This window comes from Gramella sp. MT6 (assembly GCF_019357415.1).
In the GTDB taxonomy this organism is placed as follows: Bacteria; Bacteroidota; Bacteroidia; order Flavobacteriales; family Flavobacteriaceae; genus Christiangramia.
The window spans coordinates 3,615,241-3,672,911 of sequence record NZ_CP048410.1 but is presented as its reverse complement, the minus strand read 5'-3'; the positions used below and the strand labels follow the sequence as shown (position 1 = coordinate 3,672,911).

The 57,671-nt window shown below is 39.4% G+C and carries 53 protein-coding genes and 1 tRNA gene (2 of these 54 only partly in view); 17 read left to right on the top strand and 37 right to left on the bottom strand.

Annotated elements, in window-relative coordinates; all coding sequences use genetic code 11:
* A protein-coding gene (locus G3I01_RS16650; protein WP_257710660.1) for a DUF1622 domain-containing protein crosses the window boundary here: on the top strand, nt 1-318 show its 3' portion. It extends 51 nt beyond the left edge of the window; only the last 318 of its 369 coding nucleotides appear in the window; its start codon lies off the left edge, out of view; it ends in the stop codon at nt 316-318.
* A gap of 3 nt (nt 319-321) precedes the next feature.
* Here G3I01_RS16650 and G3I01_RS16645 read toward each other — a convergent pair whose 3' ends face one another.
* The 4 genes from G3I01_RS16645 to G3I01_RS16630 all read right to left on the bottom strand — a co-directional run bounded on the left by G3I01_RS16645 (nt 322) and on the right by G3I01_RS16630 (nt 4,167).
* Entirely contained in the window at nt 322-1,314 is a 993-nt protein-coding gene (locus tag G3I01_RS16645) for a formimidoylglutamase (protein WP_219549817.1), read from the bottom strand.
* 1 nt (nt 1,315) lies between these two features.
* On the bottom strand, nt 1,316-2,551 hold the full coding sequence (gene hutI / locus G3I01_RS16640; protein ID WP_219549815.1) for an imidazolonepropionase: 1,236 nt from the start codon (nt 2,549-2,551) through the stop codon (nt 1,316-1,318).
* Between the two features lie 190 nt (nt 2,552-2,741).
* A complete protein-coding gene (locus G3I01_RS16635; RefSeq protein WP_219549813.1) occupies nt 2,742-3,119 on the bottom strand; it encodes a PH domain-containing protein in 378 nt (125 codons plus the stop codon).
* 1 nt (nt 3,120) lies between these two features.
* Complete coding sequence (locus G3I01_RS16630) at nt 3,121-4,167, bottom strand: NAD(P)-dependent alcohol dehydrogenase (RefSeq protein ID WP_219549811.1); 1,047 nt, start codon at nt 4,165-4,167, stop codon at nt 3,121-3,123.
* 178 nt (nt 4,168-4,345) lie between these two features.
* Here G3I01_RS16630 and G3I01_RS16625 point away from each other — a divergent pair, with 178 nt between their 5' ends.
* The 4 genes from G3I01_RS16625 (at nt 4,346) to mazG (ending at nt 7,267) form a co-directional block, all read left to right on the top strand.
* Nucleotides 4,346-5,494: a PLP-dependent aspartate aminotransferase family protein gene (locus G3I01_RS16625; RefSeq protein WP_219549809.1), complete on the top strand. Its 1,149-nt coding sequence runs from the start codon at nt 4,346-4,348 to the stop codon at nt 5,492-5,494.
* 48 nt (nt 5,495-5,542) lie between these two features.
* On the top strand, nt 5,543-6,259 hold the full coding sequence (gene bshB1 / locus G3I01_RS16620; protein ID WP_219549807.1) for a bacillithiol biosynthesis deacetylase BshB1: 717 nt from the start codon (nt 5,543-5,545) through the stop codon (nt 6,257-6,259).
* A 60-nt stretch (nt 6,260-6,319) separates the two neighbouring features.
* Nucleotides 6,320-6,395, top strand: a tRNA-His gene (locus tag G3I01_RS16615).
* Nucleotides 6,396-6,493: 98 nt separating this feature from the next.
* On the top strand, nt 6,494-7,267 hold the full coding sequence (mazG, locus tag G3I01_RS16610) for a nucleoside triphosphate pyrophosphohydrolase (protein WP_219549805.1): 774 nt from the start codon (nt 6,494-6,496) through the stop codon (nt 7,265-7,267).
* Here the strand turns inward: mazG and G3I01_RS16605 are convergent, their stop codons facing one another.
* The 8 genes from G3I01_RS16605 to G3I01_RS16570 all read right to left on the bottom strand — a co-directional run bounded on the left by G3I01_RS16605 (nt 7,268) and on the right by G3I01_RS16570 (nt 17,547).
* Complete coding sequence (locus tag G3I01_RS16605; protein ID WP_219549803.1) at nt 7,268-7,894, bottom strand: class I SAM-dependent methyltransferase; 627 nt, start codon at nt 7,892-7,894, stop codon at nt 7,268-7,270.
* A gap of 10 nt (nt 7,895-7,904) precedes the next feature.
* Nucleotides 7,905-10,250 (bottom strand): DUF349 domain-containing protein, encoded by a 2,346-nt coding sequence (locus G3I01_RS16600; protein ID WP_219549800.1) that lies wholly within the window; start codon nt 10,248-10,250, stop codon nt 7,905-7,907.
* Between the two features lie 119 nt (nt 10,251-10,369).
* Entirely contained in the window at nt 10,370-11,098 is a 729-nt protein-coding gene (locus tag G3I01_RS16595; RefSeq protein ID WP_219549798.1) for a shikimate dehydrogenase, read from the bottom strand.
* Nucleotides 11,095-12,111 carry a DUF368 domain-containing protein gene (locus tag G3I01_RS16590; protein ID WP_219549796.1) on the bottom strand — a complete coding sequence of 339 codons (1,017 nt, stop codon included), beginning with the start codon at nt 12,109-12,111 and terminating at the stop codon, nt 11,095-11,097. Before G3I01_RS16590 ends, G3I01_RS16595 begins: the two co-directional genes overlap by 4 nt.
* Nucleotides 12,098-13,036 carry a DUF368 domain-containing protein gene (locus G3I01_RS16585; RefSeq protein ID WP_219549794.1) on the bottom strand — a complete coding sequence of 313 codons (939 nt, stop codon included), beginning with the start codon at nt 13,034-13,036 and terminating at the stop codon, nt 12,098-12,100. Before G3I01_RS16585 ends, G3I01_RS16590 begins: the two co-directional genes overlap by 14 nt.
* Before the next feature lie 39 nt (nt 13,037-13,075).
* Complete coding sequence (locus tag G3I01_RS16580; protein ID WP_219549792.1) at nt 13,076-14,473, bottom strand: tetratricopeptide repeat protein; 1,398 nt, start codon at nt 14,471-14,473, stop codon at nt 13,076-13,078.
* Between the two features lie 91 nt (nt 14,474-14,564).
* Nucleotides 14,565-15,761, bottom strand: a complete 1,197-nt coding sequence (locus tag G3I01_RS16575) for an aspartate aminotransferase family protein (protein WP_219549790.1) — start codon at nt 15,759-15,761, stop codon at nt 14,565-14,567.
* Between the two features lies 1 nt (nt 15,762).
* The gene (locus G3I01_RS16570) at nt 15,763-17,547 is read right to left on the bottom strand and encodes an OstA-like protein (RefSeq protein WP_219549788.1); all 1,785 of its coding nucleotides are present in this window, start codon (nt 17,545-17,547) and stop codon (nt 15,763-15,765) included.
* 227 nt (nt 17,548-17,774) lie between these two features.
* On the opposite strand from G3I01_RS16570, the gene G3I01_RS16565 reads away from it, so the two are divergent.
* Together G3I01_RS16565 and G3I01_RS16560 are read left to right on the top strand one after the other, a co-directional pair.
* A complete protein-coding gene (locus G3I01_RS16565) occupies nt 17,775-18,563 on the top strand; it encodes a ferritin-like domain-containing protein (RefSeq protein ID WP_219549786.1) in 789 nt (262 codons plus the stop codon).
* Between the two features lie 29 nt (nt 18,564-18,592).
* Complete coding sequence (locus G3I01_RS16560; RefSeq protein WP_219549784.1) at nt 18,593-19,438, top strand: ferritin-like domain-containing protein; 846 nt, start codon at nt 18,593-18,595, stop codon at nt 19,436-19,438.
* A 67-nt stretch (nt 19,439-19,505) separates the two neighbouring features.
* Here the strand turns inward: G3I01_RS16560 and G3I01_RS16555 are convergent, their stop codons facing one another.
* From G3I01_RS16555 to G3I01_RS16520, 8 genes are all read right to left on the bottom strand, one after another.
* Nucleotides 19,506-20,777: an adenylosuccinate synthase gene (locus G3I01_RS16555; protein WP_219549782.1), complete on the bottom strand. Its 1,272-nt coding sequence runs from the start codon at nt 20,775-20,777 to the stop codon at nt 19,506-19,508.
* 12 nt (nt 20,778-20,789) lie between these two features.
* Nucleotides 20,790-21,245 carry a transcriptional repressor gene (locus G3I01_RS16550; RefSeq protein ID WP_026934828.1) on the bottom strand — a complete coding sequence of 152 codons (456 nt, stop codon included), beginning with the start codon at nt 21,243-21,245 and terminating at the stop codon, nt 20,790-20,792.
* A gap of 24 nt (nt 21,246-21,269) precedes the next feature.
* The gene (locus tag G3I01_RS16545) at nt 21,270-23,480 is read right to left on the bottom strand and encodes a RelA/SpoT family protein (protein WP_219549780.1); all 2,211 of its coding nucleotides are present in this window, start codon (nt 23,478-23,480) and stop codon (nt 21,270-21,272) included.
* 35 nt (nt 23,481-23,515) lie between these two features.
* Nucleotides 23,516-24,754 carry a M48 family metallopeptidase gene (locus G3I01_RS16540; RefSeq protein WP_219549778.1) on the bottom strand — a complete coding sequence of 413 codons (1,239 nt, stop codon included), beginning with the start codon at nt 24,752-24,754 and terminating at the stop codon, nt 23,516-23,518.
* An 11-nt stretch (nt 24,755-24,765) separates the two neighbouring features.
* Nucleotides 24,766-25,581, bottom strand: a complete 816-nt coding sequence (locus G3I01_RS16535) for an RNA methyltransferase (RefSeq protein WP_219549776.1) — start codon at nt 25,579-25,581, stop codon at nt 24,766-24,768.
* A 125-nt stretch (nt 25,582-25,706) separates the two neighbouring features.
* Nucleotides 25,707-27,020 carry an amidohydrolase family protein gene (locus G3I01_RS16530; protein ID WP_219549774.1) on the bottom strand — a complete coding sequence of 438 codons (1,314 nt, stop codon included), beginning with the start codon at nt 27,018-27,020 and terminating at the stop codon, nt 25,707-25,709.
* Nucleotides 27,021-27,033: 13 nt separating this feature from the next.
* On the bottom strand, nt 27,034-30,000 hold the full coding sequence (locus G3I01_RS16525; protein WP_219549772.1) for an amidohydrolase family protein: 2,967 nt from the start codon (nt 29,998-30,000) through the stop codon (nt 27,034-27,036).
* 84 nt (nt 30,001-30,084) lie between these two features.
* Nucleotides 30,085-31,158 carry a DUF3810 domain-containing protein gene (locus tag G3I01_RS16520; RefSeq protein ID WP_219549770.1) on the bottom strand — a complete coding sequence of 358 codons (1,074 nt, stop codon included), beginning with the start codon at nt 31,156-31,158 and terminating at the stop codon, nt 30,085-30,087.
* Nucleotides 31,159-31,246: 88 nt separating this feature from the next.
* Between G3I01_RS16520 and G3I01_RS16515 the strand changes: the two genes are divergently transcribed.
* Nucleotides 31,247-32,707 carry an aminoacyl-histidine dipeptidase gene (locus G3I01_RS16515; RefSeq protein ID WP_219549768.1) on the top strand — a complete coding sequence of 487 codons (1,461 nt, stop codon included), beginning with the start codon at nt 31,247-31,249 and terminating at the stop codon, nt 32,705-32,707.
* Between the two features lie 72 nt (nt 32,708-32,779).
* Here the strand turns inward: G3I01_RS16515 and G3I01_RS16510 are convergent, their stop codons facing one another.
* From G3I01_RS16510 to G3I01_RS16500, 3 genes are read right to left on the bottom strand one after another with little or no spacing between them, the layout of a single operon-like run.
* Nucleotides 32,780-33,910 (bottom strand): peptidylprolyl isomerase, encoded by a 1,131-nt coding sequence (locus G3I01_RS16510; protein ID WP_219549767.1) that lies wholly within the window; start codon nt 33,908-33,910, stop codon nt 32,780-32,782.
* A 2-nt stretch (nt 33,911-33,912) separates the two neighbouring features.
* A complete protein-coding gene (gene gldI, locus G3I01_RS16505; RefSeq protein WP_219549765.1) occupies nt 33,913-34,473 on the bottom strand; it encodes a gliding motility-associated peptidyl-prolyl isomerase GldI in 561 nt (186 codons plus the stop codon).
* Nucleotides 34,470-35,486: a bifunctional oligoribonuclease/PAP phosphatase NrnA gene (locus G3I01_RS16500; protein ID WP_219549763.1), complete on the bottom strand. Its 1,017-nt coding sequence runs from the start codon at nt 35,484-35,486 to the stop codon at nt 34,470-34,472. Before G3I01_RS16500 ends, gldI begins: the two co-directional genes overlap by 4 nt.
* Nucleotides 35,487-35,563: 77 nt before the next feature.
* On the opposite strand from G3I01_RS16500, the gene G3I01_RS16495 reads away from it, so the two are divergent.
* Both G3I01_RS16495 and G3I01_RS16490 read left to right on the top strand, forming a co-directional pair.
* The gene (locus G3I01_RS16495; RefSeq protein WP_219549761.1) at nt 35,564-36,580 is read left to right on the top strand and encodes an alkaline phosphatase D family protein; all 1,017 of its coding nucleotides are present in this window, start codon (nt 35,564-35,566) and stop codon (nt 36,578-36,580) included.
* A gap of 75 nt (nt 36,581-36,655) precedes the next feature.
* Nucleotides 36,656-37,075, top strand: a complete 420-nt coding sequence (locus tag G3I01_RS16490) for a nucleoside-diphosphate kinase (protein WP_108172065.1) — start codon at nt 36,656-36,658, stop codon at nt 37,073-37,075.
* Between the two features lie 57 nt (nt 37,076-37,132).
* Here the strand turns inward: G3I01_RS16490 and G3I01_RS16485 are convergent, their stop codons facing one another.
* Genes G3I01_RS16485 through recF form a run of 4 tightly spaced genes read right to left on the bottom strand, consistent with a single transcriptional unit; the run spans nt 37,133 to nt 39,172 of the window.
* The gene (locus G3I01_RS16485) at nt 37,133-37,366 is read right to left on the bottom strand and encodes a hypothetical protein (RefSeq protein WP_219549760.1); all 234 of its coding nucleotides are present in this window, start codon (nt 37,364-37,366) and stop codon (nt 37,133-37,135) included.
* 12 nt (nt 37,367-37,378) lie between these two features.
* Nucleotides 37,379-37,678, bottom strand: coding sequence for a DUF721 domain-containing protein (locus G3I01_RS16480; protein ID WP_219549758.1), 300 nt, complete (start codon nt 37,676-37,678; stop codon nt 37,379-37,381).
* Nucleotides 37,656-38,096, bottom strand: a complete 441-nt coding sequence (locus G3I01_RS16475; protein ID WP_219549756.1) for a lipocalin family protein — start codon at nt 38,094-38,096, stop codon at nt 37,656-37,658. Before G3I01_RS16475 ends, G3I01_RS16480 begins: the two co-directional genes overlap by 23 nt.
* On the bottom strand, nt 38,093-39,172 hold the full coding sequence (gene recF, locus G3I01_RS16470; RefSeq protein WP_219549754.1) for a DNA replication and repair protein RecF: 1,080 nt from the start codon (nt 39,170-39,172) through the stop codon (nt 38,093-38,095). Before recF ends, G3I01_RS16475 begins: the two co-directional genes overlap by 4 nt.
* A 147-nt stretch (nt 39,173-39,319) precedes the next feature.
* Between recF and G3I01_RS16465 the strand changes: the two genes are divergently transcribed.
* The 7 genes from G3I01_RS16465 (at nt 39,320) to G3I01_RS16435 (ending at nt 45,554) form a co-directional block, all read left to right on the top strand.
* A complete protein-coding gene (locus tag G3I01_RS16465; RefSeq protein WP_219549752.1) occupies nt 39,320-40,093 on the top strand; it encodes a tetratricopeptide repeat protein in 774 nt (257 codons plus the stop codon).
* 3 nt (nt 40,094-40,096) lie between these two features.
* Entirely contained in the window at nt 40,097-40,603 is a 507-nt protein-coding gene (gene ribH / locus G3I01_RS16460) for a 6,7-dimethyl-8-ribityllumazine synthase (protein ID WP_219549750.1), read from the top strand.
* Between the two features lie 117 nt (nt 40,604-40,720).
* Nucleotides 40,721-41,014: a hypothetical protein gene (locus G3I01_RS16455; RefSeq protein ID WP_108172058.1), complete on the top strand. Its 294-nt coding sequence runs from the start codon at nt 40,721-40,723 to the stop codon at nt 41,012-41,014.
* Nucleotides 41,015-42,871 carry a DNA mismatch repair endonuclease MutL gene (gene mutL / locus G3I01_RS16450; protein ID WP_219549748.1) on the top strand — a complete coding sequence of 619 codons (1,857 nt, stop codon included), beginning with the start codon at nt 41,015-41,017 and terminating at the stop codon, nt 42,869-42,871. It begins immediately after the preceding gene.
* Nucleotides 42,871-43,614 (top strand): rhomboid family intramembrane serine protease, encoded by a 744-nt coding sequence (locus G3I01_RS16445; RefSeq protein ID WP_219549746.1) that lies wholly within the window; start codon nt 42,871-42,873, stop codon nt 43,612-43,614. Before mutL ends, G3I01_RS16445 begins: the two co-directional genes overlap by 1 nt.
* Complete coding sequence (locus G3I01_RS16440) at nt 43,614-44,519, top strand: rhomboid family intramembrane serine protease (protein ID WP_219549744.1); 906 nt, start codon at nt 43,614-43,616, stop codon at nt 44,517-44,519. The genes G3I01_RS16445 and G3I01_RS16440 overlap by 1 nt, the downstream gene beginning before the upstream one ends.
* Nucleotides 44,520-45,554 carry an endonuclease/exonuclease/phosphatase family protein gene (locus G3I01_RS16435; RefSeq protein WP_219549742.1) on the top strand — a complete coding sequence of 345 codons (1,035 nt, stop codon included), beginning with the start codon at nt 44,520-44,522 and terminating at the stop codon, nt 45,552-45,554.
* Here the strand turns inward: G3I01_RS16435 and G3I01_RS16430 are convergent.
* The 10 genes from G3I01_RS16430 to G3I01_RS16385 all read right to left on the bottom strand — a co-directional run.
* Nucleotides 45,534-46,184 (bottom strand): WbqC family protein, encoded by a 651-nt coding sequence (locus tag G3I01_RS16430; RefSeq protein WP_219549740.1) that lies wholly within the window; start codon nt 46,182-46,184, stop codon nt 45,534-45,536. The genes G3I01_RS16435 and G3I01_RS16430 overlap by 21 nt on opposite strands.
* 4 nt (nt 46,185-46,188) lie before the next feature.
* Nucleotides 46,189-47,757, bottom strand: coding sequence for a signal peptidase I (gene lepB, locus G3I01_RS16425; RefSeq protein ID WP_219549738.1), 1,569 nt, complete (start codon nt 47,755-47,757; stop codon nt 46,189-46,191).
* A 51-nt stretch (nt 47,758-47,808) separates the two neighbouring features.
* Nucleotides 47,809-48,528 (bottom strand): 4-hydroxy-tetrahydrodipicolinate reductase, encoded by a 720-nt coding sequence (dapB, locus tag G3I01_RS16420; protein WP_219549736.1) that lies wholly within the window; start codon nt 48,526-48,528, stop codon nt 47,809-47,811.
* A gap of 1 nt (nt 48,529) precedes the next feature.
* Nucleotides 48,530-49,132, bottom strand: coding sequence for a DUF5683 domain-containing protein (locus G3I01_RS16415; RefSeq protein WP_219549734.1), 603 nt, complete (start codon nt 49,130-49,132; stop codon nt 48,530-48,532).
* Entirely contained in the window at nt 49,122-50,024 is a 903-nt protein-coding gene (locus G3I01_RS16410) for a ParB/RepB/Spo0J family partition protein (RefSeq protein WP_219549732.1), read from the bottom strand. The genes G3I01_RS16415 and G3I01_RS16410 overlap by 11 nt, the downstream gene beginning before the upstream one ends.
* Before the next feature lie 5 nt (nt 50,025-50,029).
* Complete coding sequence (locus tag G3I01_RS16405; RefSeq protein WP_219549730.1) at nt 50,030-50,791, bottom strand: AAA family ATPase; 762 nt, start codon at nt 50,789-50,791, stop codon at nt 50,030-50,032.
* A 153-nt stretch (nt 50,792-50,944) separates the two neighbouring features.
* Complete coding sequence (locus G3I01_RS16400) at nt 50,945-53,773, bottom strand: insulinase family protein (RefSeq protein ID WP_219549727.1); 2,829 nt, start codon at nt 53,771-53,773, stop codon at nt 50,945-50,947.
* A gap of 183 nt (nt 53,774-53,956) precedes the next feature.
* Nucleotides 53,957-54,838 (bottom strand): SDR family oxidoreductase, encoded by an 882-nt coding sequence (locus G3I01_RS16395; protein ID WP_219549708.1) that lies wholly within the window; start codon nt 54,836-54,838, stop codon nt 53,957-53,959.
* Nucleotides 54,839-54,853: 15 nt separating this feature from the next.
* A complete protein-coding gene (scpA, locus tag G3I01_RS16390) occupies nt 54,854-56,986 on the bottom strand; it encodes a methylmalonyl-CoA mutase (protein ID WP_219549706.1) in 2,133 nt (710 codons plus the stop codon).
* Nucleotides 56,987-57,009: 23 nt separating this feature from the next.
* Nucleotides 57,010-57,671 carry the 3' end of a methylmalonyl-CoA mutase subunit beta gene (locus tag G3I01_RS16385; RefSeq protein ID WP_219549704.1) on the bottom strand. 730 nt of this gene lie beyond the right edge of the window, so the window shows 662 of its 1,392 coding nt (coding positions 731-1,392); its start codon lies off the right edge, out of view; it ends in the stop codon at nt 57,010-57,012.

Sequence of the window (57,671 nt, the reverse complement as noted above, 5' to 3'; positions counted from 1 at the left end):
GCAGGAGTTCTAACAATTCTAATAGGGACTATTCTTTCTGTTGGGAAATTTATCTTTTCGAGGCAAAATGGAAATAAAAGGTCTTATAAGCTATTGCGACAGGAATTAGGAAAGGGTATCTTATTAGGCCTTGAGATCTTGGTGGCCGCAGATATTATCGCAACTGTAGTCACCGAACCTACAATGGATAAAGTCTTAACCCTGGGGGTTATAGTAATAATAAGAACATTTCTAAGCCTGTCTATAGAATTAGAAATTGAAGGCAGATTCCCCTGGCAGCGAAAATCTTCTGAAAACAGGCTTGATCAGAATTCATAATCATTAACGTATAAAATCTGATATAAAATATGAAAGCGCTTTTCCTACCTGTGCGGCATTGTCTTCATCTGGAGCTGCTTCACATAAATGGAAATAGCAGCAGTTCTCATCTTTTGAAACCAGCCTTATAAAATTTCTCACCTGGTCTACACTAAAACCTGATGGGGATTTCGCACTACTGGGAAAATCTGCAAGAGCATCGCAATCCAGTTCAAAACCAAAAGGAGAATTATTAATTCCTTGAAGCATTTGCTGGAAATCACCAGAGTTATTTCCCGGTTCTTCCGAAAGATCTTCCAGTAATTTGAAATTCATGTTTGGAGATGCCTCCATCCCTTTGAAAATATATTCAGGAGTATAATTTTTATGTAACCCAAAAACGGAATATTTGTTCAAATACTGACCTTCGATGGCGTAGCTGAAACCATTTCCACTGTGCCTATGTTCCAGCTGTCTAAGGTCTGTATGCGCGTCGATATTCAAAACATTCAGAGGCTTTTTTAAGGCTTTTGCAGCACCTTTGATGTTCCCATAGGCGTTATTATGTCCACCTCCTATGATAATTGGAGTCTTTCCTGTGGCAACAATCTTTTCAATAATTTCAGAAACCAGCTGATCTGTTTGTTTTACGAGGTCTCCAAGCTTTGCGTGATAATTGGGATCTGACTCATCTATAAAAGAAGCCTTTTTCATAAGCTCGGTACAATCCACCTCTCCCAGAAGAATTAAATTTTCGGGATCATTGAATCTGTTTACCTGAATATTAACCAGTGAGCTTAGAGCCGTTTTCCATGCTCTCGAAGTTCCCGGTTTGCCAAAATTTGCTCGAACGCCAATATCTTCAGGAATTCCTAATAGAACGTATTTCGCTTTGTGAGTTTCTAATTCTTCGAGATTAGCAACAAATTGTAGTTTTTCTCCAAATTTTTCCTCTCCTTTTCTTTTGGAAATTAGCTTATCAATGTGCGAGCTTTTATAGAATTTTAATCCAGTCATTTTAGATCATATTACCATTGATGTACACAGATTCTATAGAGTTGGATCCAAAAGCATAAGGCAGGAAAGTATAAGAGGGGATTTCTTTAGTAATGATGAAATTAGCCTTTTTTCCTTTGGTAATACTCCCGTGTGTTTCGCTTAACTCCATGGCGTAAGCACCATTAATGGTTGCAGCATTAATTGCCTCTTCAGGCGTCATTTTCATCTTGATACATGCCAGGCTTACCACCAAATTCATATTTCCGCTTGGGGTACTACCCGGATTAAAATCTGTAGCCAGCGCCAGGGGCAGATCGGCATCCAGAATTCTTCTGGCCGGAGTATAAGGGATACTCAAGAACAGGGAGCAGGAGGGAAGAGCCACCGGCATGGTGTTGGAGCCTTTCAAAACTTCTATATCCTCATCATTCATTACCTCTAAATGGTCTACACTCAGTGCATTGTGATCAACTCCCGCTTTCACACCACCAATCGCGTTGAACTGGTTCACATGGATCTTTGGTTTTAATCCGAATTTTTCGGCAGCACTCAATAGTCTATGGGTGTCTTCCAAAGTAAAATATCCTTTCTCACAAAAAATATCGATGTATTCTGCCAGCTTCTGTTCAGTTACCTTGGGCAGGATCTCATTAATTACAAGATCCATATAGGCATCCGGATCATTTTTATAATCTTTCGGAATCGCATGCGCTCCTAAAAAAGTGGATTTTACGGGCAGATCATAATTCTCTTTTAGTTTTTTGATCACCCTGAGCATTTTAAGTTCTGCTTCTTCGGTAAGACCATAACCAGATTTTATTTCAACTGCTCCGGTCCCTAGTTTCATGACTTCTTCGAGACGTTTTGCCGACTGCTCATAAACTTCATCTTCGGGAGTTTCCTGAAGTGTTTTTGCGCTGTTAAGAATTCCACCTCCGCGATTGGCGATCTCTTCATAGCTTAAGCCGTTGATACGATCTGCAAATTCCAGTTCACGGTTTCCAGCATAAACTATATGCGTATGTGAATCGCACCAGGTAGGCATTACTATCTTTCCGCTAACATCTATTTTTTCATCTGCTTTTATCTCAGGAATACTTTCCATCGAACCATAATCGGCTATTTCGTCATTTTCTATATATAGCCATGCGTTTTTTATGGTTGGAAGTTCCTTCATTTCGCTTCCGGAGACTTTAAGGATATTTTGTTCCCTAACCTGAAGTAATTCCTTGATATTGGTTAGAAGTAAGCTCATATATTTTTGGATTGATCGTTCAACAAATGCTAAAAAACAAAGATATAAACTCAGATCAGAATAAGGTGATCGCTGCGATATCTTTGAATAAGGAAAGCCACGTATTTATTTAAAGAATACGTGGCTTTTAATAATAGTTCCTGAGAAAATCTGATTAAATATCAGATGCTGAACCTGTTTCAGGATTTACTTACAGCGTATATTCAGCTAATATTTTCTGAACTTCATAAATATCTACTTTCTTATTAAAACGCTTGGAAATAGATGGAGTTTGCTCTCCAGAGATCCAGATCTTCAATTCTGCATCCAGATCAAAACTTCCGGCCGTTTCAACACTAAACCGCGTTATACTTTTATATAGAACCGAAAAATATTCGATCTTGCTTCCGGTAATGCCTTGAACATCCACAAGGATAAGGCGTTTATTGGTAAAAATAAAAGTATCGCGAATGATCTTGAATCCGGCTTCGATCTCTTCAGAAGGAATGAGTAGTTTTCCATATTTCTCCTGAAGCTTTTCTTTCTCTATAGCTCCGGCGTTTCCTAAAAGGGATGAAAGTATACTCATATTACTTCTTTAATGATTTCATATCGATCACAAACCTGTATTTCACATCAGAATTAACAACTCTTTCGTAGGCATCATTAATGTTCTGTATATCGATCATTTCAATATCTGAAACTATATCATGTTCCCCACAGAAATCAAGCATTTCCTGAGTTTCTTTAATTCCACCTATCAATGAACCGGCAAGTCTTTTTCTGCCCATGATCAATCCTCCTCCGTGAATATCAACTTCATCAATGGCTCCTACCAGGGTCATGGTAGCATCACGTTTTAATAATCCTACATAAGGGTTTGTATCGTGTCCAACCGGAACTGTATTCAGTATAAAATCGAAAGTTCCCTGGTGCTTCTTCATCTCATCTTCGTCCTTGGAGATCAGAACTTCATCTGCACCTAATCTTTTAGCATCTTCTGCTTTTCCTGGCGAAGTGGTGATCATTACCGTGTGGGCTCCAAGCGCACTTGCAAATTTCACTCCCATATGTCCTAAACCACCAAGACCTACAACACCTACTTTATCTCCTTCTTTTACATTCCACTGTCTTAGAGGAGACCAGGTAGTAATTCCCGCGCAAAGTAAAGGCGCCACTGCTTTGGTATCGAGATTTTCAGGAACTTTAAGTACAAACTTTTCCTTGACCACGATCATTTCAGAATACCCCCCAAAAGTATGACCTCCAAGATGTTTATCCTTACCGTTATAGGTAGCCGTCATTCCATTTTCACAATATTGCTCAAGATCATCCTTACATGACTGGCACTCCTGGCAGGAATCTACCATACACCCCACACCTACAAGATCTCCAACCTTATAGTTTTTCACATCCTTACCAACTTCAGTAACATGGCCAATGATCTCGTGACCTGGTACAACAGGATATTTGCTATTTCCCCAGTCATTTCTAACCTGGTGAATATCACTATGGCAAACTCCACAGTAATCTATTTCGATCTTTACATCATCTGCTAATATTTCTCTTCTTTCTATATCAAATGGTTCCAGATCGGCATCGTTAGATTTCGCCGCATATGCATTTACATTCTTCATTTCGTCAATTTTTTATTTAGATCGAAAGTTACTCAAATTTGAAAGCAACACCTGAGGCGAAGGCTAAGGTTTAACTTTAATTAACTTCTGTCTTATTTCTATTTTCGGAAGGATATTTCAAAAATGACTTTAGCAGAATTCTTAGTACATTAGGGCTCAATTTTTTTAAAGATAATCTATGAATAATTCTAAAGGTATCAACACCATTTGCACACATGTAGGAGAATTGGAAGACAAAGAATTTAAGGGCGCGGTGTCGCCTTTATATATGTCTACCTCTTATGCTTTTGAAGATGTTGAGACCAAACGATATCCAAGATATTTTAATACTCCAAACCAGGTGGCACTGGCCAAGAAAATGGCAGCGCTGGAAAATGGAGAAGCATCCCTGATCTTTGGAAGCGGAATGGCAGCGGTAAGTACTTCTTTAATGGCTTTCCTCAGCTCAGGAGATCATGTGGTGTTTCAGGATTCACTTTACGGTGGAACCAGTAACCTGGCAACAGAAGAGTTTGATAAATTCGGTATTGAATACAGTTTTGCTAAAGATTCCAAAGCAGATTCCCTTAAAGCTGAAATTAAGGAAAATACAAAGGTGATTTATATTGAAACGCCTTCTAACCCATTATTAAAACTTACCGATATGGAAGCGGTGGCCAAGTTGGCCAAAGAGCATAACCTGGTTAGTATGATAGACAATACCTTTGCATCACCTGTAAATCAGAACCCTATAGATTTTGGCATCGATGTAGTGATACATTCGGCTACCAAATATATGGGTGGGCATAGCGATATTCTTGCCGGAACTGTAATTTCTTCAGAGGAGAATATTGAAAGGATCTTTCATATGGCTAAGAATTTTGGCGGAAGCCTTAGTGATTATACCGTTTGGCTTCTGGAACGTAGTATTAAAACCATGGGGATAAGAGTTAAAGCTCAGAATGAGAATGCCCAGAAACTCGCGGAGTTTTTAGATTCAAGACCAGAGGTTGCTAATGTGTATTATCCGGGATTAAAAGAGCATCCAGATCACGAACTTGCTAAAAAGCAGATGAAAGGTTTTGGTGGAATGTTATCTTTTGAACTGAATGACGACCTAGATGTTCAGAAATTCATGAAGACGCTGGAATTAATTAAACCATCTATGAGCCTTGCGGGTGTTGAGAGCACTATTTTACTACCATCAAAGACCTCTCATGGGTTATTGAGTGAAGAGGGTAGAGCGAAGCAGGGTATAAAAGATAATCTTTTGAGGTTTTCTGTTGGAATCGAAGAAGTTGAAGATCTTTTAGAGGATCTTAAACAGGCCATGGAAAAGAGCAATTAAGAATAAGATCCTGGATCTTACCGAATAAAAACAAATAAATAGTAAAAAATGAAATTAGATATACTGGCAGTGGGATCTCATCCCGATGATGTTGAACTAAGCTGCTCAGGAACCATTGCAAAAGAAGTGGATCGCGGTAAAAAAGTTGGAATCCTGGATTTAACCAGGGGAGAGTTAGGGACTAGAGGTACCGCCGAGATCAGAGATAAGGAAGCAAAAGCAGCCGCAGAGATCTTAGGAGTGGTAATGCGCCATAATCTTGAATTTAGTGATGGCTTTTTTGAAAATAATACGGCTCATAAAATGGATATCATTAAGATCCTGAGGAAATACAAACCTGAGATCGTTTTGTGTAACGCTGTTGAAGATAGGCATATAGATCACGGGAGAGGAGCAAAATTGGTTAGCGAAGCTTGCTTTCTAAGCGGATTAAGGAAGATAGAAACAGTTATGGACGGCGAGAAACAATCTTCCTGGAGGCCAAAGCACGTTTTTCATTATATCCAGTGGAAGAACTTAAAACCAGACTTTGTTGTGGATATTTCAGGTTATCTTGATAAAAAAGTTGAATCGGTTAAAGCATATCGTTCGCAGTTCTTCGATGAGAATAGCAACGAGCCGGAAACACCAATTTCCAGCAGTAACTTTCTGGATAGCATCACTTACCGTGCTCAGGATATGGGCAGGCTTATAAATACAGAGCATGCTGAAGGCTTCAATGTGGAAAGACATGTAGCGGTAGATTCAATATTTGATCTCATTTAATTGGAATTTTTTCTTTGCGAAATAGTTGAAATAACTTACATTTGCATCCGCTAATCAAATGGTGGTTGTAGCTCAGCTGGTTAGAGCGCCGGATTGTGGTTCCGGAGGTCGCCGGTTCGAAACCGGTCTTCCACCCAAAAGCAGAAGCCTCTCTGAAAAGAGAGGCTTTTTTTGTGGAATAAATTCAAATTTCCTCCTTCGAAATCCTATTTTTACCAAAATCATTTTTCAGCTATGAATTCCAGAGAAGACCAGCTAAAAGCATTTGACAGATTACTTACCATAATGGACGAACTGCGTGAACAATGTCCCTGGGATCGCAAGCAGACCATGGAATCCTTAAGGCATCTCACGATAGAAGAAACGTATGAATTGGGAGATGCTATTCTGGATAAGGATATGCAGGAGATCAAAAAGGAACTTGGCGATGTGCTTTTACATCTTGTATTCTACGCGAAAATAGGAAGCGAAACCAATGATTTTGATATTGCCGATGTGGCAAATAGTATCTGCGATAAGTTAATTGATAGGCATCCTCATATTTACGGTGATGTTGAGGTTGCCGATGAAGAAGAGGTAAAAAGGAACTGGGAGAACCTTAAACTTAAGGAAGGAAAGGAAAGTGTTCTCGAGGGAGTGCCCAGGTCTTTGCCTGCGATCGTGAAAGCCAACAGGATACAGGATAAAGTGGCCGGAGTCGGTTTCGATTGGGAAGAGCCACAACAGGTATTTGAGAAACTCAAAGAAGAACTCGAAGAATTACAGCACGAAGTAAGCGTTGATAATAAGGATGAAATAGAAGCCGAATTTGGCGATGTTCTGTTCTCCATGGTCAATTATGCCAGGTTCCTTAAAGTAAACCCTGAGAACGCCCTGGAACGAACCAATAAGAAGTTTATAAAGCGCTTCCAATACCTGGAAGGAAAAGCAAAAGAGAAAAATAAAGCTTTAAAGGATATGACCCTTGCTGAAATGGATGTTTTCTGGAACGAGGCCAAGAAGCAATGATCAGGCTTTAAAGACTATAAACTTTTCAAAAATTTCAATTTCAGAAAAATCCAGGTTCTTCTGAATCCATTCGAGGGTTTCTCGGTTATAAAAAATAACATGTGTCTGGTCATTCTTATAATGCCAGTCGCTAAACTTTATGGCATTGTTCCATATCTCTGTTTTGCAGTATAATTTGCCCTTTTCCTTTAATAAGGATTTTAGTAATTGGAATTCCTTTAATGGATCCTGGAAATGCTCCATCACTTCACAACAGATGATGAAATCATATTTTTTCTTCAGAGCCGCTTTATCAGGTTGGAAATAGGGATCATAAAGATTTACTTCGTATCCCGATTTTTTTAATTCAGAAGCGATCACAGGGCCTGTCCCGCAACCAAAATCAAGACCTATAGAATATTTTGAATGGTTAGATCTTATTTCCTCAATAATAGGACTAACAAAAGCAATATAGCCGGGATCGTTCACATCGTTATTATGGAGGCTATATCTAAACTTTTCTTCCTGTGGGGTAAGGTAATTTTCAGGAGAAAGTAAAATTGCCTTGCAACCTATACACTGCAAATATTCCCGGTCATTTATGGTTTCAAAATTTCGGGTATTGCAATTGCATAAACTGCAAGGCATTTTCATGATCTTAATAAAGAGACTTGATCTTTCTCAGTTTTTCTTTCCAAACTTCAAGATCTGCCTTATGGTTTTCTATATTCTTATGAACTTCCTGTACTAATGGATTATCATCGTCTACATTAGAAAAGAATTGCAGGTTATTTTCCAGCTGTCTAATTTCAGCCTTTGTTTCCTCTATTTTCTTGGTAAGGAAATAATGCTCATTCCTTATTTTCTTGTCATCATCTGCATCATCCAGAGCCTGCACCTTATTTTCATATTTCATCATCTCTGCCTTGGTGTTGTCAATATCCATTTTCTTGAATAATTGATCCAGGGCTTTATTAAACTTCCCTTCAATAAATCTTTTGTTATAAGGCACTTTTCCAACATCTTTCCAGGCGTTGATCTGTTCCTTGATCTTAGGCAGATCTTCTTTCTTGTTTCCTGAAAGTTCGATGGCTTTTACCTGGTCCAGGATCTCTTTCTTCTTTTCAAAAGCTTCGATCTCTTCTTTATTATCCTCATTCTTCTGCGCATGCATGCGATCAAAATAATGATTACATGCTTTTTTAAACTGCTTCCAGACCTTATCGCTGTCCTTTCTAGGAACATGACCAATCTTTTTCCAATCGGCCTGTATCTTCTTCATTAAAGGAGTGACCGTTTTAAAGTCGTCACTGTCCTTGTTATCTTCTGCAATCTGGATAAGTTCCTTTTTCTTCTCCAGATTATCGTATTGCTGTTTTTTCAGGTTCTTATAGAATGCATTCTTCTTTCTGTTGAACTTTCTAACATTTTCCTTGAAAGCATTCCAGGTATCCTGATTTTTACTGCGTGGAACTTTCCCGGCATTGAAGAATTCTTCCCTTAAAGCTTCTATCTCCTTGATCTTCTGCTGCCATTTATTATGACTGTCAAAATCCTGATCGGCTATTTCCTTGATCTTTTCAATGATCTCCTGCTTGCGCTCCCAGTTCTTTTCGTTCTGCTCATCAAGCTGATTAAAATATTCCTGCCTCTTATCATGAATCTTCTTGGTAGCATTACTGAATCTTTCCCAGATATCTTCACGATATTCCTTGGCTACAGGTCCCAGTTCTTCTTTCCACATTTTGTGGAGCATCTGCAATTCTCGGAAAGCACGATTCGTGTTTTCTTCCTGTACCAGCTCCTCAGCACGATCTATCACTTTTAATTTCTGTTCCAGGTTATGTTTAAAGTCCATATCCCTGAACTCCCTGTTTAGGTGAAGGAAATCATAGAAATTCTCTACGTGGTGGTGATAGGTGTTCCAGACATTATTGTATTTGTCACGTGGAATAGGTCCTGCTGTACGCCATTTTTCCTGTATCTCCTTAAAGTGGTTATACGTAGTATTAATATTTTCTTCTACATCCAGTAGGCCTTTAAGCTCCTCGATCAATTCCAGCCTTTTATGCAGGTTTTCGTTGAGGTCTTTTTTGAGCCTTTTATAGTAATTATTTCTTTGTTCTTTATAATCGAAATAAAGGGAACTAAATCTCTTTTTAAGCGGAGTAGAGTAGTGGAAGTCTATAATATTCCCGCCGTCGGCAAGAAAGTCCTCTTTCTTTTCTTCCAGTTCTTCATCGAATTTCGCATTGAATTCAGCACGAATTTCAGCGACATGTTCCCTTATGGCCTGGATCTTCTCATTCTTCAATAATCTTTCCAGTTCATCGGCAAGAGCTTCCTTGCTCATGGAATGATAATCCTTCTTTTCTATGTCGTGCCTTTCGCCTGCACTTTCATCTTCACTATCTTCAGCTACGGCGCTTTCCATATCCTCTTCATGGCTGGTGGCAGAAGATTTTTTGTTCTCCCCAACTACGGCATCGCCAATATCGCTGTCAAGATCGTCTTCATCATCGTCTTCGTCTTCGGCCTTTTTTCTTCTGCTAGCAGATTCAGAAACCATAGCGTCTTCATGATCTGTAGAATCTGAAATTTTCCTTTCTTTTTTCTCTGAATCTTCAGTTTTTTTCGCCACTTCCGGTTCCTTAAAAAATGGATTTTCAGGTTCCAGGTTTTCTTCAATTTCAGTATAAGGATCTTCATCGGGATTTTCCTTTTCCCGGGCTAATTGATCTGAAGTCGCTTTTCCTGAAGCAGATTCATCCAGCATGGCGTCTTCATGATCTGTAGAATCAGATTCCTGGCTGGTTGTAGATGCTTTTATATTTTCTGAAGTATTTTCTTTAGTATCTTTTTCCTGGGCACCAACAGACTCTTCCTGCGCATCCTCCTTACTCACTTTCTTAGACTTTTCTTCCATTTGGTTAGCGTCTTCAGGCTTATTTACGTTATCAGAGGAAAGCTCTTTTTTCTTGTTTTCATTCTCTTGCTGTGACATATCTTTCAATGTTAGGGTTCCTCAAAATCATTTATTGCTGAAAGATAACAACTCCCCTAAAATTGGGCAAGGGATTGGTTTTATTTATATGAAGCTAAAGCAGTATTTATTGAGGCTTATCAGGAATTCCAGATGTTCCAGGCTTTTTCCGCCTGAAGTTTTAACATCTCTAATCCGTTCAGTGTCAGTGCTCCTTTTTCTGATGAAAGTTTCATTAATCTTGTTTCAGAAGGATTGTAGATAAGGTCGAAAACCAGGTGTTGCTTAGAAATGAATTGAAATGGCAGGTCTGGACAGGCCTCTACCTTTGGGTGAGTGCCTAAAGGAGTACAATTAATGATGAGGGTGTAAGAATCTAAAATGTCTTTATCCAGGTCTGAATATGAGAATTGCTCCTTTTCAGGTTTTCTTGAAACGAATTTATAATTGATGTCAAGTAGCTCAAGGGCATAGGCAATAGCTTTTGAAGCTCCGCCTGTTCCAAGTATTAGAGCGTTTGTATGCTGAGGTTTTAGATGAGGTTTGAGTGCATTTAAGAATCCCCAGTAATCTGTGTTATATCCGGTGATCGTACCATCATGTTCAAATTTGATGGTGTTGACCGCCTGAATTTTATTTGAATGAGGATCAAGTTTATCCAAATATGGAATTATCGCTTCCTTATAGGGTATGGTAACATTAAGGCCGGTGATCTCATTATTTTCGAGAATGCCGAGAAACTCTTCAATAGACGCAATATCAAAATTAACATATTGATCCTTCAGATTTTCCTTGCTGAATTTTTCAGAAAAGTATTTTCTGGAGAATGAATAATCTATATTTTTTCCAATAAGGCCAAAGGTTCTCATTTTCTGGAATTTCGGTTTTCGTACCATGCCAGTCCTAAAACTATAAAGATTCCGATAACAATAAAGAATATTGCCAGCCAGGTTTCTGAAAGGTCTATTTGTGGCAGATAGCGGTCATAGTTGTCGATTATTTTATTGCCTTCTCTGTCTATTAGAGGCTCACCGTTCTCATTCAGTTTAAAGATCTTTTCTTTCCAAGGCCATACCACGCCCAGGGAACCGGTAATAAAACCAATAATTACGGCAAAGGTTTCCTTCTTTCTTTTTTTCAGAACATAACCAAGTAGATGGGAAAGAGAGACCAGTCCTGCTAAAGATCCTGCGGCAAATACCAGTAATACCTGCAGCATTCTTAATCTTTCCGAATTATCGATAAAACTGAAGTCTAGGAGAATTACTTCAGCAATAGTGTCATAAAGGGCATTGACCGAGTCTACCAGCAACAAAACATAATTACCGAGGAGGATCAAAATAAAGCTACCCGAGAGGCCTGGAAGCGTCATTCCGGAAACACTTATCATTCCGCAGACGAATACAAACCAGAGATTATCATTTTCCCGCGCAGGTTCAAGAAAACTTATACCAATCCCACCTATGATCCCGAGAATTGCAAAAATGACCGAATTACGGTCCCATTCACCAAAATCTTTACTAATGTAATAGATAGAGCCAATGATCATTCCGAAGAAAGAAGCCCAAACATATAGTTCATAATGAACAATAAGGTAATCCAGGATCTTGGAAACACTAAAATAGCTAATGAGCATTCCCAGGATCAATAGTCCTAGAAATTTACCATTTACATATCTGTAAAGGCTGTTGAATCTGCCTGAAATTAAAAGTTTGAAGGCTTTAAGATTTATCTTCTGTAGAGAATAGATAAACTCCTCGTAAAAGCCAGCAACGAACGCCACCACACCACCAGAAACACCGGGAACTTTATTCGCGGCACCCATGGCAAGACCCTTAAGCACAAGAAGGATCTTATCGGTAATCGTTCTAGTTTGTTGCATCTGGAATTTCGGGATTTTTATTGGCAACCACTTCAAGGATAACGATCAATAGAAATCCTGCCAGCATCAATAAGACAGACCATAGCGTTTGAGGATCTCCGTCATAGTTCCATGGTAGAACAGAAGCGTCACGTAGTACTACTTCCTTATCACCATATATCGCGGTTTCCAGCACTTCTTTCCATGGCCATATTTTGTTAAGGGATCCGGCAATAAACCCGGTAAGTACTGCCAGTGTGATACTGCTATAATGCACAAAAAGCCATTTTAAGACTTTAGAAAAGGTTAGCAGGCCAAATATGGCTCCAAGCCCAACAATTCCAAGGGTCTTAACATCAAAATCGTGCGCAGCTTCAGTCACTGATTTATAAGCGCCCAGAAGCACCAGAATAAAAGCACCGGAAATTCCAGGCAAGATCATTGCGCAAACTGCAACGGCACCTGCAAAAAACAGGAACAGGTAACTGGAGTTGGGTGAAAGAGGAGGGAGGCTTACAATATAAAAAGCTATGGCAGCTCCTATGAGCAGCGCCAGGATTACTGTATAATTCCATTTTGGGATCTGCTTGGCCACAAACCAGATACTGGCAACTACAAGTCCAAAAAAGAAGGACCAGATAAGTATAGGATGGTTTTCCAATAAATAATTGGCCAGTCGCATCACGGTAAAGATACTGATAAGGATACCGGTGAAAAGGGCTATAATGAAATTACCATTCAGTTTTTTCCACATGGCCCTGAAACCATCTTCTTTCCAGATTACAAACAAGGCAGGATTTACCCCGCTAATAGTAGATATTAATTCTTCATAGATACCTGAGATAAAAGCGATCGTTCCTCCAGAGACTCCCGGCACCACATCTGCAGCACCCATAGCCATTCCTTTAAAAGTGACCTTCAGGTAATCCAAAAAACTTCGTTGCATCTTCTTTTTTTATGAATTCGCCCAAAGGTAGCAAAATTACTAAGAGAGCTTTACGAAGGAATTTATAATTTGTTTTACGCTTTTACGCTCAAAAATATTAGGGAATAACTCTTCGATTATGATATAGTATTCTGAATCTATCTTAAGAGCATTATTCAAATGAAAATAGCCTTTTTCGCCTTTATTAGTGCAAAAGAAAAGACCAGCCAGACGATACTCAATTTCGGCGGTATTTGGATAGAATTCCAAGGCCTGTAGCATACTGCTAATGGCAGTTTCGTATTCGCCCAGACCTATTAAAATATCACATCTTCTGATCCAGGTTTCAAGTTCATAGTTACCTAGTTCCAGGCTTTTCTTATAACCCTGTTCAGCTTCTTCATAGAAATTAAGCCTTCTGTTGATTTTAGCGTAGCGCTTCCAGTAAAGGACATTTTCTTCATCAATATTTATTGCCTTATTGATATAATATAATGCCTTCTGGAAATTCAGTTTCTTGATATAGAAATCTGTGATCGCGATCCAGCCTTTATCCAGCAATGGATCTTCATGAACTGTTTGCTTATAATTTTTTAGAGCAAAATCATCACAACCCAGTTTTTCAAAACACTTACCTATTCTCAGGTAGGCGAAGGAGGTAGGATCATCAAGTTCCAGGGTGATATTATAATTTTCTATGGCTTCATTATAACGCTTTAATTTTTCGAGCACTTTTCCTTTTTCAAGGTAAGCACCTACGAATCTATCGTCACTGATGATAGCAAAATCAAAAGCGGCCAAAGCCTTATTGTATTCTTTAAGGTCAAAATATTGCTTACCAACCTGGTGCCAGGCCACTTCGCAATATGGATTTTTGTTCAGGTACAGGTTCAGATAATCAATTGCCTCGGTTTTCTGTTCTAGAAAATCGAAACAATACATGATGTTGTAAAGAGCAGAGTAATCTTCTTCATCTGCTTCCAGACATTTCATAAAGCTGTACTTGGCATTTTCAAAATCTTCAAGGAATAGGTATTCCATTCCGATAAGTGAAAATATTTCAGCATCTTCCAGAGTTATTTCAAGGGCAGACTGCAGCATTTTTATCGCTTCAGTGTGCATATCCCTTTTTGAATATATCTGTGCTTTTTGAATGTAGATCTCCTCATTAGAAGTTTCAAGCTCCTTGAGTTCGTTCAGAATCCCGTCGGCAAGATCAAGTTTATCTTCAAAAACCAGGATCTCTACTTTATACAATCTCAGGTTCACTGAAGCCGGATGTTGGGCAAGACCCATCTTCACCGCCTTTTTGGCAAGAGAGATCTTACCGTTCTCCAGGTAGTGATTGATAATATTTTCAAACTCATTTGAGTCAAAGAATAAAACATCGTTAGTCTTAAGCATTGATTCGAAGCGAGCAAGTGAGAAATTATCTTCTTCGTTATGGCTTAATTGCATAAGAGAGTGATTAAGGGATTTCTACTGTACTAAAGTTAAAAATGATTAAAAGCGATTCGGGATTTACAGTTTATTGTTGTTAACAAAATAATTAACAGTCCTTTTCATTCTTTTCAATCTCATTGAGTATGTCAACAATAATGCCACAACCTTTCAAAATTTCTTCCTTAGAGATGGTTAGTGGCGGAGTGAGCCTTGCAGCCCGTTTCTCGAACAATAGCCAGAAGAGAATTAGTTCTTTTTCTTTTGCCTGAAGTATAAGTTTATCGGCAATTTCGGCAGATTTTAAAATTAAAGCCAGCATTAATCCTTTTCCTCTAATTTCTTCAATTAGAGGGTGCTGTAAGTTTTTTCTGATTAAATCTTCCTTTTCGAGGCTTTGCTGAATTAGATCTGTTTCGGTCAATTCCTGAAGGGTTGCTAAAGCAGCAGCAGCAATTAAAGGATTTCCACCAAAAGTTGTTATATGCCCTAATTTAGGATTGTCCATGAGCAGGTCCATTAGTTTTTCTGAAGCTGAAAATGCTCCGATTGGTAGTCCGCCGCCCATTCCTTTTCCAAGAACGACTATATCTGGAACCACCCCAAAGTTTTCAAATCCGAAAAGTTTACCGGTTCTACCAAATCCCGGCTGGATTTCATCGAGTATAAGTAATGCACCAACTTCTTCACATCTAGTTTTAACCTTTTTGAGATAGTCGTTTTTTGGCATTATAAATCCTGCACCGCCCTGGATGGTTTCAAGTATCACAGCGGCTGTTCTGGAAGTGATTTTAGATAGCTCTTTTTTGTTGTTGAATTCGATAAAGGAAATATCACCAATAAGAGGTCTGAATGGTTTTACCCTTTCCTCAAAATCCATCAGGCTCAGAGATCCCATGGTATTCCCGTGATATGCGCTTTTAGCGGCGATGATCTCGCTTCTTCCAGTAGCCCTTCTGGCAAGTTTCATAGCGCCTTCAATCGCCTCAGTGCCAGAATTTACCAGATAGGTCTTCTCAAGTGGATCTGGTAAATGTTTTGCAAGCAATTTGGTAAGGTCTACCGCAGGTTTCTGGGCATACTCCCCATAGACCATCACGTGAAGGTATTTATCTGCCTGGTCTTTAATTGCCTTTACAACTGCCGGATGGGAATGGCCTAAACTGCAGGCCGAAACCCCGGCAACGAAATCCAGATGTTGCTTCCCGTCTGCGGTGGTTATATAAGATCCTTTTGCATGAGAAACTTCCAAAGCAAGTGGGTGCGGCGTTGTTTGCGCCTGGTATTTTAAAAAATCTTCTTTCAATCTACTTCTCCTGTTCAATAACGTCTTTAATACTATCTTTTTCCTTAATGTCTTTTTTCAGTGAATCTGGCAATACTTTGTTTTTGAACTTTAAACTATCGGTTTCTCTATTTTTTAGAACACTGGGATTTAATCTCGAATTTTCATCTAGCAATAGATCATCTTCCTCTCTTTCATCAAAGAATTCTTCGGGTTCCTCTGGTAGTTCGATTCCCTTGATCTTGGGGAGAGTAGGTTCGGGTTCTCCTTCAAAAAGGCCTTCCTTGCTAAGGATACGCTGTTCTCCACGCCAATTAAAACCTTGTAGTTGACGGGCGTTGGGAGGAAAATCTTCCTCCGGAGTAAGTTTTCCATCAACCTGGTTATAATAGTAGATATCTTCAATTTGCTGATCTACAAACAAAATTTCAACTGAACTGGCCAGGGTCTTGTTAATACCAATGAGTTCATTGTCGTTATTCCGCATATAATTCAGAGTTTCGGTATTTTTATCGATAACCACTTTGTTCAGGCTGTTATCGGTAAAATAACCTACGAGTTCCATCCCTTTAAGCTGGTTATATCCTTCAATGCTATCTTTCTGAATCAAAAATGCGTTATCAAAAACCAGCAGGGAATCGAGTTGTTCTGTTTTGGTATTGCTCTGAAGATGAATACTGTCACCGGTCATTTGGTTTTCACCAGACCATAGCACCGGCTTTCCATTTCCCATGCTGCTAATGTTGATCAATTTTGTAAGTCCCGATTGCTGATCTGAAAATATCGAATCACTTCTTCCACTCATCGGATTCTCACCAAGCCTGTCTTCCTTGAAAATCCTAACATCGTAATAACCTCTGATAATTCGCTTCTCGGGTTTCCCCGTGATCATGATAGTGTCACTATGAATAAAAAGAGTGTCCCTGTCCTGCAGACTGGCTGCCAATGCTTTTTTCGTAATGAAGACCGAATCCTTATCACGATACACTTCGGCATAATGACCCGTAACCCGGCTGTCATTTATAGTATCTATAACTTTAATATTATTGGTGGCCGAAGCAAAACTATTCTGCCTGTTAAAGTAGAGACTGTCGCCTTTAAGGATCCTGTTGTCATAATTAATCTGGGAATTCTTAACGAAGTACCCGTTATCTGCCCTGGTGTCATAAAAACCTCTTTCACAATAAACGGTGCTAGTTTCACTTTCAATCGTCGAAGGCCCATATAGATAGGCATGTCCGCTTTCTGAATAAAAATCCAGTTGTTCAGAGTTGATAGTGTATTCCGGGTTTGTTACAACTACCTCATTGATAAAACTGTATTTATCTTCTTCCATATAATACCGGCCAATTCTACTGGTAAGTACACTGGCAGTATCGGTAACTTTTCCACCGCTACGGTAATAAGCCTGTTGTTTGATCCGGTCAAAGAAAAGACTGTCGGTTTCAAGGGTTGTTTGTGGCCTTTCCATTTTTACATTGCCACTGGCAAAAGCAAATTCAGTATTTCCATTGTATTCAGCATAATTGCTGGTCATGCTAACGCTATCACCTTGCTGCATTCTAATATTACCGTAAGCTTTGAAGAAATTGGCACTTTTATAAAAAACCGCATTGTCACACCAAACTTCTATTCCGTCATGATCAAAATATACCTGGTTATTTACTTTACTCAAGATAAGGGCTCCCGGATATCTTTCCTCATTCTTTAAAGTTCGGTCTGAATCATAATTAATCTCCTGATTTTTTTGAGCTAAAACCTGTAATGAAGTTAGGAGAACAAATAATGAAATAAAATAAGTTTTCAAGTAGCTTAATTTTTTCCAAAAGTAAGAAAATTACAGCTATGATATCTTAGAAGGAAAGTTCAAATAATTTGCAATGGCTTAAAAAATTATCATAATTAAAGATTAAAAAAACCGCTGAAAGCCTAAACCTTTCTAAAGATTCCTTCATTTAAGACAATCTTAACTTCCTCAGCAAATCCAATGCGTGCTTTCCTACGTAAGTTTCACTAGAAACTAAAAATTTAATTATGAAAAAACCCTTAGTTAAGGTGGATGTTGTAGAATCATCTTCCAAAAAATCGAAAAATAATTCGCGAAGGAAGTTCATTAAAATGGGAGGGCTCGGAGTTGCCGGAGCCAGCTTTTTAATGTATGGATGTAGCGAGGAAGAGTTCAACCCCGGTGCAGATCCAGGTATGCCAGAACCGCAGCCTAATCCAAATCCAGGAGAGGAGGTTTTCGACCTTGGTAGCGGAGACGTGGGAATCCTTAATTATGCTTATGCTTTAGAGCAGCTGGAGGCTGCATTCTATACGCAGGTTCGAGCCGGAGCATATTATGCCGGCGCACCTCAGGAAGAAAAAGATCTTTTTGATGACTTGTATAACCACGAAGTTATCCATAGAGATTTCTTTAAAGCAGCGATCACTACTGCCGCTGGTGAAGAGAATACTTTACCAGACCTTGAGTTTGATGTTTCGTCAATAGATTTTGATGACAGGACTTCTGTTCTGGAAACTGCCCTGTTATTAGAGGATACTGGAGTTGGTGCTTATAATGGTGCAGGAGACCGTATCGCAGATGCAACTTACCTCACTCTTGCCGGAAAAATTGTTTCGGTAGAAGCAAGACATGCTGCAGCTATCAGATCTTTAATAGATCCAACCGGAGGATATTTTGCCGGAGACGATATTGTAAACCCAGATAATGGATTAGATGTGGCTACAGATCCTTCAGCTGTACTTGCTGCTGCGGGTGGATTTATAACAACAGAATTCACGGCCAACAACTTGCCGGAACCAATGACCGGATCCTAATCTATTAACCACTTCTAAATAAAAAAATTATGAGTATTATAAAATTACTGGATGAATTTACATCCGAAAAATTGACTACGAAATCTAGTTCCAGAAGGGAAATGTTCTCTACTCTTTCTTCTTTCGGAAAAAAAGCGGCAATGGCGGCAGTTCCTTTTGGAATGGCTACAAACAAAGCCAGTGCTGCAACTTTCTTCCAGGAGAATTCAGCAGTAGATGCATTACAACTTGCACTGACCCTGGAATACCTGGAGGCCGAATTTTATATGAAGGCGTTAGATTCTGGAGTATTAAACGGAAATCAAAGGGCTATGGATGCTTACATGCAGATTTCCAAGCATGAGGATGCTCACGTGGCATTCCTTAAAGCGGGACTTGAAGGCGCTGGAGCAACTCCGGTTGAATCACCAACTTTTGACTTTACCGCAGGTGGTGCTTTTGATCCATTCAATGAAAACGGAATTGGTCAGGAAACAGCTTATGCGCAGTTACTTGCCTTAGCACAGGCTTTTGAAGATACCGGCGTTAGAGCCTATAAAGGGCAGGCTGGAAACTTAATGGGAACAGCCTTTTTAGAACCAGCACTACAGATACACTCAGTAGAAGCACGTCACGCCTCAGAAATCCGCCAGATTCGCGGACTTGAAGGTTGGATCACGGGATCTATGAGGGGAGATGATATGCCGGAAGCTACCCAGCCGGTTTATGACGGTGAAGACAACGTTACTCAAGGTGGAGTAGATGTTACCACATTAACTTTTGCAGATCCGATAGTAGGAGATGTGAACGCAGCGGTGACTCAGGCATTTGATGAGCCAATAACAGCTGAACAGGCTACAGCAATTGCTGGTCTTTTTATTGTTTCAGACGAGTAATAAAAGATTGTTAGAAAATAAAAAAGGCTGCTCTAGAGCAGCCTTTTTTAATGCTATAAATTAAAAATTATCTTTTGATAGTTTGTTTTCTGTCTGGCCCAACTGAAACTATGGTAATTGGCGTTTCAAGTTCCTTTTCCAGAAAATCTACGTAATCGTTAAATTCCTTCGGAAGAGATGAAGCGTCCTTCATTTTAGTTAGGTCTTCTTTCCATCCTTTTACCTCGGTATAGATAGGTTCTAGGTTCTCTGGTTCTATATTGAAAGGGAGATGAGTGATCTCTTCGCCCTTATATTTATAGGCCGTACAAACCTTTAAAGTATCAAAGCCACTAAGAACATCACCTTTCATCATGATAAGCTGCGTGATGCCATTAACCTGTACTGCGTATTTAAGTGCAACAAGATCAAGCCATCCACAACGTCTTTTTCTACCTGTCGTAGCGCCAAATTCATTTCCTATCTTACCCATTCTTTCACCTACTTCGTCAAAAAGTTCGGTAGGGAAGGGTCCACTACCAACTCTTGTGGTATAAGCTTTGAAGATTCCAAAGGCTTCGCCAATATCTCTTGGGGCAACTCCCAGGCCTGTACAGGCTCCGGCAGCAGTGGTATTAGAGGAGGTTACAAAAGGATATGTTCCAAAGTCAATATCCAGTAAAGAACCCTGTGCACCTTCAGCCAAAATGGTTTTACCATTTTTCATCGCCTGGTGCAAATATTCTTCACTGTCTATAAAAGTAAGTTCTCTTAAAGTTTCTATCGCTGTCCAGAATTCCTTTTCCAGTTCAGCAAGATCGTATTGTACGTCTACATCGTAGTAGGCGATCATTTTTTCATGCTTATCGGCAAGGGTGCGGTACTTCTCCTTCCAGTCTTCAAGTTCAAGATCTCCCACACGTAAACCATTTCTACCGGTCTTATCCATGTAAGTTGGTCCAATTCCTTTAAGGGTAGAGCCAATCTTTGCTTTCCCTTTTGAAGCTTCAGAGGCTGCATCCAGGAGTCTATGGGTTGGCAGAATTAGGTGCGCTTTCCTCGAGATTAGAAGTTTAGATTTGTAATCTACATTGTGTTTGGCGAGGTTATCGAGTTCCCTTTTAAAAATTACGGGATCTATTACCACTCCGTTCCCCACAAGGTTGATACTGTCATCATGAAAGATTCCAGAAGGGATTGTGTGTAAAACGTGTTTCTGACCGTCGAACTCTAAAGTATGACCTGCGTTTGGACCACCCTGAAAACGGGCAATAATATCGTATTTGGAGGTTAGGACGTCAACAATTTTGCCTTTTCCTTCATCACCCCATTGAAGACCTAGTAGTAAATCTACTGCCATGAATTTTGAAACTTAATTGGTTGATTTTTTATTTCCGTAAAAGTAAAGTGAATGTTTTTTGATCTCTATATCAAAAACTTCTTCTATAGTTTGCTTGATACTCTGTATTCTTGGATCGCAAAACTCGATTACTTCACCGGTATCTGTAAGTATAATGTGATCGTGCTGACGATCGAAATATGATTTTTCATATTGAGCCTGGTTTTGACCAAACTGATGTTTTCTAACCAGACCGCATTCCAATAATAACTCTATAGTGTTATATAAAGTAGCGCGACTTACCCGATATTTTTTGTTCTTCATTTTAATATAAAGAGACTCAATATCGAAATGATCGTCTGAGTTATATATCTCCTGAAGAATAGCAAAGCGCTCCGGTGTTTTACGGTGCCCTTTTTCTTCAAGATATTTGGTGAAAACGTTTTTAACGACCGCCTGATCGTTCTTATTTACGACTTTTTTGCTCATAATTTGCTCTGCAAAGGTAAAAGTTTATTCACGGCTAACCTTGTCTATCCCGTTAATTTTTTTCAGCCTTTGAATGATGGTATTCAGAATATTATTATTCTTTACTACCAGGGTAATACGGCCGCTGAATACGCCATCTGAACTGTCGAAATTCAGGTTTTTCATATTCACGTGCATGTTACTGGAAATTTCCTGAGTGATCTCGCTCACCAGTCCCAAATTATCTATACCCTGAAGGTTGATCACAGCTTTAAAGTCCTGTTGTGAACTGTCTATCCATTTCGCCTGGATGATCCTGTAGGCATAATTACTTTGTAATTGCAGCGCATTCGGACAATCCTTTTTATGTACTTTAATCCCGTCATTTACAGAAATAAATCCGAAAACGCTATCTCCCGGAATAGGATTACAACAATTTGATAATTTATATTCGAGTTTTTCTTCTTCTTTTCCAAATACCAGCTGATCATACTTCGCGGTAAATTCTTCCTTGTCCAGATCTATGGAAACCTGGGGCTTCTTGATCTTGCTCTTGAAATAACTTACCAGGGAATTACTTCTGGAATTGGCAAATTCCTTCAGCATTTTATTATCGATCTTGCCGATTCCCACACGATAAAAAAGATCCAGACTGGTCTTCAGATTAAAATGTACTACCAGCTCGTTGATAGATTTTTCATTGAACTGTATCTTCTGAGCTTTAAGTTTTCTTGCCAGCACTGCTTTTCCTTCCTCGGCAATTTCCTTTTTCTCTTCTTTAAGGGAAGATTTGATCTTTGCCCGTGCCCTGGCTGTATTGGCATAATCCAGCCAGTTAATATTTGGTTTGGCATTATCTGAAGTAATGATCTCTACCTGGTCACCGCTTTTCAATTCATGACTTAGAGGCACCAGTTTATTATTAACCCTGGCTCCCCTGGTATGTAATCCTATTTCGGTATGTATACTAAAAGCAAAATCCAGCGGAGTGGAGCCTTTTGGTAAAGATTTTAGATCACCCTGCGGAGTAAAAACAAAGATCTCCTTGGAGTAGAGGTTCAGTTTGAATTGCTCTACAAAATCAACCGCGTTAACATCGGGGCTTTCCAGAGCTTCCTGTAAACGGGTTACCCATTCTTCAAAACCTCGTTCTTCTTTATTGTTACCTCCCTGTTTATATTTATAGTGAGCCGCATAACCTTTTTCTGCGATCTCATTCATTCGCTCACTTCTAATTTGAACTTCAACCCAACGACCTTTTGGGCCCATTACCGTAATGTGTAATGCTTCATACCCGGTAGATTTTGGAGAAGAGATCCAGTCTCTTAACCTTGTTGGGTTAGGGCGGAAGTGATCTGTTACTATAGAATATATTTTCCAGGCCAGGAACTTTTCCTGGGAAGGTTCGCTGCGATAAATGATCCTGATCGCAAATTTATCGTAGATCTCATCAAAACTTATATTCTGTGCCTTGATCTTTCTATTAATGGAATAGATGGATTTAGGACGACCTTTGATATCATAATCAAGATCTTCCTTATCCAGTGAATCCTGGATCACTTTGCTGAATTCTTTGATATAAGCATCCTGATCTTCCTTACTTTCCTTGATCTTAGTAAGAATATCATTATATACTTCAGGTTCGGTATATTTTAAACCAAGGTCCTCTAATTCGGTTTTAATATTATATAACCCGATCCTGTGGGCTAATGGGGCATAAATATAAAGTGTTTCTGAAGCGATCTTCACCTGCTTATCTGGCCTCATTGCATCCATGGTTTGCATATTATGCAACCTGTCTGCGATCTTTATGATAATTACCCTTACATCATCGTTAAGAGTAAGCAACATTTTCCTGAAATTCTCGGCCTGGAGCGAAACATCCTTATCTTTTTTAAGACTGGAAATTTTGGTAAGACCGTCAACGATCTTCGCCACTGTTTCTCCAAACATACTCCTAAGATCTTCCAGGGTATATTTTGTGTCTTCTACCACATCATGAAGCAGGGCTGCAGCGATAGAAGTTGCATCAAGACCAATTTCTGAAGCTACGATCTTCGCCACTGCGATAGGATGAAAAATATAAGCTTCTCCAGATTTACGACGCTGATCTTTATGAGCATCTACAGCCGTATCAAAAGCCCTCCGAATTAATTTTTTATCATCTTCGGTAAGGGTTTGATAGCTTATACGCAGGAGCTCTTTATACTGCCTTGCGATCTGCTTGTTCTCTTTTGCTATAGCCGCCTCTGTCATGGGATAAAAATACAATTAAGATTATAAGGAAACAACTAAATCCCGGCCTTCAAATTGCGATATCGCTGTAGCAGACTGGGATGAGAGTAATGTACAAAAATATAGGCTTTATGCGGAGTTAAATTACTTAAAGTGTTTTTTGAAAGTTTCTTCAGGCTTGAAATCAAAGAATCAGCATTATAAGTGGTTTTGGCATAATTATCTGCCTGATATTCAAATTTCCTGGATAAGTAGTTCATGATCAATCCGGTAATTTCTGAAATAGGACTGTATAAAATTCCAAAAGCAACCAGGCCTATATGAAAACTAGGTGTTGCAACTCCAAGTGCCGCCGAAAGAACTGGGTTCCCTACAAAAAGCGATAATAACCACAGGGTGAAACCAGTGGTCAGAACCGAGGCTGCCAGGTTCACGATAATATGATTTTTCTTATAGTGGCCTACTTCATGTGCAAGGACCGCCACGATCTCCTCTTCTTCCAGATCATTGATGAGCGTATCATACAAAGTGATCCTTTTTTCACTGCCAAATCCTGAAAAATAGGCGTTAGCCTTGGTGCTTCTTTTTGAGCCGTCTATCACGAATATATTATCCAGCTGGAAACCTACACTTTTTGCATATTGTTCGATCTTTGTTCTTAACGATCCATCGCTCAAAGGAGTTTGTTTATTGAATAAAGGCACTATGAGTTTCGCATAAAACATATTCATGAAGACCGAGAAAACAGCGATTAGAATCCAGGCATACCACCAGAAATTATCTCCTGCGATCTGGTAGAACCAAACAATAAGAGCAAGAATACCGCCGCCGATAATGGCGGTCATGGCGAGTCCTTTTAATTTGTCTAGAAAAAAAGTTGCTTTCGTAGTCTTGTTGAAACCGTATTTTTCTTCGATAACAAAAGTGCTGTACCAGGAAAACGGAGTCATTAGAATATCACTACCCAGCATAATTATGCCGAAGAAGATTAGAGCAATAAGGATCGGGTTATCTGTAATATTTCTGGCGATCTCATCAACATAGGCGAAACCATCGAATATTATAAACCCTAAGGTTAACAGCTCAGAAAAAGTACTGGTTAACATACCAAATTTGAAGCGTTCCTTTTTGTACTGCTGCGACTTTTCGTATTCTTCTTTATCATAAACATCTGCCAGTTCAGCTGGTATTGGGTCGTTAAAATGTTTTGCATTAAGAGCATCAAGGATCTTATCGATTATGAAATCGACCACAATAATGGCTATAATTATATAGAACAGGGTTTCTGGTGTCAAGTTAATCAGGTTTATTCGGGGTGCGTAATTCGTTGTCTTTTAGCTTCAAAAATTAAGATCCCAGCAGCAACAGAAACATTCATCGAATCTATTTCACCATGCATGGGAATGATGATATTCTGAGTTGAATTTTTCAACCAATCCTCACTCAATCCTGTAGCCTCGGTGCCCATCACAATGGCAGAAGCATTTTTAAAATCTATATCATGATACGGTTTTGAGGCCTGTAATGCAGCCGCATAGATCTGAATATTTTGCCGGTTCAGGAACTCGATAATTTCAGAGGTTGACCCTGTAGCGATCTTATTCGTGAAAATGCAACCTACACTGCTTCGTATGATATTAGGGTTATAAAGATCGGTCTTGGGATTAGCGATAATTACTGCATCTACGGCAGCCGCATCGGCAGTTCGTAAGATCGCACCGATATTTCCGGGTTTTTCAGGGGCTTCTGCGACCAGGATAAGAGGAGATGAATTTTCAAAATTCAAATCTTCCAAAGTGTGGTCTCTGGATTCAAAAACCGCGATCAAACCTTCAGTACTCCCGCGATAAGCTATTTTTTCATAAACCTCGTGGCTTATCTCGGTGATAGCGGCAGGTTTTTCAGTATTCGATTTTGAAATATCAAGCACCTCCTGAAAATCGACCAGTTCTGGAACAAAATAGAGGTGAAGGGGAGTGTAACCACCTTTGATTGCGAGGGATATTTCCCTTTGACCTTCAATTACGAAAGCACTTTCTTTTCTTCGGTTCCGGGACTTTTCCTGTAACTGAAGCAGCCATTTTATCTCCTTGTTCTGCGGGCTGGTGATCTGTTTTAGCATAGACGCAAAAATACGTAGATATTAGGCATAAAAAAAGTTGTCTGAAAACCGAAATAACGTCCTTCTGAAATTATTTCAGCTTTGACGTGTCCAGATTTCAGACAACTTTAAAATTTTTGAAAATGCTATTTGCTTTCCAGGTCTTTATATTTTTTGGAATAGCGTTTCCAAAGTTCTGTTTGATGAGTTTCCAGGCTCACTTCACGACCATCAATGAATGCATGCGAAAGAATATTTCCACGCATATCTAATGCATCTCCTTCAGAAATGAACAATGTAGCAGATTTTCCTTCTTCCAGGCTGCCATACATATCATCTATTCCCAGGATCTTCGCGGTATTCGATGTGACCAGTTTAAGGGCTTCCTCCTTATCCATTCCATAGGCCGCAACAGTGCCGGCATAAAAAGGTAAATTTCGGGAATTCATTCTTTCCATTTGCCCGCTACTTTCGATAGCTACCAGTACACCTTTTTCCTGAAGGAGATTAGCTAATTTATAGGGATAATCATAGTCTTCATAATCTTCTTCAGGAGTACTATGAGGTCTGGTTACCAGCACCGGGATATCATTCTTCTTTAAAGTTTCTGCAACGTCAGCAGTATAATATCCTCCCACTATCACTACGCTTTTTAGACCCTGCTCTTTTTTGAACTGAACTACGTCAAGTATCTCCTTTTCACCATCAACATGCACAAAGACTTTTTTATCTCCGTTAAAAACGGTTTCCATGGCAAGAAATGGAAGGTTTTTATAGTCTCTGCTTCCTTCAAGATAAGCCTTTGCTGAAACAAAAAAATCTGAAAGTTTTTGAACTTCTTTTTGATAATCTTTATTCGCCTTTAGGTCTGGATCTTCACCTCTCCACCAGCGACCTCTCTGGTAGGAATCTGGCCAGTTGATATGTAAACCGTCATTTTCCTTGACCACCGCATCTTCCCAATTCCATGCATCGAACTGGACGATAGATGAGGTTCCGGAAATCCTACCGCCGCGAGGTACGATCTGTCCAAGAAGAACACCATTAGGCCTCATGGATTCCACGATCTTACTTTCGGCATTATAGGCTATCAAACTTCGTATATTAGGTAGCATTTCTCCCATTTCGTCCTGGTCTACCGTCGCTTTTACTGCATCGATCTCTACCAGGCCCAGAGTGGAATTTGGCGCGATTATTCCGGGATAAACATGTTTTCCTTTGGCGTTTATGATCTTACCAGGATACTGTCTCTTAGTGAGATTAGCTGCGATAACCTCGGTTATTTTACCATTTTCAAGAATGATAAGGCTGTTTTCGATGATCTCGCCATTACCTAAATGAGCTGTTGCTCCAACGATCGTGATAGGTTCCGACTGTTTAGCAGCCGGAGTTTGTTGCGCAAATGTATTTCCTGAAATCATCAGGAGGGCGATTATTATATATGTATTGAATATTTTCATTTTTTTCAATTTTTTATTTAACCTCTTCCAATAGATCGCAATGAACTCTTTGCTTTTCTGGTTTGGTAACAGGCTGAGTTTTCACTCCGTTATTCTTAGCTTTCAGCATCTGGCCTATAAGCTCATTTCGCTCTCTTTTGATCTTTTCACGCAAATCTGAATCGCGATCGATATCAAAATAGAAAACACCTTCAACCATGGTTTTTTCAGGTTTCGCATAAATAGATAGAGGATGTTCGTTCCAAAGGACCAGGTCTGCCTGTTTTCCTGTTTTAATACTCCCCACTAAATTATCAACATGCAAAAGTTTTGCAGGGTTTATGGTTACCATCTTCCAGGCTTCCTCTTCGTTCATACCGCCATATTTAACGCTTTTTGCTGCTTCCTGGTTCAGTCTTCTACTCATTTCAGCATCGTCACTATTAATAGCCACGGTAAGACCAACTTCATTCATAATAGAGGCATTGTAAGGGATGGCATCATTCACCTCATATTTGTATGCCCACCAGTCTGAGAATGTTGAAGCTCCAACTCCGTGCTCCTTCATTTTATCGGCTACTTTGTAACCTTCAAGGATATGGGTAAAAGTATTAATGTTGAAACCGAATTCCTCAGCCACTTTCATCAGCATATTGATCTCGCTCTGTATGTAAGAGTGGGAAGTAACGAATCGCTCACCATTCATAATTTCAACGATGGTTTCCATTTCAAGGTCTTTTCTGAAATCTTCATCATTTTTACTGGTTTCGTAAGCTTTTGCCCGGCTGAAATAATCGGTAAATACCTGCTCTACACCCATACGTGTTTGCGGAAATCTTCCACCACTCCAGTTTGACTGCTTCACGTTTTCACCTAAAGCGAATTTGATGAAAGGTGGTGCCTGCTCAAAGATCATATCTTCGGCAGATTCACCCCATTTTAATTTTAAGATCGCTGAACGTCCTCCAATCGGGTTAGCTGAACCGTGCAATAATTGAATGGTGGTAACTCCACCGGCAAGGTTTCTATAGATGTTGATATCGGTAGGATCTACCACATCTTCCATAGTAACTTCAGCTGATGAATTATGTCCGGCTTCGTTAATAGCCGATGCGGCGATATGTGAGTGTTCATCTATGATACCTGCAGTTAGGTGCTTCCCTGTCGCATCAATTACTTTAGCGCCACCTGCATTAAGACCTTCTCCAACTTTTACGATTTCTCCATTTTTTACCAGCACATCTGTGTTTTCCAGTACTCCTTCATCTTCACTGGTCCAAACGGTAGCATTCTTGAAAAGTACATTTTCCTGTTTTGGCTTATCTGTGAACCCATAAGCTATATTTGGATAAGTGACGGGAACAACCTTATGGGCTTTTGCCTCTTTTTCCTTTTTATCTTCCTTGTCCTTTTCAGAATCCTCTTTAATAATAGCCTGGAAACTTGTTTGGTTTCCATTAGGAAGTATCGCTTTACCAGAGAATTGCTCTGTCTTAGACGGAATATTCGCGACCAGTCTTATATATTCAGTTTTGGTAGTATCTGGAGAAGACAGTAATAAATTCATCCAGTTGTCATTAAAACTGATTTTTGAACCTATTTTGGTTTCTCCTAACTTAACTTCAGTTTTAGGGCTGGATGGTTCTCCTGTAATTTTGAGATCATAGGTTTTACCGTCAACTTTCAGGTCGTAATTACCGGTGATATTGGTTACATCCATACTATTAAGCAATTTCTTTTCCCCCTGGATCCAGTTTTCATAAAGCGTGGTTTCTTTATTAAAATAATCCCCGGAGGTTATTAGGAAATTTGCCCATGCACCTTCTTTGATCACTCCAAGTTTGCCATCCTGGCCAATGGTTTTTGCAGGAACTGTGGTTAAGGCAGCTAATGCCGCTTCTTTAGGTAACCCGTATTCCACTGCTTTTAAAAGGTTTGTTTTAAAGTCCTTTTCGGCATCTATTGAATGAGCAGTTAATGTAAAAGGCACTTGTTTTTCTGCAAGCATCTTAAGATTTGCCGGTGCCTGGTTCCATTCCCGCATTTCTTTAAGGCTCAATTTATTTGCCAGGTATGGATCTTCAACATCAAAAGCATCCGGGAATTTTAAAGGGACAATATAAGTGGCGTTACTAGCTTTCACTTTATCAAGCCTTTGATATTCTTTCCCGCTTCCAACAATTACATATTGAATACCGAATTCATCCCCGATCTTATCGGCTCTAATTTCATTAAGAAGATTATCTGTTGCAAAGATCTGTACCAGATCCTTATTTTTATTAAGTGCTTCAAGGGCCAGATCCTTGTTTTTAGCATTTCCGTTGCCGTACCATTCGGCATCTAAATACGCCTGCCGAATCAAGGCCATACTTCCCATAATTGAGGTAGGGTAGGCCTGGCTGGATTGTACACTTTTATCAAAAGAAAGAAATTGGGAAGAACTTTCATCCAGAATTCTGTCACCTTCGGTCTCTTCAGGAGTTAGTGCGACGAGCATCCCAGTTCCCCTGATAATCCCATCAGGGACATGAGTATTCACCACTCCAAACCCAGCTTTCTGAAATTTCTCGGCTTCCTTTGTATCGAAATTGAAATTAGCAATCGCTTTGGTATCAGGTCTTATATGATCATTCCAGTAGTATCCTTCGCGGCCGGCATCATATTGCGGGGAATTTCCTTCCTTAGCTTTTTCAGGCTTTGGAATTCCAAAATCACTATAAAGATCTATGAAAGAAGGATAGACTTCTTTGCCTTCAAGATCTATGACAATGCTATTCTTAGGAACGTTGATAGATTTCCCAACAGCGGTAATCTTTCCTTCCTTGATTGCGAACATACCATTATCGATCACATTTTGAGGATCTATATGGATCTTCGCATTTTTAAAAACGGTGTAATTGGTGTTTCGGGTCTTTACACCATCATTCTTAGGGAAGTATTCCTGGGCCTGCATGGTGAATGCAGCTAGGAATAGCCCTAAAAAGAGTAATTTTAATTTCATAAAATTTAGTGGATTAAGTATAAAATAGATTGGTCAAAAATTTAAGAGGCTTAAAGTAATAAAATTTAGAGAATTCTTAAGCTATTATAAGGCATTACGCGTATCATCGAAATAATTTACCAGTAAGGCGACCACATAACTATAACTCTTCATCCCATCTGATTGATTATTTACGATAAGATACCGATTGTAAGTAGCCTTGAAAATTGGTTCAAAAGGATTTTGATGTTTTAACCAGAACTCATCTACCTCACGATAATTCTTGATAATACCCGGATTTATTCCGCAAATCAATTCCTCGGCTTTTGTAGGATCCCTGCGATAAAGCTCACTCAGGCAATAGCTAAGAGCGAAGGTATATCCCGAATACCTGAAATACTTATTAGGATGGTTCATGGTAACCAGGCAGGCAATAAAATTAGCTTCGTTTTCCTTGGCGAATCCGAGCTGGTGCCCAACTTCATGACTCGCTGTGGTTGGAATCTTATATGGCAGGATCACGGTATTTACCTGAGCTTCATTGGTAAGCGGATTCAGGTATCCATTGAAACCCATATACGTTAGAGGCAGGCTGTAAATAGATCTTTTCAGTGCCTCTCCATTATACGTTAGTTCTGGGAAATCCTTCTGAATATGGTCGTAACCTTCCAGGGTAATATCGAAAAGTTCCTTTTTGGTGAAATCATATTCTACTTTTACAGAATCATTTTGAACCAGTTCCAAATGAAGTTTATTCGATCTATCAATAAGGGTTTCCGTTAGGCTGATTAGTTTTTCGGTGGTATAATCGCTTTCTATTTCCAGGCTTTTGTGTAGTGGAAGTCTATAATAATTGAAACCCCAGAATAGGTGGAAGCAAAAGTAAATAACAGAAAGAGTGGCCAGGGTGTCTGGTATCCAGATTTTCGGATTTCTGAATTTTTGCGAAATACGCCTTACCAGCCATGAAATAGCCAGAAGGATAAAAATAGCATAAAGCAAATCCCCCAGGGAGAATGGCACAATGCCAAGGCTGTAACGCATTACTTTTGAAATTACCGGATACATTCCGTTCGAGTAATATTCCTCGACAAAATTAGAATGATCAGATAAAAACCTGATAGCAATGATCTGTACCGGAAAAAGGATGGCGAGTAGTAGTACTGATTTTCTCTTCACAGCTAAAAAATACAAATATTAGGAAGGCCTCAAATTTTAGAAATCGGTAATTTCGAATACCTTTGTGAAGATACCAAAAATTAGATCAATGAATGAAGAAATAAGAGAGCTGGAACCCAAAGTCTTATGGAATAAATTCGCAGACTTGAATTCCGTTCCCAGGCCATCCAAAAAGGAAGAAAGAGTAATAGAATTCATAAAAAATTTCGGAAATAATCTAAATCTTAAAACTGAGGTGGATAGCGTTGGGAATGTGGTTATCTACAAACCTGCCACCAAAGGGATGGAGAACCGTAAAAAGATCGTATTACAGGCTCACCTGGATATGGTTCATCAAAAGAATAACGACACAGATTTCGATTTTGATTCCCAGGGTATAGATATGTATGTTGATGGAGATTGGGTACGCGCGAAGGGAACAACCCTTGGAGCCGATAACGGTCTTGGAGTAGCTACTATGATGGCGATCCTGGAAAGTGATTCTATCGAGCACCCTGCTATCGAAGCTCTTTTTACTATAGATGAAGAAACGGGAATGACCGGAGCCAAAGGCTTAAGTCCGGAACTTCTGGAAGGTGATATACTTCTGAATCTTGATACTGAAGAAGATGATGAGATTGGTATTGGCTGTGCCGGTGGTGTGGATATCACGGCTACAAAAAAATACAATGAGGAAAAAATGCCTGATAGTTACAGGAGTTTTTCCGTAAAGGTTAAAGGTCTTCAAGGAGGACATTCCGGTATGGATATCATCAAAGGTCTTGGAAATGCCAATAAGATGATGAACCGTTTACTGGTAAATACCTCTGAGGATCTAAAGCTTAGAATTTCAGAAATTAATGGAGGTGGTCTAAGAAATGCCATTCCAAGGGAAAGCGAGGCGATCATTGCCGTTCCCGATACTGAAGTGGAAAGCTTTAAAACAGAGATCGAATCCCGTGCGGCAGACCTAAAATCTGAATATGCCTCTCTTGAGCCAAACCTGGCGATCGAGGTACAAATGGTTACTTCTCAAAATTCTGTTATGGACCTGAAGTCTCAGCGTGAAGTTTTACTGGCTTTAGCGGGCGCTCATAATGGAGTTTACAGGATGAGTCCTGAGATAGAAGGCCTTGTGGAAACCTCGAATAATGTGGCCAATGTTACCCTTAGGGATGGGGAGGTTCATATTAAATGCCTTACCAGGAGTTCGGTTGAATCTTCTAAGAATGACCTGGCATCATCGCTTAAAGCGGTATTTGAACTGGCAGGCTTTGATGTAAAGCTTTCTGGTGAATATCCTGGATGGGCACCAAACAGTGATTCAGCTATATTGAAAACCCTGGATGAGATCTACCAGAAGATGAATGGCGAAAAAGCAGATATTGCTGCTTGCCATGCAGGACTTGAATGCGGAATTATTGGAAGTCACTACCCGAATATGGATATGATCTCCTTTGGACCAACGATAAGGGGGGCGCATTCTCCAGATGAAAGAGCGAGTATTAGTTCAGCTCAAAAATACTGGAAGTTCTTACTGGAAGTATTAAAGAACATTCCTGAGAATTAGAATTCAGAATTCGAAAAATAAAAAGCCCTTAAGAAATTTCTTAAGGGCTTTTTTATATTCAGGAGGAACGTCTTATTTAGCGTCGTTTGCCATTTCTACTAGTTCTATTCTGAAAATAAGGTCTGTATTTGGAGGAATAACTCCACCGGCTCCTCTTTCTCCGTATCCAAGCGCGCTTGGTATCCAGATCACAGCTTCATCGCCAATGCTCATTTGCTGTATCCCTTCTTTAAATCCTGGGATCATTGGAGCGTCTGGTCCATAAACCATCGCCATAGGACCGTATCCATTTTGAGCAGCTCTTTGCTCATTATAGATATCCATTTCTCTGGCAACTTCTTCTTTATTGGTGTCGAAGATAGTTCCATCAGCGAAATATCCTTCGTAATTAACTTTTACTTTCTGCCCGTTCTTAGGTTTTTCACCATCGGCCTTATTTTCGAAATAAATTTTCACTCCGCTATCTAAAGAATCAGCTTTGGCTTCAAGAGCTTCAAATTCTGAAGCTTTTTCTGCAGCCATTTCCTGCATTCTTTTAGCTTCTGCTTCTTTTTCAGCTTCAACATTTGCTAATTCAGATTCAAAAACTTTTGGAGCGTCGAAATCTTTTGCGGCACTTCCTTTACGAATGATATTAACCTCGTTCATTACGACATCTTTTAAAGGCTTGTCACGAGGTCCGGTTTCAACTTTCCCGATAGAATCTACAACGTCCTGACCTTTAACGATCTTTCCGAATACGGTATGTCTCCCATCCAGTTGTTGTACCGGTGCAAGAGTGATAAAGAACTGGCTTCCGTTTGTTCCTGGACCTGCATTGGCCATAGAAAGAACACCTTTTGAATCGTGGCTTAAACTGTCTACGAACTCATCAGGGTATTTGTAACCAGGACCACCGCTTCCGGTTCCTGTTGGGTCACCACCCTGGATCATGAATCCATCGATAATACGGTGAAATACTAATCCGTCATAATATTTTTTTCCTTTGTAAGTACTGTCAGCCATTTTACTGGTCCCTTCTGCAAGAGAAACAAAATTGGCTACGGTCATGGGAGTTTCTTCAAAATATAATTCAGCAACTATTGGTCCCATAGAAGTGTTGAATTCGGCATACATACCGTCTTCTAATTCTGGATACTCCTCATTGCAAGCGAATAAGGAAAGTGCTACTGTTAATAGTAAAAAAATGCTTTTTGTTTTCATTCTTAATTGTTGGTTTCTGGTTCAGATTCTTCTTTTATTTCATGCAAAGTCACCTTTGCGGTAATTGGCACATTACTGCCTATTTTCTCTTTATCGCCGTAATAACCGAAAGCTTTATGAGAAGGAAAAAGAAATGTGACAGTTTCTCCTTCTTTCATCAATTTTAATCCCTGTCTTAAACCTGTAAAGAGCTTCTCTTTATCCATGGAATACTCTCTGGTTGGTTTATCGCCTTCGGCATAAATAGCTTCTCCTTCTATAGTCGAAATGGTATAATCAAAAACGACCACATCGCCGAATTCCGGAGTCCTGGTATTTGTGCTATCGGTTGATTTATTATTGTAGTAATACCAGAAACCATCTGCCGAGGAGAGGTATTCGGTATCTGCATTTTCACCCATCACCTGTTTAATATAATCCTCTTCCTTGGCGATCATCTCCTTGTTCCTTTCTACCGATTCATCGATATAAGAACCGGAATTTTGAGAAACAGGATATCTCGCCTCTGGGGATTTACATCCGGCAACAGACAGGATCAATAATAATAGAATTAAAATTCTCATTTGTTCAGTTGTTCAGAATATTCTGGTAAGATCTCGTTGAATTTTACAATAGTATCATTCAGCGATAGATTGCTTTTTCCGCCGGCAGCATTAATGTGGCCACCACCTTCAAAGTGCGCACGGGCAAATTTATTCACGTCGAAATCTCCTTTAGACCTAAAAGACATTTTAATAAGGTCTTCGTTCGCTTTCTCTATGAAAATTACTGCGAAAATTATTCCATCAAGGGAAAGACCGTAATTCACAAATCCTTCAGTATCTCCTTTTTGAAAATTATGACGGTCCAGTTCTTCCTGGGACAGGCTTATATAGGCCGTTCTCAGTTCTTTATTTACTTTTAGGTTCTGCAGGGCAGTGCCTAATAACTGTAATTTATTTTCAGAATTGGTATCGAAAATATTATTGTGGATCTGGTCGTTCTTAGCTCCTTTTTCAATAAGATCTGCGATGGCTCTGTGAGTCTCGCTGGAAGTGGAGCTGAAACGGAAAGAACCTGTGTCGGTCATAATTCCGGCATAAAGACAGGTAGCGATTTCCGGAGTGATCTTCTTGTTTGCTCTTAGCTTATCAATGAATTTATATACCATTTCACAGGTTGAGCTCATCTTTGAATCACTATAAGTGTAGTGTGCATAATCTGAAGGCTCCTGGTGATGATCTATCATCACAAAAACAGCGTCTGAAGCGAGCAATGAATCCTGCATAGTACCACACCTGGAAAGATGATTGAAATCCAGGGTGAAAACGATCTCGGCTTCCTCAATGAGTTTGTCGGCTTTTTCCTTTTCAGATTCATAGATGATCACCTCTTCATTCCCTGGTAACCATTTAAGGAAATGCGGATAATCATTAGGAGCGATAACGGTCGCTTTATGACCCTTATCCCTTAAAAAATGCATGAGCCCAAGTGTAGAGCCCATCGCGTCTCCGTCTGGGCCTTTATGGGGTACAATCACTATATTTTCTGCTTTGGCCAGTTCAGCCGTGATCTCCAGTATTCTTGTGTCTATCATAATCGGGGCTAAATATACAATTTAATAATACTTCAGAAATAATGCATCCTTTAAATTTGTAATACAAAAATGAACTCATGAAGATAGTATTTAAGCTTTTTCCAATATTCCTGTTCTTACTTTCCTGCGCAAGTTCTTCCAGCGTCGATTCTGAAAATGAAGCCGATTTTGTGTTCGCTTTTGGAAGTTGTAACCGTGAAGATTCGCCGCAGCCTTTATGGAGTGCTATTCTTAAGAATGACCCCGATGTATTTTTATGGGGAGGCGACAATATATACAGCGATACTGATAATGTCGAAAAAATGAAAGGGGAATACTCATTGCAAAAGCAAAATAAGAATTATCAAAAAGTGTTGAATCAAACTACCGTTCTGGCCACGTGGGATGATCATGATTATGGGCTGAATGACGGCGGAAAGGAATGGCATTTTAAAGAGGAGAGTCAGCAATTATTTCTGGATTTTATGGATGTCCCGGCCAACAGTAAAAGAAGAAACAGGGAAGGAGTTTATCACGCTGAAGAATTTGAAACACCAAAGGGAAGCATAAAAGTGATCCTGCTGGATACCCGGTATTTTAGAGATGAGTTGAAGAAAAGTAATGATCCTAACAGGCGATATGAACCTTCTGAAGGGACGATCCTGGGAGAACAGCAATGGGCGTGGCTGGAAGCGGAGCTTAATAATAGTGAAGCCGATTTCAATGTTATTCTGTCAAGTATACAGATCCTTTCAGAAGAGCATGGATTCGAAAAATGGGCAAATTTCCCTTCTGAAGTTGAAAAATTGAAAGAATTACTGGTCTCTTCCGAAGCCAGAAATGTCATCCTCCTGAGTGGAGATCGCCATATTTCAGAGTTTTCAAAAACCAATGTAGACGGACTGGATTATCCCCTGGTTGATTTCACCTCGAGCGGACTTACCCATACCTATGAAGATTTTGACGGTGAGCCTAACAGGTATAGGGTAGGAGAGGTAGTGAAGTATAAAAGTTTTGGGTTGTTGAAATTCGATTTCAGTAAAAAGAAAGTACGGATGGAAATGAGGGGTGAAAACAATAAACTGCAGCAGGATTATCTGGTTGAATTTCAGTAGGTGAACATAAAAGCTTAAAGGGCTTGTATATGGAAAGGAATTATTTATTTTTGCACGGAATTTAAAAACCATACAATGGCAGATAATAGAACATTCACCATGATTAAGCCAGATGCAGTAGAGAACGGGCATATTGGTGGAATATTAGACCAGATCACAGCTTCAGGATTTAGAATCGTAGCGATGAAGCTTACTCAAATGACTCAGAGAGATGCTGAAACTTTTTATGCGATCCATAAAGAGCGTCCTTTTTTCGGAGAATTAGTTGAATTTATGACTCGTGGTCCTATCGTTGCAGCTATTCTTGAAAAAGACAATGCAGTAGAAGATTTCAGAACTCTTATTGGAGCAACAAATCCAGAAGAGGCTGCTGAAGGAACTATCAGAAAGAAATACGCGAAGAGCATTGGAGAAAATGCCGTTCACGGAAGTGATAGCGATGAGAATGCACAAATAGAAGGTGCTTTCCATTTTGCAGGAAGAGAGATGTTCTAAGAGAACAATTTCAATAAATTAAAAAACCGGACTTTTTGGGTCCGGTTTTTTTTATGTCTATTTAATAAGAGGTTCTTTTTTGAATAACCATTTCAATTGCAGCCTGGTGCCATCTTCAGTTTTTACTTTTTGTAACCTTGGGCAAAGGATAATTGTAAAAACTCCGGATCCTATTAGTTTATAAAGGTGGTCCATTTCTGGAAAAATCAGATCCAGAATGTACTGGCTTCCTGCGAAAAGAATAAAGAAAGCAAAAAAGTATATCAGGAATAATTTTAACGTGTGATTCATTTTAAAAACTTTTTATCTCAGTACCAGTTTTGAAATGATCTCCTGACCCATTTCTTCGTTGAGGTTTCTAATGATCTTCTCTTTTCCGTAACTTAATTCTTCTCTTAGTACAGAAGAACTGAGTTGAACAAATAGTGTATCGTTCTTTAATTTTATAGCGGTGGTGTATTTCTCGATCGCCGGGCCCATCTGGCTGTTCCATACATCTCTTATCTTTACCTGGTTTAATCCTTTATCCAGTTTATTTTCATCTACGAAACTCTTGAGCAGGTCACCGAGCTTCATTTCTTCATTCTTGCGTCTCTTCTTCATCTTGGCTTAGTAAAGGTTTATATCGTTGGTAGTAGTATTTTTTATTATCCCTGTTTTTTACAACCAGCTCTTCTTCATCTGCTTCAAGTACTTCTTCTTTCCATTCATCAAAAGGAGTGGAATAATAAAGCATTAGCGCATTATCCTCGATCCTGGCTGTTATTTTTTCTGCATCATTTGAGGCTTTAATAAAGCCACCATCGATCTTTGGTTTTAGTTTTTTTCTGAAACCAACAGAGTCATTGATCTCAATATAATCTATAAACGGACTTAGACTATATTCAATGACAGAATCTTTTTCGATTTCTACTTTTTCGATCTGCCAGTATCCGTTGAGGTGTTTTATCTGTTCCTCTGGATCCTGTTGAGAGCAGGCTGCAACGGCGATAATGGATAAGATTAAGATGAGTTTTTTCAAAGCTTGAAAATTTTATAAGATTGGTTGCTGGATTTTACAACTTTTTCAGTTCTGTCGGCATGGGTGTCACTCAGGAATATCTGTCCTAATTCGTTGGTCGCCACCAAAGCCACAATATGGGCCACGCGGTTTTCGTCCAGTTTATCAAAAATATCATCCAGCAATAATATCGGGTTCACTTTGCTTATTTCCTTGATAAAATCGAATTGTGCCAGTTTTAATGCGATCAAGAATGATTTTTGCTGTCCCTGGGAACCGAATTTTTTAATAGGGTGACCGGCAATCTCAAAACTCAGGTCATCCTTATGCGTGCCTACAGAAGTATATTGCAGGGCCATATCTTTCTGCAGGTTCTCTTCTAACAGGTTGGAAAGTGAATTGTCAAAAAGCTGACTCTTATAAATGATCTGAACTTCCTCCTTATTATTTGTAATATCGGCATATCGCTTGTTGAATATAGGGATGAACTCTTTCAGAAATTCTTTTCTCTTTTCAAACAGATCCCGTCCAAGGCTGCTTAACTGCAGGTTGTAAACTTCTAAAGTATCCCTTTCAAAAGTATTATTGGCAGCAAAATATTTTAAGAGGGAATTACGCTGTGAAGTGAGTTTGGTATATTGTAATAGCTTATTCAGGTATACCTGGTCGCTTTGTGAGATCACTCCATCCATGAACTTTCTTCGCGTTTCAGAACCTTCAATAATAAGGTCCCGGTCTGCGGGGGAAATTATAACGGTGGGGATAAACCCGATATGGTCGCTAACTTTATCGTAAGCCTTATTATTCCGCTTTATGATCTTTTTTTGTCCCTTTTTTGCGCTCGCCAGGATCTTTTCAGATTTATCATTCTTCTCGAATTCACCTTCAATGACAAAAAAGTCTGAATCATGATTTATATTCTGTGAGGTGATGGGATTGAAATAACTTTTACCGAAGGAGAGATGATAGATGCTGTCCAGAACGTTCGTTTTACCCACCCCGTTATTTCCAACCAGGCAGTTGATCTTTTCATCGAATTCAAATTCAGCCGTCTTAAGATTCTTATAATTAAGCAGGCTAAGATTTTTTAAATGCATAAATCGCTGTATTTCAGCCGGAATTGATAAAAAAGGTTTATATGAAATTGAGTTCCAAAAGGACCCGAAATTATTCAAAAAATACAAATAATTTATCTTTTAATTTTCACAAAAAATTCTATTTTTGCCACGCATTAACAAATTTTTATGGCAACGTATAAGAAAAGAGGATACAAGCCTTCCAATAAGGAGGAAAGAGAACAAGTAGCAGAACAGGAATCTACCACTGCAGAGGTTTTTAATACTTTAGACGAAGGAGCGAGTAGAACTGAAACATGGGTAGCCGATAATCAAAAATATATCTACATCATCGTTGGTGTGGCTATAGTTGCTGTCTTAGGATATTTGGGATATAACCGTTTTGTATTAGAGCCGAAACAAAATGAGGCGGCTAATGAAATGTCCCAGGCTCAGGATTATATGGCTTCTGCTTTAAGAGCCAATGGAGCACAAAGTGACTCTTTGTATAATCTTGCGTTGAACGGGGGAGAAGGTAAGTACGGATTTTTAGATATTATTGATAATTACGGAGGAACAGATGCGGCAAACTTGGCACATTACAATGCTGGTTTCGCATACCTTAGAACCGGAAAGTATCAGGAAGCTATCGAGCAGTTAGAAGGATTCGAAAGTGATGATGAGATCTTTGCTGCTTTGGCGACTGGCGGTATTGGTGATGCTTTTGCACAGTTAGAGCAACCAGAAGAAGCTTTAAATTACTATGAGAAAGCTGCTGAAATGAGATCAAACTCATTCACTACTCCAAGATTTTTATTAAAAGCTGCGATCACTGCCATTAAGATTGGCGATGCAGATGCTGCTGAAGGTTATCTTCTAGAGATCGAAGATGAGTATCCTGAAGCTCCAGAGGCAGATAAGGTGCCAATTTACCTTGGGCAGGCCCGCGCTATGAAAAATTAAAATATGGCTACAGAAGGTAATAACCTTTCACAATACGATAAAGACACGATCCCAAACGCGAAAGATTTTCGGTTTGGGATCGTTGTTTCTGAGTGGAATGACGAGATCACAGAAGGACTTTTTCAGGGTGCCTTCGATGCGTTTATGGAGAACAACGTAAAAAAAGAGAACATCGTTAGGTGGAATGTTCCCGGAAGCTTTGAATTGATCTACGGCTGTAAGAAGCTTCAGGAAAGTTTTGAAATGCTTGATGCTATTATTGCGGTAGGAAGTGTGATCCAGGGAGAGACCAAACATTTTGACTTTGTATGTGACGGTGTGACCCAGGGAATAAAAGACCTGAATGTCAAGGGTGATATCCCGGTGATCTTTTGTGTGCTTACAGATAATAATATCGAACAATCCCGTGCCCGTAGTGGTGGGAAGCATGGTAATAAAGGAACCGAAGCGGCTATCGCTGCCATTAAAATGGCCCAGTTAAGAAAAGACGCTAAATTCTACAAGGGTTAAAATTCAGTCTTTTAGGTCTTCAAAACGGCATTGTTATTGCTTCCTTTAATAATACCCTGATGCTTCGGATTTTTGAAGCATTTTGAGTAAATTTGGATCAGCAAATAATCTACAGTTTTGAAAATCAATTTTAACAAGATCAGAAAAAACACCAGGTATAACTATACCCCGCGTTATTATAAGGGTAAGGATACCGGGAATATTTATGATTTTGATTCAAAATTCAACAAATACAGAGAGACGACCAACGCGATAGATTTTGGATCTCATTGGGCTGAGGCTAGAGAGTCCAGCAGAACCAGGGGAAACCGAAGCATTAACCGTCGCGTTATCTATATAATTATAATTTTACTTTTCATTTGTCTGTGGATATTAGATTTTGATTTGTCCATTTTCTCGAATCCCCGTTAAATGAGTAACGTAATACAATTGTTGCCCGATCATGTTGCTAACCAGATCGCTGCGGGTGAAGTGGTGCAACGTCCGGCCTCGGTAATAAAAGAACTTCTCGAAAATTCAATAGACGCAAAGGCCAGCCGTATCCAGGTTGTGATCAAGGATGCGGGTAAATCACTTATTCAGGTCATTGATGATGGTGTGGGTATGAACCTTACCGATGCTCGTATGAGTTTCGAAAGGCATGCCACATCTAAAATAAAGATAGCAGATGATCTTTTCAGTCTTAAGACGAAAGGTTTTCGTGGGGAAGCACTAGCTTCTATAGCCGCGATCGCTCATGTGGAGTTAAAGACCAGGAGAGAAGAAGATGAGGTAGGAACCTGTCTTAAGGTGGAAGGCTCCCAGGTTGTTTCGCAGGATCCATGTGTAACGCCAAAAGGAACCTGTATTTCGGTAAAGAACCTTTTTTATAATATCCCTGCCCGTCGTAATTTTCTGAAATCTGATAACGTGGAAACCCGTCATATCATTGATGAGTTTCAGAGAGTGGCGCTGGCACATCCAGATATCAGTTTTTCCCTTATGCATAATGGCAATGAGCTTTTTCAATTACCAATGGCCAATTTCCGCCAGCGTATTACCAATATCCTGGGCGGGAAGACCAATGAAAAGCTGGTTCCGGTAGAAGAAGATACCGAAATCGTAAAAATTTCAGGCTTCGTAGGAAAGCCTGAATTTGCTAAGAAGAGTCGTGGTGAGCAGTTCTTTTTTGTGAATAACAGGTTCATAAAGAGTCCCTATCTCAATCATGCGGTGGTGGCTTCTTTTGAAGGCTTGTTAAAAGATAAAAGTTACCCGAGCTATTTCCTATATCTGGAAGTAGATCCCAAGTCTATAGATATCAATATTCATCCAACCAAGACCGAGATCAAATTTGATGATGAACATGCTTTGTATGCCATACTTAAAAGTTCTATAAAGCATAGCCTGGGCCAGTTCAATGTAGCTCCAATGCTGGATTTTGAAAGAGATTCTGAATTGGATACGCCTTATGAATACAAGAATAAGGAAGCAGACATGCCCCAGGTAGAGGTAGACCGTAATTTCAATCCTTTTCAGCAGGACTCAGCGCCGAAAACACAATATTCGGGCGGAGGTACCGGTTATAAAAGGGATAAGCAGCCGGAATGGGAAAGTCTTTATTCCGGAATGCAATCTGAAACTGAAACCGATCTGGATGTTGGGCAGATAGAATTTGAAAGCGAAGAGGTGACCGGCAATCTTTTTGGAGCTAAACAGGAACAGACAGAAAAGTCAACTTTTCAGGTTCAGAAGAAATATATTGTTTCCACACTTAAGAGTGGAATACTGGTAATAGATCAGCATAGAGCGCACACCAGAGTTTTGTATGAAGAACTTTTGAAAAATATAACCGTTTCATCTGCAGTTAGTCAGCAGTTATTATTTCCATTAAGGCTTCAGTTTAATCATCATGAGGTAGAAATGCTGAAGGAGATAAAGGAATCTCTGGAACAAACCGGTTTTATCTTTTCTGAGATCAAGAAAGATGAGGTGGAGATCACCGGGATACCAACCCTGATTTCTGAAAGTGAAGTGGAGATCCTGCTGGAACAGTTACTGGCAGATTTTGAAAAAGATGTACCTGATAACGGGTTCTCACAAACCGATCTCCTGGCTAAGTCTCTAGCAAAATCCATGGCCGTTAGATCTGGTACCTTGCTGAATTCGGCCGAGCAACAACATATTGTAAATAGGTTATTCGCCTGTAAAGAGCCGGCGGTTAATCCTTTTAATAAAACAGTGTTCACGACTTTATCTGTCGATGAACTCGATAAAAAATTTGCCTAATGGGAAGAATGACCGAAACCGTAAAGGTTTTATTAATAATCAACGTAATATTCTTTATTGGTAGCCAGCTAATCGGTGAAGTCGCCTACGAGTATTTCGCACTATGGTTTATTAAAAATCCAAATTTCCAGGTCTGGCAGATAATTACCCATATGTTCATGCATGGAGGCTTTATGCATATACTTTTTAATATGTATGCTTTGTGGGCTTTTGGTAGCCCTATTGAACAGATGCTTGGCCAGAAAAAATTTATATTCTTCTATTTTTCTGCCGGGATAGGAGCGGCTCTTTTACATACCTTAGTGAACTATTACGGCTATCAAACCGGGATGCAGGAATTGATGAATGCCGGGATGAGTATGGCCCAAGTGGATAATTTCCTTTATACCGGCGAATACCCAAAGAGCATTCTGGAAAATGTTTCTATGGATCAGCTTCAAAACCTTTATGGAGCCTTTTCCAATCCAGCCGTTGGAGCGTCTGGTGCCATCTATGGTATACTGGTCGCTTTTGGAATGATGTTCCCTAATGTGGAACTTTTCCTTCTTTTTGTTCCGGTACCAATTAAAGCCAAGTATTTTATTCCCGCTTTAATTGTCTTAGATTTGTTTTCTGGAGTTACCGGTTATTCAATTTTTGGTGGCTCGATCGCACATTTTGCCCATGTTGGAGGTGCGCTATTCGGTTTTATCATGATGTATTACTGGAAAAAGAATCAATTTAACAATAACCGCTGGTATTGATGAGATCATCAGACAGACTTAGATATAAGATCCAGACCGCTACGGTCACAGAGAAGCTCATTGCCATCAATGTGCTGGTCTTTGTCGTGTTCTTTCTGTTGAGAACTATAGCTTACCTGTTCCAGTTGCCTTCAGAATTTTTACTGGAATGGTTTGTATTCCCTAAGGAGCCCATGGAATTCTTATTGAAACCATGGTCTATCATTACCTATTCTTTTTTACATAGCGGAATATGGCATATTCTGTCAAATATGCTGATCCTTTATTTTTCAGGGATATACTTTCTGAACTATTTTTCACCCAAACGACTCCTTAACTATTATTTCCTTGGAGTCATAATTGGAGCATTGGTCTATATGCTTAGCTATAATCTTTTCCCTGCTTTTCAGGGAACAGGGAAGTCTTATCTTATGGGGGCTTCTGCCGGAGTTATGGCGGTTTTGATAGGCATCGCTTCTCATGTTCCAAATATGCGGGTTAGATTGATGCTTATTGGGAGCGTGAAATTCTGGTGGATCGCGGCATTTTTAGTAGTGCTGGACGTTATCCAGATCCCTATGGGAAATGCTGGCGGACATTTGGCTCACCTTGGTGGAGCAGGGCTTGGATATCTTTACACCAATCAGCTTAAAAAAGGGAATGATATAGGGAAATGGTTCGAAAACCTCATGGATTCTATCGCTTCAATCTTTAAACCAAGAGAGCGAAAGGCCAGGATGAAAACCGTACACAGAACCGGGAAAACAGCCAAGACCACAAGACGAACTTCAACTAGTAAAAACGTTAATAAGGACGAAAAGCAAAAAAGAGTAGACGCTATCCTGGATAAGATAAGCAAGAGTGGTTATGAGAGTTTAAGCAAAGCTGAAAAGGATTTCCTGTTCCAGGCCGGTAAAGAAGATTAAATGAAGAAATTAGGCTTATTTGATAAATTCATTTTTATTCTGAATTCCCTAGCGGCGACGGCTCTATTATTTTCCTATTTACTACCTCATATTCCACCAAAATCATTTCCACTTCTTTCAGTATTAAGTCTCGGTGTACCCGTGCTTATTATTTTGAATTTATTATTTCTTGTATACTGGCTTTTCAGACTTAAAAGACAGGTATTACTTTCTCTTATCGTTCTGCTTCTTGGATATAAATATGTGGCCGGTTTTGTTAGAGTATCATTAGGAGATGAAGAGGATGAAAAAGTATCAGACCTTTCCCTGATGAGCTATAATGTGCGTATGTTCAATGCATATCAATGGTCCTCCAGGAAGGATATTCCTGAAAAGATCACCGGTTTTATCAAAGACAAGGATCCCGATATACTATGTGTGCAGGAGCATTATGTTGGTGCGGCAGAGCTGGCCAAGATCTACCCTTATGAATATGTAAAGCTGAAGGGTAAAAATGCTGAATTTGGATCTGCTATATTTTCGAAGTTCCCGATCATCAATCAAGCTTCCCTGGATTTTCCGCATAATGGCAATAATAATGCTATTTATACCGATATTGTGATCAGGGAAAAAGATACCGTTCGTGTATTTAATGTTCATTTTCAATCGCTGAATATAAAACCGGGTATAGACGACCTTCAGAAGGAAGATTCGAAGAAATTACTGGGTAGGATAGGCTATGGTTTTTCATTGCAGCAGGAACAGGCAGAAATGCTCATGGACGAACTTAATAGCTCTCCATACAGGACGATAATCGCTGGAGATTTTAATAATACCAGTTTTTCGTATATCTATAATCTTATCAAGCAGGATGGAAGGTATAATGATGCTTTCCTGGAGGCTGGTAATGGTTTCGGAAAAAGCTTTAAGCTGAATTATTTTCCGCTTAGAATAGATTTTTTATTGATTGAGAACGGAATGAAGATCAACGAATTTGAGAAATTTGAGATCGATTTTTCGGATCATTACCCAGTGCTAACCAGGATTGGTATCTAATTTCTGCGATTCCAGATAATCTAAAGCTGCGTTACCTTCATTAAAGATCAGATCCAGGATACAAAGGTTGGGCAGGAAACCTGCTTTAGAATCGAAAACCTGGGTATACTTAGCATTGATAAGCCCCTCATTAGATTTAGCATTCACCAACTCCCTGTGGTTTATTATATCATTTGGTCTTAGAATAAATTCTCCGGTCTTTTCGAATTCCCACTCCAGCTGTAAACTATCTACAACGAATTCCATGCAATGATAATTGAAGTCCATTAAGAATTTGAAGTCTTTGTGGTATAAAGGATAAAGATCATCTTCATAGAACTCGAAGAACGGGGACGTCTGGTAAGAGGCTTTAAAAGCTCTCCAATGCTGAGTTTGCCAATTAAATTCATTCTCGATCTGCACATCTTTATACTTCTGATGTCCTTTGGTCTTCAGGCCCAGCGCTGAACTATGCTTGATGGGAATATTAAGTGTAAGCTTACCGTTAGCATCATAAATGTACATTCTATTCCTGTAGGTCTGCTTCTGGTAATTATCCTCGTTCTCAAAAACCACTTTATCGGCTTGTGCAATTGCCACCCATTGGCTTATTGGCCCAAAATAGGAGGGATGTAATAGAACAGATCTCATGGTCCTATGCTTCTTCTCTACGTTTCTTGAAATATTTCCATCCAAAGAAGATCACCATAATGATAAGGAAGTATGGCAATAGAGAGGTAGGTTCTCCATCACCTTTTACGGTGGTGAAAACTCTATCCCATCTAATCTTTTTGAATCCGCTGGCATTAGAATCCCAACTCATCCAGATGAACACTGGTTTTCCTACTACGTGATTTTCGGGAACGTAACCCCAGGTACGGCTATCTTCAGAGTTATTCCTGTTGTCACCCATCATCCAGTAGTAATTCTGTTTGAAAGTATAGCTATCTATCGGCTGCCCATTTAATAAAACCTGGGTGCCATTAATAGATAATTTATTATCCATACCCATTTCAGATCCTTCGTAGGTTTCTATGATCTCCCTATAAAAGGCCATACTTTCAGGAGTGATATCTACTGTAACTCCTTCTTCCGGAATGTAAATTGGACCAAACTGGTCATTATTCCAGCTTCTTTTTCCGTCGTTAGGAAACATGCTGGTCTTTTTAATACCTACAGAATCTACGTAACGCTTTATTGAAGCAACATTCGGATGATTTTTAAATCGCTCGAAGCTTTCGTCTGATAAAGACTGAATAAAGAAAGCATTGTTATTAGGATTATAGGAATAACCATCGGTTATATCATATAACTTATAAAGGCTTTGCGGATTGAAAGGTTGCCCCTTGGTTTGTCCTATGTATGAGAATTGAGGTTTAGCTCTGTCTGGAAGCTCAAGTTGTTCCCCGTTAATATGAACATAGCCATCAACTACCGAAAGGGAATCTCCCGGCACTCCTACAGCTCGTTTAACGTAATTCGACTTTTTATCTACCGGTTTTTTGTAGTGCTTACCCGAGCGATCAAAAAATTTACGGACTGTATCTACAGGCCAGTTGAAAACAACGATATCGTTCCTTTCTATTTTTTCAAATCCCGGAAAACGTAAATATGGGATCTGCGGTTTATTTAAATAAGATTTGATCCCAAGCACCGGAATTGTATCGTGAACCATAGGGAAGGCAACGGCTGTTTCAGGCACCCGAGCGCCATAATGGAATTTGCTAACGAAAAGAAAATCACCAACCAGCAAGGTCTTTTCCAAGGAGGATGTTGGTATGGTGAACGGCTGCATAAAATAAGTATGAACTATCGTAGCGGCAATAACTGCAAAAAGAATAGAACTAATCCATTCCCCGGCCTCACTGCGAGGCTTAAGGTCACGATCTGCGATGTAAGCATCGTTTGTCGCGTAGTTCACATAATAGATGTAAAAACCTAAGGTAAGTATGACCGCGAAAGTTTCTGCAGTAGAATTTCTACCAAAACTTCTAATGGTTTCCACCCAGATCACCGGAATGATAATAAGATTTACGATAGGGATAAACATCAAAATCACCCACCATTTTGGACGGTTAATGATCTGCATTAGTACTATCGCATTGTAAACAGGGATTGCTGCTTCCCAGGCTTTTCTACCAGCTCTTTGATATAGTTTCCAGGTTCCTAGAAAATGGACTACCTGTAATAACAGGAAGAAAATAAACCATTCGGTAAAAGTCATATTTTAGAATCTTTACTGTATAAGGCAGAATTTGCCTCGAATTGTTACATTTTAATTTTGAAAAAGATCTGCCAGGACATCCTTCATGGTGAATATTCCAGACTTATCTTTTAGATATTCTGCCGCGACAACAGCTCCCAAGGCAAAACCCTGTCTGGATTTAGCTGTATGAGTGATTTCAATTTTATCTACTGGTGAGTCATAAGTCACGGTATGAGTTCCAGGAACATCTTCAATTCTTTTAGCATATATTGGGATCTCATCTTCATCGGCATCATCTAGTTGCCAGCCTTTTAATCTTGAATTTTCTTCCAAGATCTGTTGAGCCAGGGTAATAGCGGTTCCACTAGGTGCATCTAACTTTTTTGTATGATGTATCTCTTCAATATCGACCTTGTAATCCTCCAGACCCTGCATCATTTCAGCAAGTTTTTGATTTAACTGAAAAAATACATTTACCCCTAAACTAAAATTAGAGGCGTAAATAAATGCTGAATTTTCATCCTTGCAGATATTTCTGGCTTTTTCATATTGGTCCAACCAGCCGGTAGTACCGCTAACAACCGGAATGTTATTTTTAAAACAAGTGGTTATATTTTTAAACGCTGCTTTTGGGATACTAAAATCTATGGCAACATCGATATTCTTATCTTTTAGATCGTGATTTTCTATATCATCACTGATCTTTAATACGATTTTATGGCCACGGTTTTCAGCAATCTCCTCGATGGTCTTTCCCATTCTTCCGTAACCTAAAAGAGCGATATTCATATTAGAATCTGTAATTAAGTGTGAGTCCGTAATTTGTTTTGCCGGTCAGGGCATCGAAATCAAGCCCTGGTTTTACTGAGAGGTCTTCGTCAACATTAAACTGCCTTAAATGCGCCTCTACATTGGCATCGATAATATTTAAAATATAGACGCCAACCGTTACCAGGATGGAAATCTCTTTATTTTTTTGATAGAATTCCTGCGCATCGATTAAACGGTTCGTTGGGATTCTTTGTTCTCCATTTACTGTAAATTCATCTTTTCTTCCAGCAAGTCTGTCTTTATAGGCATTACGATAACGATCATATTCCTTGTCATTATCCAGGTAGAAATAAATTCCGGTTCCAATCCCGGCATAAGCTATGGGAATCTTCCAGTAACTGCCATTATAGGCCTGTCCTAATCCAGGAAGAACTGCTGAATAAAATGCTGCTTTGGCGGGAGCAAGGGCGTTATAGGGTTCGTAGTCTTTTTCCCTTTGTTCTCTTTTCAGCTCTTTTCTGGATTTTTTTTCTGAAGTCACTAACAGGGAATCCTGCTGAGCCGTAGCTATCGAAGCGATCAGTAGAAAAAAGAATAGGAAAAATTTAGGATTACTCTTCACCCCGGATTAATTTTTTGATCCTTTCGAAATCTTCTTCTGAAGAAAATGGGATGGTTAATTTTCCACTACCTTTTTTTGTGACCTTCACATCTACTTTGGTACCAAGGTATTCAGTAAATTCCTTGACTCCTTTTTTATAGGTTTTCGGGACGCTAACTTTTTTAGTTGCAGCAGAAGGTTTTCCGTCAGAATTCAGCTCACGAACCAGTTGCTCTGTTTCCCGAACTGAAAGTGATTTCTGAATAATCTTTTCGTATATATCAAGTTGCTTCTGGGGATCATCAATATTAATAAGTGCTCTACCATGTCCCATACTTAAGAAGCCATCACGCATTCCTGTTTGAATGATTGGGTCGAGCTTTAAGAGTCTCAGGTAATTCGCGATCGTAGAACGGTTCTTACCTATACGCTCGCTTAATTGCTCCTGGGTTAACTGTATCTCGTCGATTAATCTCTGGTAAGAGAGGGAAATCTCGATAGGATCAAGGTCCTGTCTCTGGATGTTTTCTACAAGCGCCATTTCCAGTGATTCCTGGTCATTGGCAATTCTTATATAAGCCGGGATAGTATCCAGGCCAACAAGTTTAGATGCCCTGTATCTTCTCTCTCCTGAAACCAGCTGATATTTATCAAAGTCAAGTTTTCTTACCGTGATTGGCTGAATTACGCCTAATTCACGGATGGAGGAAGCAAGCTCCTTAAGAGATTCCTCGTTAAAGCTAGTTCTTGGCTGAAATGGATTTACTTCTATAGAAGACAATTCCAGTTCAACAATATGGCCAACCAGTTTGTCGGCATTTTTATCCTCAGCAGATTTTATATCATTTTCCGGATCTTTCAGTAGGGCTGAAAGTCCTCTTCCCAACGCTTGTTTTCTGGTAGCCTTCGCCATTTGTCTTAATTTTTCTTGATAATTTCATGTGCCAGGCTCAAATAATTGCTGGCTCCTTTGCTTGAAGCATCATAGTTAATGATACTTTCTCCATAACTGGGCGCTTCACTTAAACGTACATTTCGCTGAATGATTGTTTCAAAGACCATTTCGTCAAAATGTTTCTTAACCTCTTCCACAACCTGATTAGAAAGTCTTAATCTCGAATCATACATAGTTAATAGCAGACCTTCGATATCCAGTTTATTATTATGGATCTTCTGAACACTTTTGATAGTGTTTAATAATTTGCCCAAACCTTCCAGTGCGAAATACTCACATTGGATTGGAATTATTACTGAATCTGAAGCTGTAAGCGCATTCAGCGTCAATAATCCCAGGGAAGGAGCACAATCTATCAGTATAAAATCATATTTGTCTCTAAGTGGTTCTATTGCCTTTTTAAGCATAGATTCCCTGTTCTCCTGGTCTACCAGTTCAATTTCTATGGCAACAAGATCAATATGCGCCGGGATAATATCCAGATTTGGTGAACTGGTCTTTAGGATCGCCTCTTCGGCTTTTATGGAGTGTTCCAGTAACTGGTAAGTACCCTTTTCAACCTCTTCTACGTCTATACCAAGACCTGAGGTAGCGTTAGCCTGAGGATCGGCATCAATCAATAATATCTTTTTTTCCAGAACCCCAAGCGAAGCAGCAAGGTTCACAGATGTTGTGGTTTTACCCACGCCTCCCTTTTGGTTGGCAATAGCAATGATTTTACCCATTAAAAATGTATGATTTTTGAAAGGTAAAAATACAATTTATTATAGGTTTAGAAAATGAAATTGTTAACAGCTTCTAAAGAAAAACCGGTATTTCCGTAGTTATATGGAAATACCGGTTTTAAAGATTGTTCATAAAAATTATAAACCTCTTTTTTAGTTTGCTGATTCTTCAGTTTCAGGCATTAAAACTCCTAATAGATAATTGTCATTAAGATATTTTTCAGCCATTTTCTGAAGGTCGTCTGCTTCAAGCTCCTCAACCATTTCGTTGTAATCCTTGATTTCCGAAAGGTCATAATTCTCACTATCGGCTTTTTCCAGCTGATCTATCCAGAATTTATTTTCCTTAAGCTTTTCTTTTCGCTGTAGTTTAAAGGTTTCCTTGACCTTTGCAAGGTCCTCTTCTGTTGGACCATTTTCTCTAATCTTCTCAACTTCAGCCAATGCCGCTTCGGTTAATTTTTCAACATTTTCAGGCCCACAAGGGAACCCAATGGAGAAATTGTAACTTTCGTATGGGATCTTAGACATGTTTCCACGCGCTCCTACACCATACACTCCGCCTTCTTCCTCACGTAGTTCTTCAACCAGTTTAATGGTCAAGACCTCCGACAGAGCAGTTAGAGCAAGGTCGTCTTCCTCATCATATTCAGTTTCACCATTCCAGATGATGCTTACACGGCTCTTTGGATCTGAACCTTTATAAACCGTTTTTTCCCTGTAATAATCTGTGTTTTCACGAAAAGTTGGTTCTTTGTAATCTTCTTCAGAATTATTAGATGGAAGACTGGCAATATATTTAGAAGAGAATTCCTTTAATTTCTCTTCATCGATATTTCCTACGAAGTAGAAAATGAAATCTGAAGCGTCACTAAATCTTTCCTGGTATTTTTCGTAGGCAAGATCGTAATCCATTTCATCATATTTTTCAGGAGTAGGGAAACCTACATGTCTAGGGTTGCCTTCATTTCTGAACTTATTAAGTTCATTCTGAAAATAGAAGTTAGGATTAGACATCAGGTTGCCCAAGAAATTCTTTTGCTTGGTGGTGAAAGAATTATAAGCTTCTTCATCTTTATTCAGATCTGTAAAATAAAGATGTATCATCTGCATCATGGTCTCGAAATCATTTGGAGTAGTGCTTCCATTGAAACCTTCAGAATAAGTGCTGATTCCGGGTCTCACATTTACAATTTTACCGCTCATCATCTTGTTGAGCTCATTCTTGTCCAGGCCTCCAACACCCGCTTCGGTTAACCCAGCATTGGCAAATACTGTAGACTGGAATTCCTCGTCTGAATATAGAGAGGTTCCTCCCGCGCTATAGGCTGAAAATAGGATCTCATCATTTTTAAAATCGGTTTTTTTATAAACTACTTTTGCACCATTGCTAAGTATAAGCGTATTAAAACCAAGCTCGTCGTTTGCCTTAACTTCTTTAATACTTCCCGCGGTTGGCATTTCGGTGATCAGGTTTTCACGAACTTCTTCATATGAATATTCGGCGATCTCTGAATTTTCCACTTCATTTAATACCGCGAGTACTTCTTCTTCTGTTACTTGTTTAATCGATTCCTTGGCAGGACCGGTTAGCACGATAACCCTGTTCTCATCATGAATAAAATCATTTATGAGTGCGTTAATATTTTCAAGGCTAATGTCATCCAGGTTTTCTTTAGCGAACTCGTAAGTCCATTCAGTTCCCGGGATCGGTGAATTTTCAAGGAAATTATATACGTATTGATTTACAAGTCGGTTACTTTCCTGCTTATCACGATCTTTATACTCTTTTTCCAGTCTGGCTAAATATTCCTTTTTGGCACGTTCGAATTCATTCTGATTGAAACCATATCTTTTAACTCTCTCATTTTCAGTAACCAGGGCTCTTAAAGCAGTTAACTGATCATTTTCACCGGTCATGGCAAAGGACTGATAAGCATTTTTTAAAGGAGAATAAGTACTGCCATAATAAGAATATCCGTAAGTGAAAGGTGGAGTAGGGCTGTTGGCAAGTTCTTCAAGCCTGTTATTGATCATGGTAGAGAACATATTTTGCTCTAGCTTCTCCTTATAATCATCTATGGTAACTACATCTTTAGCTTCTTCCAAATCCTTATAATAGATCTGAACTCTACTAAAATTGGCCTCGGGATCTGATGCAATCGCTACAAAAGTCTCGTCATGATTAGGAACTCCATATTCTTTTCTTTCAACCGGATTTTCTCTGGCTTCAAGATTTGAAAAATGTGATTTTATTTTTTCTTCTATAGTTTCAATATCCAGGTCGCCAACGGCGATAACAGCCATCAAACCTGGTCTGTACCAATCTTTATAGTAACTACGAATGGTTTCATAATCTGCATTTTGAATCACTTCTTTTTTGCCAATTGGTAATCTTTCAGCATACCTTGAATTATACATAACCTTAGGAAGGTATTCCTGCATCATACGCTTATCCGGACCTAGACCTAAGCGGTATTCTTCCAGAACCACTCCACGTTCCCCGTCGATAGCTTCTTCAGTTAAAAGGGCATTATGTGCCCAATCTTCCAGAACAGTGAATCCACCTTCTAATTTTTCAGGATCATCACTGGGAATAGGTAAAATATAGACTGTTTCGTCAAAACTGGTATAGGCATTGAGGTCTGCGCCAAATTTTACACCTATACTTTGCAGATAGTCTACTAATTCATTTTTCTCAAAGTTTTTGGTGCCATTAAAGTTCATGTGCTCAACGAAATGAGCAAGTCCCCGCTGTTCGTCTGTCTCGAGAATAGACCCGGCTTTTATGGCAAGTCTTAATTCTAATTTGTCTTCCGGTTTCCCATTATTTCTAATATAATAAGTAAGTCCGTTGTCTAGCTTACCAATTTTTACATTGGGGTCTGTTGGGATCTTTTCTGGTGTTTTGTTTTGCGCCAAAGCAAAGTTGGTCACAACCAGAAATAATACCCAAAAGGTACTGGTAAAGTAATTTTTCATAAAAATTTATATAGGTGTTATTAAATATGTCTGTAAGATAGAATTTTTCAGAAAGATTCTCATAAAACCGGTATATTTTTAACGAAAAAGTTTAACGGTATGCTGTAAAATAAAAACCGGATCAAATCCTGCGAATTTCAGGAATCGATACGGTTTTTGAATAAAATTTATTACTGACCTCTTTTAGCCGTTCTTCTTAGACTTGATCATATTTTCCAGCATATCCCACATTTCTTCAGGAACTGCTTCCAGTAAATTGAACTGTCCGGCTCCTTTTAGCCATTCTCCACCGTCTATGGTGATAACCTCACCATTTACATAAGCAGAAAAATCTGAAACCAGGTAAGCGGCAAGGTTGGCGAGCTCCTGATGATCACCAACTCTTTTTAAGGGTACTTTTTTAGCAAGATCGAATTTCTCTTTCAGATCACCCGGTAAAAGCCTGTCCCATGCACCTTTGGTAGGGAAGGGACCGGGAGCGATGGCATTGGATCTGATTCCATATTTAGCCCATTCCACGGCTAGAGATCTGGTCATTGCTAATACTCCGGCTTTTGCAGTTGCACTCGGCACAACATAAGCTGAACCCGTCCAGGCATAAGTAGTCACTATATTAAGGATGGTCTTATTTTCTTCCTTCTTATCTATCCAGTGTTTACCAAGAGCCAGGGTACAGTTCTTACTTCCTTTCAATACAATATCTATAATTGTGTCAAAAGCATTCGCACTTAATCTTTCAGTAGGAGAAATGAAGTTTCCGGCAGCGTTGTTCAGTAGAATATCTACAGATCCAAATTCTTTTACTACTGCATCGCGCATAGCTTCAACCTGATCATAATGTCTTACATCACATTGCACCGCAAAACATTTTCCGCCGGTCTCTTCTTCAAGTTCCTTTACAGTATTTTCAAGTTTTTCTATATTCCTGGAAGTGATGGCTACATTCGCACCAAGTTCAAGAAAGTATTTGGTCATTGATTTTCCAAGTCCGCTTCCTCCTCCGGTTACGATAATATTTTTCCCTTCAAGAGCATCGTCCCGAAGCATTTTTTTCTTTAAATCCATATTGTTGGTTGGTTTTTATTCGTCGATTAATATTTCTAATAATTGTATGGCAGCATCACTGATCTTGGTACCCGGACCAAAAACTGCAACTGCACCGGCATCAAAAAGAAATTGATAATCCTGGGATGGGATTACCCCGCCAACAATTACCATAATATCTTCTCTGCCTAATTTCTTTAATTCTTCAATTACCTGAGGAACCAGGGTTTTATGTCCCGCAGCAAGGGAAGAAACTCCTAAAATATGCACATCATTTTCAACAGCCTGTTGTGCAGCTTCCGCAGGGGTCTGGAATAGAGGACCAATATCCACATCAAATCCAAGATCGGCATAACCTGTAGCAACTACTTTGGCGCCGCGGTCGTGGCCATCCTGGCCCATTTTAGCGATCATGATCCTTGGCCGGCGACCTTCCATTTCGGCAAATATATCGGCCAGTTCTCTTGCTTTATTAAACGAACTGTTATCTTTCATTTCTTTCGAATATACTCCGCTAAAGGATTGAATTTTTGCTTTATATCTTCCGTAAACATCCTCTAAAGCATCGCTTATCTCACCCAGACTTGCTCTTTCTCTCGCAGCTTCTACCGCAAGAGCCAGTAAATTAGCATTTTCTTCTTTAGCAGCTTTTCTTAAATTTTCCAGTGACTGCTGAACTTTTTCTTCATTCCTTTCAGTCCTGATCTTTTCAAGTCTGGCTACCTGCTGTTTTCTAACCGTTTGGTTGTCTACTTCAAGGGTGACCAGTTCATCTTCTTTTTCCAGGCGGTATTTATTGACCCCTACGATCACATCGGTCTCGCTATCTATTCTAGCCTGTTTTCTGGCAGCAGCTTCCTCAATTCTCATTTTTGGAATTCCTGCTTCAATAGCTTTGGTCATTCCGCCCAGTTCTTCAACTTCTTCAATAAGCTTCCAGGCCTGTTCAGCGATCTGCTCCGTTAATTTTTCTACATAAAAACTTCCTGCCCACGGATCTACAGTTTTGGTAATATTGGTTTCCTGCTGCAGGTATAATTGAGTATTTCTGGCGATCCTTGCTGAAAAATCTGTTGGCAGTGCAATGGCTTCATCCAGTGCATTGGTATGTAAACTCTGGGTTCCGCCAAAAGCAGCTGCAGCAGCTTCTATGCAGGTTCTCGCGACATTATTAAAGGGATCCTGTTCAGTTAAGCTCCATCCACTGGTTTGGGAATGGGTTCTTAATGAAAGGGATTTTGGATTTTTAGGATTGAACTGTTTTACCAGTTTTGCCCACAACATTCTTGCTGCTCGCATTTTCGCGATCTCCATAAAATGGTTCATCCCGATTGCCCAGAAAAAGGAAAGTCTTGGAGCGAAACTGTCAATATCCATTCCCGCATCCAAACCTTTTCTAATGTATTCCAATCCGTCAGCTAAAGTATAAGCCAGCTCAATATCGCAGGTCGCACCGGCTTCCTGCATATGATATCCGGAAATACTAATACTATTGAACTTTGGCATATTTTGAGAAGTATACTCAAATATGTCTGATATGATCTTCATCGATGGAGTAGGAGGGTAGATGTAGGTATTTCTAACCATGAACTCCTTCAGAATATCATTCTGTATGGTTCCTGAAAGTTGTTCTGGCTTTACTCCCTGTTCTTCGGCAGCAACTATATAAAAGGCCATGATAGGAAGCACCGCTCCATTCATGGTCATGGAAACCGACATTTTATCCAGCGGGATCTGATCAAATAGGATCTTCATATCCTCTACTGAATCTATGGCTACCCCGGCTTTTCCGACATCACCTACAACTCGTTCATGATCTGAATCATAACCACGATGCGTTGGGAGGTCGAATGCTACCGAAAGTCCTTTCTGGCCTGCAGCAAGGTTTCTTCTGTAAAAAGCATTGCTTTCTTCAGCGGTTGAAAATCCTGCATACTGGCGTATTGTCCATGGTCTGCTTACATACATGGTGCTGTAAGGTCCGCGCAAATAAGGTGGGATACCAGCAGCAAAATTCAAATGTTCAGCTTCTGAAATATCTTCTTTGGAATATGAGGTCTTGATCTCAATTTCCTCAGGTGTTTTAAAAGTTTCCTTTTGCGAATCAGGTTTTCTACTGGAGAACTCCTTATCGGCAAGGCTTATATTTTGAAGATCTTTGCGTTGCATAAATCTTAATTTTATTGGGTTGGCTAGCTTTGTTTTTCTTTTTCTAATCTCTTCTGTTCACTCTCTTCACTCAGCCGTTTCTCAAGTATAGGTTCAATTAAAATTTTTCTCGGATTTTTTTTCAGGAATGGGTATAACTCAATATCATCCTGCATTTTGTCATCTGGATTTTCGAACTTATTTGTTCCTATTAGGACAAGATCTCCGTTATTGAATTTCTCCTGTTCTGCTGCAGCACTTTCTTTTATTTTCTTTTGAATGACTCCAGATTTTAATTCTTTCAAAAAGCCTCCGCCTTTTTCAATTTCCTTGAAGATTTCCAGTGCTTTTTCAGCAAGTTGTTTCGTCAGGGTTTCAATATAATAGGTGCCTTCAGCCACATTACCAACTTTATCCAGGTAACTCTCATTCCTCATGATAAGCAACTGATTCCGGGCTATGCGGTCTCCAAATTCATTGTCCTTATGATAAATGGCATCATATGGCATGTTGTAAATAGAATCTGCCCCTCCCAGGATCGCACTCATACCTTCAGTAGTTGTACGTAGGAAATTCACATTATAGTCATACAATGTTTTAGTTCGTTTTGTTGGTTGGGCCACAATATGACAATCTGTTTTGAAACCGAATTCTTCTGCTACTGTCGCCAATATCCATCTAAGTGCCCTGATCTTTGAGATCTCAA

What these genes read in the sequence shown, in the direction of transcription:
- G3I01_RS16645 (WP_219549817.1), bottom strand. Translation starts at nt 1,314, where the DNA reads ATGACTGGATTAAAATTCTATAAAAGCTCGCACATTGATAAGCTAATT.
- hutI (WP_219549815.1), bottom strand. Translation starts at nt 2,551, where the DNA reads ATGAGCTTACTTCTAACCAATATCAAGGAATTACTTCAGGTTAGGGAA.
- G3I01_RS16635 (WP_219549813.1), bottom strand. Translation starts at nt 3,119, where the DNA reads ATGAGTATACTTTCATCCCTTTTAGGAAACGCCGGAGCTATAGAGAAA.
- G3I01_RS16630 (WP_219549811.1), bottom strand. Translation starts at nt 4,167, where the DNA reads ATGAAGAATGTAAATGCATATGCGGCGAAATCTAACGATGCCGATCTG.
- G3I01_RS16625 (WP_219549809.1), top strand. Translation starts at nt 4,346, where the DNA reads ATGAATAATTCTAAAGGTATCAACACCATTTGCACACATGTAGGAGAA.
- bshB1 (WP_219549807.1), top strand. Translation starts at nt 5,543, where the DNA reads ATGAAATTAGATATACTGGCAGTGGGATCTCATCCCGATGATGTTGAA.
- mazG (WP_219549805.1), top strand. Translation starts at nt 6,494, where the DNA reads ATGAATTCCAGAGAAGACCAGCTAAAAGCATTTGACAGATTACTTACC.
- G3I01_RS16605 (WP_219549803.1), bottom strand. Translation starts at nt 7,894, where the DNA reads ATGCCTTGCAGTTTATGCAATTGCAATACCCGAAATTTTGAAACCATA.
- G3I01_RS16600 (WP_219549800.1), bottom strand. Translation starts at nt 10,250, where the DNA reads ATGTCACAGCAAGAGAATGAAAACAAGAAAAAAGAGCTTTCCTCTGAT.
- G3I01_RS16595 (WP_219549798.1), bottom strand. Translation starts at nt 11,098, where the DNA reads ATGAGAACCTTTGGCCTTATTGGAAAAAATATAGATTATTCATTCTCC.
- G3I01_RS16590 (WP_219549796.1), bottom strand. Translation starts at nt 12,111, where the DNA reads ATGCAACAAACTAGAACGATTACCGATAAGATCCTTCTTGTGCTTAAG.
- G3I01_RS16585 (WP_219549794.1), bottom strand. Translation starts at nt 13,036, where the DNA reads ATGCAACGAAGTTTTTTGGATTACCTGAAGGTCACTTTTAAAGGAATG.
- G3I01_RS16580 (WP_219549792.1), bottom strand. Translation starts at nt 14,473, where the DNA reads ATGCAATTAAGCCATAACGAAGAAGATAATTTCTCACTTGCTCGCTTC.
- G3I01_RS16565 (WP_219549786.1), top strand. Translation starts at nt 17,775, where the DNA reads ATGAAAAAACCCTTAGTTAAGGTGGATGTTGTAGAATCATCTTCCAAA.
- G3I01_RS16560 (WP_219549784.1), top strand. Translation starts at nt 18,593, where the DNA reads ATGAGTATTATAAAATTACTGGATGAATTTACATCCGAAAAATTGACT.
- G3I01_RS16555 (WP_219549782.1), bottom strand. Translation starts at nt 20,777, where the DNA reads ATGGCAGTAGATTTACTACTAGGTCTTCAATGGGGTGATGAAGGAAAA.
- G3I01_RS16550 (WP_026934828.1), bottom strand. Translation starts at nt 21,245, where the DNA reads ATGAGCAAAAAAGTCGTAAATAAGAACGATCAGGCGGTCGTTAAAAAC.
- G3I01_RS16545 (WP_219549780.1), bottom strand. Translation starts at nt 23,480, where the DNA reads ATGACAGAGGCGGCTATAGCAAAAGAGAACAAGCAGATCGCAAGGCAG.
- G3I01_RS16535 (WP_219549776.1), bottom strand. Translation starts at nt 25,581, where the DNA reads ATGCTAAAACAGATCACCAGCCCGCAGAACAAGGAGATAAAATGGCTG.
- G3I01_RS16530 (WP_219549774.1), bottom strand. Translation starts at nt 27,020, where the DNA reads ATGAAAATATTCAATACATATATAATAATCGCCCTCCTGATGATTTCA.
- G3I01_RS16525 (WP_219549772.1), bottom strand. Translation starts at nt 30,000, where the DNA reads ATGAAATTAAAATTACTCTTTTTAGGGCTATTCCTAGCTGCATTCACC.
- G3I01_RS16515 (WP_219549768.1), top strand. Translation starts at nt 31,247, where the DNA reads ATGAATGAAGAAATAAGAGAGCTGGAACCCAAAGTCTTATGGAATAAA.
- G3I01_RS16510 (WP_219549767.1), bottom strand. Translation starts at nt 33,910, where the DNA reads ATGAAAACAAAAAGCATTTTTTTACTATTAACAGTAGCACTTTCCTTA.
- gldI (WP_219549765.1), bottom strand. Translation starts at nt 34,473, where the DNA reads ATGAGAATTTTAATTCTATTATTATTGATCCTGTCTGTTGCCGGATGT.
- G3I01_RS16500 (WP_219549763.1), bottom strand. Translation starts at nt 35,486, where the DNA reads ATGATAGACACAAGAATACTGGAGATCACGGCTGAACTGGCCAAAGCA.
- G3I01_RS16495 (WP_219549761.1), top strand. Translation starts at nt 35,564, where the DNA reads ATGAAGATAGTATTTAAGCTTTTTCCAATATTCCTGTTCTTACTTTCC.
- G3I01_RS16490 (WP_108172065.1), top strand. Translation starts at nt 36,656, where the DNA reads ATGGCAGATAATAGAACATTCACCATGATTAAGCCAGATGCAGTAGAG.
- G3I01_RS16485 (WP_219549760.1), bottom strand. Translation starts at nt 37,366, where the DNA reads ATGAATCACACGTTAAAATTATTCCTGATATACTTTTTTGCTTTCTTT.
- G3I01_RS16480 (WP_219549758.1), bottom strand. Translation starts at nt 37,678, where the DNA reads ATGAAGAAGAGACGCAAGAATGAAGAAATGAAGCTCGGTGACCTGCTC.
- recF (WP_219549754.1), bottom strand. Translation starts at nt 39,172, where the DNA reads ATGCATTTAAAAAATCTTAGCCTGCTTAATTATAAGAATCTTAAGACG.
- G3I01_RS16465 (WP_219549752.1), top strand. Translation starts at nt 39,320, where the DNA reads ATGGCAACGTATAAGAAAAGAGGATACAAGCCTTCCAATAAGGAGGAA.
- ribH (WP_219549750.1), top strand. Translation starts at nt 40,097, where the DNA reads ATGGCTACAGAAGGTAATAACCTTTCACAATACGATAAAGACACGATC.
- mutL (WP_219549748.1), top strand. Translation starts at nt 41,015, where the DNA reads ATGAGTAACGTAATACAATTGTTGCCCGATCATGTTGCTAACCAGATC.
- G3I01_RS16445 (WP_219549746.1), top strand. Translation starts at nt 42,871, where the DNA reads ATGGGAAGAATGACCGAAACCGTAAAGGTTTTATTAATAATCAACGTA.
- G3I01_RS16440 (WP_219549744.1), top strand. Translation starts at nt 43,614, where the DNA reads ATGAGATCATCAGACAGACTTAGATATAAGATCCAGACCGCTACGGTC.
- G3I01_RS16435 (WP_219549742.1), top strand. Translation starts at nt 44,520, where the DNA reads ATGAAGAAATTAGGCTTATTTGATAAATTCATTTTTATTCTGAATTCC.
- G3I01_RS16430 (WP_219549740.1), bottom strand. Translation starts at nt 46,184, where the DNA reads ATGAGATCTGTTCTATTACATCCCTCCTATTTTGGGCCAATAAGCCAA.
- lepB (WP_219549738.1), bottom strand. Translation starts at nt 47,757, where the DNA reads ATGACTTTTACCGAATGGTTTATTTTCTTCCTGTTATTACAGGTAGTC.
- dapB (WP_219549736.1), bottom strand. Translation starts at nt 48,528, where the DNA reads ATGAATATCGCTCTTTTAGGTTACGGAAGAATGGGAAAGACCATCGAG.
- G3I01_RS16410 (WP_219549732.1), bottom strand. Translation starts at nt 50,024, where the DNA reads ATGGCGAAGGCTACCAGAAAACAAGCGTTGGGAAGAGGACTTTCAGCC.
- G3I01_RS16405 (WP_219549730.1), bottom strand. Translation starts at nt 50,791, where the DNA reads ATGGGTAAAATCATTGCTATTGCCAACCAAAAGGGAGGCGTGGGTAAA.
- G3I01_RS16400 (WP_219549727.1), bottom strand. Translation starts at nt 53,773, where the DNA reads ATGAAAAATTACTTTACCAGTACCTTTTGGGTATTATTTCTGGTTGTG.
- G3I01_RS16395 (WP_219549708.1), bottom strand. Translation starts at nt 54,838, where the DNA reads ATGGATTTAAAGAAAAAAATGCTTCGGGACGATGCTCTTGAAGGGAAA.
- scpA (WP_219549706.1), bottom strand. Translation starts at nt 56,986, where the DNA reads ATGCAACGCAAAGATCTTCAAAATATAAGCCTTGCCGATAAGGAGTTC.